General features: G+C 60.5%; 45 protein-coding genes and 2 pseudogenes (1 of these 47 running past the window's edge). 18 read left to right on the top strand and 29 right to left on the bottom strand.

Annotation, left to right across the window (positions count from 1 at the left end):
- Nucleotides 1-67 precede the first annotated feature (67 nt).
- Together ACQKEN_RS10210 and ACQKEN_RS10205 are read right to left on the bottom strand one after the other, a co-directional pair.
- Nucleotides 68-703 carry a CGNR zinc finger domain-containing protein gene (locus ACQKEN_RS10210; protein ID WP_427685353.1) on the bottom strand — a complete coding sequence of 212 codons (636 nt, stop codon included), beginning with the start codon at nt 701-703 and terminating at the stop codon, nt 68-70.
- Nucleotides 704-882: 179 nt separating this feature from the next.
- Nucleotides 883-1,923, bottom strand: a complete 1,041-nt coding sequence (locus ACQKEN_RS10205; protein ID WP_427685352.1) for a hypothetical protein — start codon at nt 1,921-1,923, stop codon at nt 883-885.
- A gap of 129 nt (nt 1,924-2,052) precedes the next feature.
- Between ACQKEN_RS10205 and ACQKEN_RS10200 the strand changes: the two genes are divergently transcribed.
- Nucleotides 2,053-2,613 (top strand): hypothetical protein, encoded by a 561-nt coding sequence (locus tag ACQKEN_RS10200; protein WP_427685351.1) that lies wholly within the window; start codon nt 2,053-2,055, stop codon nt 2,611-2,613.
- 56 nt (nt 2,614-2,669) lie between these two features.
- Here ACQKEN_RS10200 and ACQKEN_RS10195 read toward each other — a convergent pair whose 3' ends face one another.
- The 5 genes from ACQKEN_RS10195 to ACQKEN_RS10175 all read right to left on the bottom strand — a co-directional run bounded on the left by ACQKEN_RS10195 (nt 2,670) and on the right by ACQKEN_RS10175 (nt 9,496).
- On the bottom strand, nt 2,670-6,089 hold the full coding sequence (locus ACQKEN_RS10195; protein ID WP_427685358.1) for a PAS domain S-box protein: 3,420 nt from the start codon (nt 6,087-6,089) through the stop codon (nt 2,670-2,672).
- 268 nt (nt 6,090-6,357) lie between these two features.
- Nucleotides 6,358-7,266 carry a glutaminase B gene (gene glsB, locus ACQKEN_RS10190; RefSeq protein WP_427685350.1) on the bottom strand — a complete coding sequence of 303 codons (909 nt, stop codon included), beginning with the start codon at nt 7,264-7,266 and terminating at the stop codon, nt 6,358-6,360.
- A 191-nt stretch (nt 7,267-7,457) separates the two neighbouring features.
- A complete protein-coding gene (locus ACQKEN_RS10185) occupies nt 7,458-7,955 on the bottom strand; it encodes an HIT family protein (protein ID WP_427685349.1) in 498 nt (165 codons plus the stop codon).
- Between the two features lie 139 nt (nt 7,956-8,094).
- On the bottom strand, nt 8,095-8,760 hold the full coding sequence (locus tag ACQKEN_RS10180) for a hypothetical protein (protein WP_427685348.1): 666 nt from the start codon (nt 8,758-8,760) through the stop codon (nt 8,095-8,097).
- Between the two features lie 100 nt (nt 8,761-8,860).
- Nucleotides 8,861-9,496, bottom strand: a complete 636-nt coding sequence (locus tag ACQKEN_RS10175; RefSeq protein ID WP_427685347.1) for a hypothetical protein — start codon at nt 9,494-9,496, stop codon at nt 8,861-8,863.
- 269 nt (nt 9,497-9,765) lie between these two features.
- Here ACQKEN_RS10175 and ACQKEN_RS10170 point away from each other — a divergent pair.
- Together ACQKEN_RS10170 and ACQKEN_RS10165 are read left to right on the top strand one after the other, a co-directional pair.
- Nucleotides 9,766-10,086: pseudogene (locus ACQKEN_RS10170) on the top strand (serine hydrolase); the annotation flags it as partial.
- 136 nt (nt 10,087-10,222) lie between these two features.
- Entirely contained in the window at nt 10,223-10,663 is a 441-nt protein-coding gene (locus tag ACQKEN_RS10165) for a DMT family transporter (RefSeq protein ID WP_427685346.1), read from the top strand.
- A gap of 137 nt (nt 10,664-10,800) precedes the next feature.
- Here ACQKEN_RS10165 and ACQKEN_RS10160 read toward each other — a convergent pair whose 3' ends face one another.
- A complete protein-coding gene (locus ACQKEN_RS10160) occupies nt 10,801-11,691 on the bottom strand; it encodes a LysR family transcriptional regulator (RefSeq protein ID WP_427685345.1) in 891 nt (296 codons plus the stop codon).
- A 147-nt stretch (nt 11,692-11,838) separates the two neighbouring features.
- On the opposite strand from ACQKEN_RS10160, the gene ACQKEN_RS10155 reads away from it, so the two are divergent.
- Both ACQKEN_RS10155 and ACQKEN_RS10150 read left to right on the top strand, forming a co-directional pair.
- The gene (locus tag ACQKEN_RS10155; protein WP_427685344.1) at nt 11,839-12,714 is read left to right on the top strand and encodes an SDR family oxidoreductase; all 876 of its coding nucleotides are present in this window, start codon (nt 11,839-11,841) and stop codon (nt 12,712-12,714) included.
- 51 nt (nt 12,715-12,765) lie between these two features.
- A complete protein-coding gene (locus ACQKEN_RS10150; protein WP_427685343.1) occupies nt 12,766-13,155 on the top strand; it encodes a hypothetical protein in 390 nt (129 codons plus the stop codon).
- A gap of 77 nt (nt 13,156-13,232) precedes the next feature.
- On the opposite strand, the gene ACQKEN_RS10145 is transcribed toward ACQKEN_RS10150, so the two are convergent.
- Together ACQKEN_RS10145 and ACQKEN_RS10140 are read right to left on the bottom strand one after the other, a co-directional pair.
- Nucleotides 13,233-13,586: a hypothetical protein gene (locus ACQKEN_RS10145; RefSeq protein ID WP_427685342.1), complete on the bottom strand. Its 354-nt coding sequence runs from the start codon at nt 13,584-13,586 to the stop codon at nt 13,233-13,235.
- Nucleotides 13,587-13,661: 75 nt separating this feature from the next.
- Entirely contained in the window at nt 13,662-14,675 is a 1,014-nt protein-coding gene (locus tag ACQKEN_RS10140) for an NADP-dependent oxidoreductase (protein ID WP_427685341.1), read from the bottom strand.
- A gap of 89 nt (nt 14,676-14,764) precedes the next feature.
- Here ACQKEN_RS10140 and ACQKEN_RS10135 point away from each other — a divergent pair, with 89 nt between their 5' ends.
- Nucleotides 14,765-15,352, top strand: a complete 588-nt coding sequence (locus tag ACQKEN_RS10135) for a TetR/AcrR family transcriptional regulator (RefSeq protein ID WP_427685340.1) — start codon at nt 14,765-14,767, stop codon at nt 15,350-15,352.
- A gap of 115 nt (nt 15,353-15,467) precedes the next feature.
- Here ACQKEN_RS10135 and ACQKEN_RS10130 read toward each other — a convergent pair whose 3' ends face one another.
- Genes ACQKEN_RS10130 through ACQKEN_RS10120 form a run of 3 tightly spaced genes read right to left on the bottom strand, consistent with a single transcriptional unit; the run spans nt 15,468 to nt 17,779 of the window.
- The gene (locus ACQKEN_RS10130; protein WP_427685339.1) at nt 15,468-16,385 is read right to left on the bottom strand and encodes an SDR family NAD(P)-dependent oxidoreductase; all 918 of its coding nucleotides are present in this window, start codon (nt 16,383-16,385) and stop codon (nt 15,468-15,470) included.
- A gap of 15 nt (nt 16,386-16,400) precedes the next feature.
- Nucleotides 16,401-17,321 (bottom strand): NADP-dependent oxidoreductase, encoded by a 921-nt coding sequence (locus tag ACQKEN_RS10125; protein WP_427685338.1) that lies wholly within the window; start codon nt 17,319-17,321, stop codon nt 16,401-16,403.
- 20 nt (nt 17,322-17,341) lie between these two features.
- A complete protein-coding gene (locus tag ACQKEN_RS10120) occupies nt 17,342-17,779 on the bottom strand; it encodes an ester cyclase (RefSeq protein ID WP_427685337.1) in 438 nt (145 codons plus the stop codon).
- 92 nt (nt 17,780-17,871) lie between these two features.
- On the opposite strand from ACQKEN_RS10120, the gene ACQKEN_RS10115 reads away from it, so the two are divergent.
- Nucleotides 17,872-18,783, top strand: coding sequence for a LysR family transcriptional regulator (locus tag ACQKEN_RS10115; protein ID WP_427685336.1), 912 nt, complete (start codon nt 17,872-17,874; stop codon nt 18,781-18,783).
- 162 nt (nt 18,784-18,945) lie between these two features.
- Here ACQKEN_RS10115 and ACQKEN_RS10110 read toward each other — a convergent pair.
- Nucleotides 18,946-19,219: pseudogene (locus ACQKEN_RS10110) on the bottom strand (SDR family oxidoreductase); the annotation flags it as partial.
- A gap of 104 nt (nt 19,220-19,323) precedes the next feature.
- On the opposite strand from ACQKEN_RS10110, the gene ACQKEN_RS10105 reads away from it, so the two are divergent.
- Nucleotides 19,324-20,094 carry an SDR family NAD(P)-dependent oxidoreductase gene (locus ACQKEN_RS10105; RefSeq protein WP_427685335.1) on the top strand — a complete coding sequence of 257 codons (771 nt, stop codon included), beginning with the start codon at nt 19,324-19,326 and terminating at the stop codon, nt 20,092-20,094.
- Nucleotides 20,095-20,194: 100 nt separating this feature from the next.
- On the opposite strand, the gene ACQKEN_RS10100 is transcribed toward ACQKEN_RS10105, so the two are convergent.
- Nucleotides 20,195-21,217: an AraC family transcriptional regulator ligand-binding domain-containing protein gene (locus ACQKEN_RS10100; RefSeq protein WP_427685334.1), complete on the bottom strand. Its 1,023-nt coding sequence runs from the start codon at nt 21,215-21,217 to the stop codon at nt 20,195-20,197.
- 159 nt (nt 21,218-21,376) lie between these two features.
- On the opposite strand from ACQKEN_RS10100, the gene ACQKEN_RS10095 reads away from it, so the two are divergent.
- On the top strand, nt 21,377-22,081 hold the full coding sequence (locus ACQKEN_RS10095; protein WP_427685333.1) for a glutathione S-transferase family protein: 705 nt from the start codon (nt 21,377-21,379) through the stop codon (nt 22,079-22,081).
- Here the strand turns inward: ACQKEN_RS10095 and ACQKEN_RS10090 are convergent.
- The gene (locus ACQKEN_RS10090) at nt 22,078-22,875 is read right to left on the bottom strand and encodes a hypothetical protein (protein ID WP_427685332.1); all 798 of its coding nucleotides are present in this window, start codon (nt 22,873-22,875) and stop codon (nt 22,078-22,080) included. The genes ACQKEN_RS10095 and ACQKEN_RS10090 overlap by 4 nt on opposite strands.
- A gap of 134 nt (nt 22,876-23,009) precedes the next feature.
- Here ACQKEN_RS10090 and ACQKEN_RS10085 point away from each other — a divergent pair, with 134 nt between their 5' ends.
- From ACQKEN_RS10085 to ACQKEN_RS10075, 3 genes are all read left to right on the top strand, one after another.
- On the top strand, nt 23,010-23,357 hold the full coding sequence (locus tag ACQKEN_RS10085; protein WP_427685331.1) for a hypothetical protein: 348 nt from the start codon (nt 23,010-23,012) through the stop codon (nt 23,355-23,357).
- Nucleotides 23,358-23,597: 240 nt separating this feature from the next.
- A complete protein-coding gene (locus ACQKEN_RS10080) occupies nt 23,598-25,439 on the top strand; it encodes a potassium transporter Kup (RefSeq protein ID WP_427685357.1) in 1,842 nt (613 codons plus the stop codon).
- Nucleotides 25,440-25,552: 113 nt separating this feature from the next.
- Nucleotides 25,553-26,506, top strand: coding sequence for a magnesium and cobalt transport protein CorA (locus ACQKEN_RS10075; RefSeq protein ID WP_427685330.1), 954 nt, complete (start codon nt 25,553-25,555; stop codon nt 26,504-26,506).
- 320 nt (nt 26,507-26,826) lie between these two features.
- Here the strand turns inward: ACQKEN_RS10075 and ACQKEN_RS10070 are convergent, their stop codons facing one another.
- Nucleotides 26,827-28,071 (bottom strand): outer membrane beta-barrel protein, encoded by a 1,245-nt coding sequence (locus ACQKEN_RS10070; protein ID WP_427685329.1) that lies wholly within the window; start codon nt 28,069-28,071, stop codon nt 26,827-26,829.
- Between the two features lie 312 nt (nt 28,072-28,383).
- Between ACQKEN_RS10070 and glgX the strand changes: the two genes are divergently transcribed.
- A complete protein-coding gene (glgX, locus tag ACQKEN_RS10065) occupies nt 28,384-30,603 on the top strand; it encodes a glycogen debranching protein GlgX (RefSeq protein ID WP_427685328.1) in 2,220 nt (739 codons plus the stop codon).
- A 120-nt stretch (nt 30,604-30,723) separates the two neighbouring features.
- Here the strand turns inward: glgX and ACQKEN_RS10060 are convergent, their stop codons facing one another.
- A complete protein-coding gene (locus ACQKEN_RS10060) occupies nt 30,724-31,653 on the bottom strand; it encodes a LysR family transcriptional regulator (RefSeq protein WP_427685327.1) in 930 nt (309 codons plus the stop codon).
- A 212-nt stretch (nt 31,654-31,865) separates the two neighbouring features.
- On the opposite strand from ACQKEN_RS10060, the gene ACQKEN_RS10055 reads away from it, so the two are divergent.
- Nucleotides 31,866-32,849, top strand: a complete 984-nt coding sequence (locus ACQKEN_RS10055; protein WP_427685326.1) for an amidohydrolase family protein — start codon at nt 31,866-31,868, stop codon at nt 32,847-32,849.
- A 41-nt stretch (nt 32,850-32,890) separates the two neighbouring features.
- On the opposite strand, the gene cysC is transcribed toward ACQKEN_RS10055, so the two are convergent.
- The 6 genes from cysC to ACQKEN_RS10025 are packed head-to-tail and all read right to left on the bottom strand — an operon-like array spanning nt 32,891 to nt 38,087.
- A complete protein-coding gene (gene cysC / locus ACQKEN_RS10050; RefSeq protein WP_427685325.1) occupies nt 32,891-33,496 on the bottom strand; it encodes an adenylyl-sulfate kinase in 606 nt (201 codons plus the stop codon).
- Nucleotides 33,497-33,521: 25 nt separating this feature from the next.
- Nucleotides 33,522-34,304 carry a class I SAM-dependent methyltransferase gene (locus ACQKEN_RS10045; RefSeq protein WP_427685324.1) on the bottom strand — a complete coding sequence of 261 codons (783 nt, stop codon included), beginning with the start codon at nt 34,302-34,304 and terminating at the stop codon, nt 33,522-33,524.
- Nucleotides 34,273-35,475 carry a hypothetical protein gene (locus ACQKEN_RS10040; protein ID WP_427685323.1) on the bottom strand — a complete coding sequence of 401 codons (1,203 nt, stop codon included), beginning with the start codon at nt 35,473-35,475 and terminating at the stop codon, nt 34,273-34,275. The genes ACQKEN_RS10045 and ACQKEN_RS10040 overlap by 32 nt, the downstream gene beginning before the upstream one ends.
- Before the next feature lie 46 nt (nt 35,476-35,521).
- The gene (locus ACQKEN_RS10035) at nt 35,522-36,253 is read right to left on the bottom strand and encodes an SDR family NAD(P)-dependent oxidoreductase (RefSeq protein ID WP_427685322.1); all 732 of its coding nucleotides are present in this window, start codon (nt 36,251-36,253) and stop codon (nt 35,522-35,524) included.
- Nucleotides 36,250-36,987 (bottom strand): sulfotransferase family protein, encoded by a 738-nt coding sequence (locus tag ACQKEN_RS10030; RefSeq protein WP_427685321.1) that lies wholly within the window; start codon nt 36,985-36,987, stop codon nt 36,250-36,252. The genes ACQKEN_RS10035 and ACQKEN_RS10030 overlap by 4 nt, the downstream gene beginning before the upstream one ends.
- Entirely contained in the window at nt 36,984-38,087 is a 1,104-nt protein-coding gene (locus ACQKEN_RS10025; RefSeq protein WP_427685320.1) for a transaldolase family protein, read from the bottom strand. The genes ACQKEN_RS10030 and ACQKEN_RS10025 overlap by 4 nt, the downstream gene beginning before the upstream one ends.
- 676 nt (nt 38,088-38,763) lie before the next feature.
- On the opposite strand from ACQKEN_RS10025, the gene ACQKEN_RS10020 reads away from it, so the two are divergent.
- Nucleotides 38,764-39,306 (top strand): cytochrome b, encoded by a 543-nt coding sequence (locus tag ACQKEN_RS10020; protein ID WP_427685319.1) that lies wholly within the window; start codon nt 38,764-38,766, stop codon nt 39,304-39,306.
- Between the two features lie 31 nt (nt 39,307-39,337).
- Here ACQKEN_RS10020 and ACQKEN_RS10015 read toward each other — a convergent pair whose 3' ends face one another.
- The 4 genes from ACQKEN_RS10015 to ACQKEN_RS10000 all read right to left on the bottom strand — a co-directional run bounded on the left by ACQKEN_RS10015 (nt 39,338) and on the right by ACQKEN_RS10000 (nt 44,979).
- Nucleotides 39,338-40,561: a cytochrome c biogenesis protein DipZ gene (locus ACQKEN_RS10015; RefSeq protein WP_427685318.1), complete on the bottom strand. Its 1,224-nt coding sequence runs from the start codon at nt 40,559-40,561 to the stop codon at nt 39,338-39,340.
- 237 nt (nt 40,562-40,798) lie between these two features.
- Nucleotides 40,799-41,914 (bottom strand): HlyD family secretion protein, encoded by a 1,116-nt coding sequence (locus tag ACQKEN_RS10010; RefSeq protein ID WP_427685317.1) that lies wholly within the window; start codon nt 41,912-41,914, stop codon nt 40,799-40,801.
- 119 nt (nt 41,915-42,033) lie between these two features.
- Nucleotides 42,034-43,713 (bottom strand): MFS transporter, encoded by a 1,680-nt coding sequence (locus ACQKEN_RS10005; protein WP_427685316.1) that lies wholly within the window; start codon nt 43,711-43,713, stop codon nt 42,034-42,036.
- 93 nt (nt 43,714-43,806) lie between these two features.
- The gene (locus ACQKEN_RS10000; protein WP_427685315.1) at nt 43,807-44,979 is read right to left on the bottom strand and encodes an XdhC family protein; all 1,173 of its coding nucleotides are present in this window, start codon (nt 44,977-44,979) and stop codon (nt 43,807-43,809) included.
- A gap of 467 nt (nt 44,980-45,446) precedes the next feature.
- Between ACQKEN_RS10000 and egtB the strand changes: the two genes are divergently transcribed.
- The 3 genes from egtB (at nt 45,447) to ACQKEN_RS09985 (ending at nt 50,267) form a co-directional block, all read left to right on the top strand.
- Nucleotides 45,447-47,594 carry an ergothioneine biosynthesis protein EgtB gene (gene egtB, locus ACQKEN_RS09995; protein WP_427685314.1) on the top strand — a complete coding sequence of 716 codons (2,148 nt, stop codon included), beginning with the start codon at nt 45,447-45,449 and terminating at the stop codon, nt 47,592-47,594.
- A 420-nt stretch (nt 47,595-48,014) separates the two neighbouring features.
- Nucleotides 48,015-49,112, top strand: a complete 1,098-nt coding sequence (locus ACQKEN_RS09990; RefSeq protein WP_427685313.1) for an enoyl-CoA hydratase/isomerase family protein — start codon at nt 48,015-48,017, stop codon at nt 49,110-49,112.
- 3 nt (nt 49,113-49,115) lie between these two features.
- Nucleotides 49,116-50,267 (top strand): acyl-CoA dehydrogenase family protein, encoded by a 1,152-nt coding sequence (locus ACQKEN_RS09985; RefSeq protein WP_427685312.1) that lies wholly within the window; start codon nt 49,116-49,118, stop codon nt 50,265-50,267.
- Between the two features lie 63 nt (nt 50,268-50,330).
- Here the strand turns inward: ACQKEN_RS09985 and ACQKEN_RS09980 are convergent, their stop codons facing one another.
- Nucleotides 50,331-54,961: the 3' portion of a dermonecrotic toxin domain-containing protein gene (locus ACQKEN_RS09980; RefSeq protein WP_427685311.1), read on the bottom strand. It continues 649 nt past the right edge of the window; only the last 4,631 of its 5,280 coding nucleotides appear in the window; its start codon lies beyond the right edge, outside the window; it ends in the stop codon at nt 50,331-50,333.

The raw sequence follows: 54,961 nt of genomic DNA, 5'->3' as shown, positions 1-54,961 counted from the left end.
GGCAGGTTCCCTGGCTTTTTGCCGGCGTTATGCCGCAAATTGCCGCAGGCGTGACCATCGCCGGTGCTCAGGACTCGGCCATTGCCCTTTTGACCTTTTCCCGCGCCCCGCAGACATTCATCTGGCACCAACGGCGGCGTCCGTTTTTCGACGTATCAAGAAACAGCCAGTCGCAGTCCGGCGTGGCGCAGGCCCGCAGACGCGTCAGATCGCAGGAGGTGAGCAGCGCCGCCGCCTGCACCGCGAGACGACCGATAAACCCCGCCGTCATCGAGCTCAGGTCTTCACCGACACGCCAGCGCCAGATCACACCCGCTGGCGTCAACACCAGCAGGCGCTGGTCGGCAGTGTCGGCCAGCGCCTGATTCAACGCCTCGAGGCTGGCCGGTTCAGGATTACGGTTCAGCGCCATGGGCAGTAACACCCGATACAGCGTTTCGCGAAAATCGATCAACTGCTCAAACGCCGTCACCGTGTGCCAGGACGAACGCTGTACAAGCGCGACGAAGTGCTGATGCTCCTGATCGTCAATCAGCCCGGCATGGCGGAACCAGTGGACGATGTCCTCCAGATTGCTCAGCTTGTCGACGACCCCCCGCAGCCCCGTGCCCGGGCGGCGGCCGTCACAGGTATTGAGGTAATCCAGCACCGCGGCCCCACCGACGAGACGAATGGCGTTGATCTTCAGTTCTCCGATAGACATGGCATGCCCTCAGTTTGAAGCGATGAGGGAATGATGGCAGAGAACGGCGGCGTCGCTGAAATTTCGGACGGTTGTCTGCGATGTCGTGTCGGCGCCGGCAGTGTTGAAGTGACACCCTACAACAGGCCGACTTTCGTCTGAAACGGCCGGTCGCAGAACAAACTTCCGGCCGGGCGGATTTAATTTTGCCAGCAGCCCGTGAACCGCTTGCACACATCAAAACGCTGGTCCAGATCCGCCATGCGTGCCTGATGCGCGCTCAATGTTTCCTTTTCCAGTTCTCGATAAGTTCGGTAGTAGTACTCCAGCATGGCGTTGTTGGTAGACATCGCCTTGCTGCGGTCGGCTGTTGGCCCATCTGGCGACAATTCGACTATTTGAGGGGTTTCAAGCACGCCTAGACTGCGCGTGTAGTAATCCCTGTAAAGCTCCAGCGCACGCGCCTTGATAGCCATCTGATCTTCGGCGAACTGTTCCAGGTTCTGGTGATATTCAGTCCAGTACATATCCGGCAGCTTGAAGCCGAGCCGCTGCTTGCGTTCTTCCAGCGATGTGCCGATCAGCGCTTCTCTGGACGAAGAAGAGTCGTCGTTATCAGACTTCATCTTGGCGATAACACTTGCATCAACGATTCGCGCGATCAAGGCCGCACGCTCCGGAGATTGCGGCGGTGCTTCGACAGGCTTGGGGAAGACCGGACTGCGGCCGGCGCAGGCGGGCACACCTTTGTAGGTCAGCGCAATTGGCGAGCGTATGACCTTGCCATCAATCTGGCGCAGTCGGCTAAGGGAGACCTGGCAAGTGTTACCTGTGTGGCGAAAGTTTGCTTCGTACTCGCCGCCGCTTTGCGGCGTAAAGTTGAATCCCACTGTGCACACGCTGGCGCTGCCCAATGTATTGGCTCGAGCGAACAGTTCATGGCCCGGCCGCAAGCGGACTTCCAGATAAGCCTTGGCGTCGTCGGGTGCAGCAATGCTCATGCCGGCTCGGCGCCGGGTGTTGGCGGTAAACAGATTATTGAGCATTCCGGTTGTCTGGCCGCCGCAATGCTCCGCGTCGAACAGATCGAGGGTCGAGTTTTCGTTACTGCTGATAAAGCGCAGCTTTGCAGAATCAGATTCACTGGCATCCGGATAGGATCCGTTGAAACTGCACCCGCCCAGTAAAAGTGCGGCAATAGTTACAACGCCACGGAGGTGCTGTGGGGTAAAACTGAACATGGGGATGGATCGTCCTTGATGTACAAGTAGGCGAAGGGCCATCATGCTAATGAAGCCTGTCGCCGCCGTCCAGCGCGCCGGTAATACCTGATTCGAAACGTGTAACTGTCTCCCTGGGGAACTGACTGAATGCTTGGCTCGCAGCACATATTCGCAATTTGTCTGACTGCATCACTGATGGGCTGTTCGTCATTGCCTGAGGACATGGCGTTGAATTCGCCCGTCTACAATGCGCAAAACGCAGGCCTGGTTGTCGGCACGCTGCTTGAAGGTGGTCCATACGGAACGTATCTGGAGTTTCGTGATATCAAGAGTGACAAGATCTTCGGCTGGGGCCCCAAGGATGATTACTCGGCTTGGCTACCCGCGGGCGACTATGAAGTGAGCCGCCTGGGTAACCGGCGCGGGGTGATGGGACCCTACTACAAACCTCTGCATTTCAGCGTCACCAGAGGGCAAATCAACTACCTGGGTGAGATGGTCTACGACTGTTCGGATGTCGCGGGACCGGCTGCAGTTTACGGCGTGATGGACTGCGGCTTTCTGGCACTGGGCGAGTGCACAGTCCCGCGCCCCAGCGTGAACATCTGCGTTGTGGACCGCGAGGCCCAAGCGATCAGATATTTCCTGCATCAACACCCCGAACACGCCGCATTACCTTTTCATAACGCGGTTATGTCGCGGCATTAAGCTTCATTCCCTGATCCTCTACGGCGCTTGGTAAGTGCGCGGGCCACCTCGCCGTCTCAGGATTGGCGCCCAAGCTGGGCAAGACTCGCCGCCAGTTCGCTCTTGCGAAACGGTTTGGTCAGGCGCGGCAAGTCCGGATCAAGCCCTTCATGCTCGGCATACCCCGATACAAGCAAAATCGCCGTCCCCGGCCGGGAGGTTCTGACCCGTCTGGCCAGGTCGGTGCCACTGATGCCCGGCATAAGGTGGTCCGTGACGATCAGATCGACGTGCTGCCCGCTGCCCAGCAGTTGCAAGGCTTCCTCGCCCGACGAGGCTTCGATCACGCGGTAGCCCAGATCGGCCAGCATGTACGACGTGCTGGCGCGCACCAGTTCTTCATCGTCCACGAGCAGCGCAATCCCGCGCAGGGAGCGTCGCTCCGGGGCCTCTTCGGTACGCAACGCCGCGGCCGGCAGGCTCATGCTGCGCGGCAGCCACAGCTCGACATTGGTCCCCAGCCCCGGCGAGCTCTGAATCGTCAGTGCGCCGTTCAACTGGGATGCCAGGCCATGAACCATCGAAAGCCCCAGGCCCGTGCCTTTGCCGACGCCCTTGGTGGAAAAGAACGGCTCCACCGCCCGGGCGAGCGTGGAGGCATCCATGCCAGTGCCGGTGTCCGCAACGGACAGGCAGAGGTAGTCGCCGGTCGGCAGCCTGGAGCGATGCCCCTTGCACACCCACTCGGTGCTCGCCGAGATCCGCATCGTCCCGCCTTCAAGCATGGCGTCGCGCGCATTCACCGAGAGATTCAGAAGCGCCATTTCGAGCTGGTTCGGGTCAGCGATGGCGGCTGGCAAATCAGGAGGCGCATCGACGACGACGCGGATCTGCGGCCCGGTGGTGCTGGCGACGAGATCGCCCATGCCGTTGACCAGTTTCGCCACGTCGACCGACACCGGCTGCAGCGGCTGACGGCGCGCAAAGGCAAGCAGCCGCTGCACCAGCGTCCTGGCGCGATCGGCTGACTGCACGGCGCCGGAGATCAAACGCTGTTCACGCTCACCGCCCACGCCTCGGCGCTGGAGCATGTCGAGGGTGCCAACGATCGGGGTGAGCAGGTTGTTGAAGTCATGGGCGACGCCACCGGTCAGTTGACCCATGGCTTCCATCTTCTGACTCTGGCGCAGTGCCTCCTGGACCTCTTCCCGCTCGGCGATGGCCTTGGCAATCCGTCCTTCCAGCGTGGCGTTGAGTTCACGCAGCCCCTCCTCCGCGTCCTTGCGGGCGGTTACCTCGACCGCCGTACCGGTGACGCGCAGGCAGCGGCCGGCGCCGTCGAACACGCCCCGCCCCTTGGCGGCCACCCAGCGAATCACGCCATCGTCCCTGCCGACGGTGCGGTAGTCGACGTCATAAAGCGCGCGTCGTTGGGGGTCGATGGCCGCCGTGAATGCCTCGATCGTGGCGTCCCGGTCCTCGGGGTGCAAGCCGTCGTAAAAGTCCTGGATCGTGACCGGCACGTCAGCCTGGATGCCGAACATTGCTTTGGTTCTGGACGGCCAGATCAGCGTGTCGTGAACGATGTCCACATCCCAGAAACCGATGTCGGCGTGTTCGACGGCAAGGCGCAGACGTTCCTCGCTCTCGCGCATGCGCATCTCAGCCCCCACCCGCTCGACATGCGCCCAACAGCGCTCGACGACTTCCCGGACCAGCAAGACCTCAGCGGGCAACCAGTCGCGAGGCGTATTTTGATGAACCGCCATCATGGCTGTCAGCCGGCCATTCTTGACCAGCGGGCAGCAGATGATCGCGTCGATGCCAATGCCCCGAAACATCTCCAGGCCTTCGCTGGGGCCGAGCTCCGCGACGACGTCGCGCACGATCAGCGTGCGGCCTTCGCGCATGTCAGCCGCCGCCCGCGGGCCGAAAAGATCGAGGCTGTAGGTGCCTGCCGAGCTCTGGATGCCAGCCGCGTTGTAATCGCTGCGAATCCAGAAGCGGTCATGGTCGATGTCGACGTCCGCGTAGGCGCAGCGCGACACGTCAAGCCTGCGCCCGAGCAACTCGGTCGCGACGAGCATCGCGTCTTCGGCCCGGCGGATGGTAAGCAAGCGGCTGTCGAGCTCATCAAAAAAGCTCAGTCGCTCCGCGCTTTCCTGCAGCGCCGCTTCCGCCTGATGCTCGGCCGTGCGGTCACGGAAGATTTTCACAAAACCGCCCTGATCCGAGGCCAGCGGCATCATCAAACCCGAGCCCCAGAAGCGCTCACCGCTTTTATCAACGTGCCAACGTTCGTTGACGGCTCGCCCCTGCTCCATGGCAAGTTGGAGCTCGCCCTGGAACACGTGCTCGGCCTGGTCCGAACCGGTGTAGAACAGATCGCCGTCGCGGCCGATGACTTCCTCGGCCCGGTAACCGACGATGCGCTGGGCGCCGATGTTCCAACCGGTGACCGTTCCCCGCGCATCGAAGGTGATGATCGCAAAGTCCTCTGCGCCTTCGACGATCTGACGGTAGCGCGCCTCGCTGCTTCGGATGGCGGCCTCGGCGCGCGCACGGTGCACCACCAGTCCCACCGTTTTGACCACGAAATCACCGATCTCGATATCCGCCGGTAACGGCTCGCTCAGCTCGGCGTGATACATGACAAACGTGCCGAGCATGGTGCCCTGTGCCGACCGGATCGGTATGGACCCGCAGACGTGCAAACCGTGTTCGACGGCCAGCGCCCTGAATCCGGCCCAATGCGGGTCGTTTTCGATGTCGCAACCCGACGCCGGCGCGTTCAGGGTCGTCATGGTGCTGCCAGCACCTGCACCTGCGCCGACATTGATGTGTTCGACAGCGTTGATAAACGGTAGGGGCAGGCCAGGTCCGGCGCAATGCTGCAGCTGACTGCCCTCCTCGTTCAGGAGCAGGATGCTGCCCAGGAAACGGGACGGCGACAGCGCCTCCACCTCGCGGACGATCGCGTCCAGCGCGACATTCAGCGGTGTTTCTTCAACAGCCAGTTCAAGGATGCGGTTCTGGGCGGCCCCGAGTGCAGCCGCGCGATTGCGTGCCTGGGTCAGGCGCGCATTTTCGATCGCGATGGTTGCCAGACGCGCCAGGCTTTCCAGGCGTTTGACCGTGTCGTCGTCGTGACTGCGGACCTGCGACCAATAAGCGCCAAGCGCCGCGACCGGAACAGGTCGACCGATGGGCGCCATGACCAGGCTACGAACAAAGGTCGGCGCGTAGGCGTCCTGGGGAATGCGGGGATCGAGCCGCACGTCTCGGATCGCAATGGTCTCGCCGCGACGCATGACCCACCCGGAAACACAGTGATCGGCCGGGAAGGTCTGGCCCTGCCAGAGCGGAGAAACCGCATCCTCCGCTATATAAGCGCAGCGCCCCTCATGCTGAATGACGACCGCAACGCCATCCGCGCCGACGGTGGTACGCGCCACGTCGCGGAGGACGGCGACGACCTCGTCCACTGATTCCGCCATTACCAGCCGTTCACTGGCATTCAGCACGTGAGACAGGCGCTCATCGCCGCTAGGATCGACTGGAACAGTAGTCAAACGGATCTCCCGACATCGCCACGGCATCCACATCCCGCAGACTGGTTCGAACTGGACAGGGCCAAAACGTCATTGTATCGGGTAACCCTTCGCCCTCGACACGGCTCGATTCAGCTTTTTCGGAAAAGCGACCAACGCGCATCGGTCACTCTTTTGAATAGCTCACCAAACGTGAATCGACGAAGCCCCGCTGTCAGAAAACGGACCAGCCTATCCGCGAACTCAGCAACTCCAGCGCCGCCATTCCGGCGAGGGAATTCCCTGCAGCGTTCAGCTCCGGCGACCACACGCACACGGTGAACTGCCCCGGCACGATCGCCACGATTCCGCCCCCTACCCCGCTCTTGCCCGGCAACCCCACGCGGTAGGCGAAATTACCGGCCTCGTCATACAGCCCGCTGGTGGCCATGATCGAGTTCACTTGCTGGGTCTGGCGCGGCGTCAGGATTTGCTCACCGCTGTGTTTGCAGAAGCCATTGTTCGCCAGAAAGCAGAATGCCCGGGCCAGATCGAGGCAGTTCATCTTCAGCGCACAGCAACTGAAATAACTGCGCAACACGGTCTCGACCTCGTTATGGAAGTTGCCGAAGGACTGCATCAGGTACGCCATGGCCGCGTTGCGTGCACGGAATTGATACTCGGAATCCGCCACCCGGGCATCGATCAACACATTGGGATTACCCGACAGCCGCCGTACGAAATCGCGCATGGACAAGGTCGGCGCGGCGAACCGCGACTGATTGATGTCGCAGATCACCAGCGCGCCGGCATTGATAAAGGGATTACGCGGCCGCCCGCGCTCGAACTCCAGCTGCACCAGCGAATTGAACGGCTGGCCCGACGGCTCATGACCCAGACGCTCCCAAATGGCTTCGCCGGAATGGCCGATCGCCTGAACCAGGCTGAACACCTTGGAAATGCTCTGCACCGAAAACGGCTCCAGCGCATCGCCCGCGCAGTGATAGGTGCCATCGTTGCCATACACCGCAATGCCCAACTGCTGCGCCGGCACGTCGGCCAGCGCGGGAATGTAATCAGCCACCTTGCCCTGGCCGATCAAGGGACGCACTTCGTCGAGAATCTCGTTCAACAGCGTTTGCATGGAGGGTCCTGGCGTTGATCCCCTGACGGCAGCAGGGGTTAGGGTTCATGACGAATGCTGGAAGGGCGGGATCACACTTTCGGGCAGGATTTTGGTTTTTTTGTGGCGGATGAGCTGGCGCTTTCAGGTTGGCGGCCTCTGGTTGGCCGCCAACCCTTATGGGGCTGATTTTCTGGAAATGAGCCCTGCCATCAGATCGAGGTGTCGGCTCCGAATGCTTGCCGCAGCGCCGCGATGGCTTGGTCAATTGATGGGCCTTCTATGGGCGGTGGGTCGGGACGCTCACAGAATTCTCGCCATACGAAGAGGGTCAGTTCTGCCCCGTCGGTTTGGTTTGACTGGATTGGACGCGAGCCGAAAGTTTGTAGCGATCTGTAGCGTTCGTCCGCCCAGAACAACGCTTCGACCCATGGGTAGATCGGGATGAAATGGAAATGAATGGCGTAGCCCGCAGCATGGCCGAAACGGCCGATGTAGAGGCGTGTGGGGTGCAGGTGTGTTTCGATGGCTTGCTGGATTTGGGCTTGCAACACACCGAGCTCGGCCAGCGCTTCGCTGGGTAAGGTTGCCAAGGAGTTGGTCATCTGTTTCGCGCTGAGCATCAGGTAGCCTGGGAGGTGGCTGTCCGTGCGGTGATTGATGAGCCAGTGGGTGGTTTGGTGGATGACGAGATTAGGGGGTATATGCATGAAGCGATAATAGGCCGTAGCTGATGGGTCTTAAATGAGCGTCTCTGGACGCTACTGCTCAGGATGCCTATTTCAAAAGATGAACTACCGAGTGCTCAGTCATCCGCTGACGCCGACGTGACTCGCCTAAACAAATATATTATTGCCCAACAAATTTGTGGCTGGGCAGAATATCTTCCTCAGTAATCTCAAACGGGAGCGACACAGACCGCCACATCCCATGCGGGAGCGACGCTCGGCAAAAATTGGACATTGTTCCTTTCCCTATCAGAGAACCTTCATGCGTGGTCTGCTCTGCAAGTAAAACTGCCCGTGCTCGAACGCAGTCCAACAGTTCACTTGAAACAGAATCCCATCCAAGTTCCAGCAGCGGAACCAACATGCGCTCAATACCCGGTTTTGACGGCAGGCTCATGCTGGCGATATGCAAAGGCGCTTTGTCCCACCGCCCGGCCTGACGGAAGCTGACTACTTGCCACCCAAGGCTTTTAGCCGCAGTAACAGCGGTATTGCTGGGCAAGCCTAATAATGCGGCCAAAGCCCAGCCATCATGATCGTTGGCAAGCAAGCGAGAGCAACAACGATGGGCCCATTTTTCTTGATCCGTTCGTAGCGCTTGCCACAAAGGTGATATCACATTCTTCAATGTCCCCACTTCATGTAGAGCGCCTACGACGTTGATCTGGTAATCAAGCGACATGGGGTCATCGAGCAACCGAGCCGCAGTGGCCTCAACCACGAAATGCCCTTTCTCCTTCGCGCTTATGACCAGCTTTTTGAGTTTTTGCGTGATATCAACAGCCATCGGGTGTGTTCCAGATTGGATCAGCATTCGTAGGTCTAGCACACGGCTTCCTTCTTGGTTGAAGTTAGACGTGCGCTTACGTCCAGAGGCGGTCAGTCAGTTACTTGCCGAACAGGCGCTCATGCACCCATCCGTTATTGGTGAGGATCATTGCACGCGTTTCTTTGATAGCGAGTTTTTCGCCGGCCACCGCAGTGTTCAAATCACGCGCTGAAGCCAGGAGGTTTTGATCGTGTGCCCAATTGGGCAGGTCGGTGATCTGATAGGAGTAAGTGACCCGAGAAATCTTCTGCCCCATCATTTCTCCAGGCTCACTGAACTGGTCAATCTTGACGATCTTCGCTTTCCCGACACAGAGGCCCCCTACCGTGTTGCCATTCATGAGTTTCTGAACGCCGTCTCGATAGTATTTACGGCCCTCCTCGGTAAGGTCGTACGAGTAACTGATGTCAGTACGCGCTTCTGAAAACAGGCTTTTGGGAATTTCCTTTCGAGAGAGCTCTGTCTCTTTGACAATTCCGACGCCGGCCAAAGCGTGCAGCACCTTGCTCCGCCCCGACATGTCAAAATCTTCGGTCTGGACGGGGAAGGCAGTAAGGACGAAGCATTTTGGATATTGGGTATCGAGATACGCTTGCGCCGCCTTCTCGAAATTTTCTTCGCTGGCTTTTTTGGGATCAGAACAGCCTGCGATCAAAGCAACTGCGATGGCCAGAATTGCGATTTTTCCCTGCATGAAACTACGTCCTTGAATTAATGAATGATCGAACAGATGTGGATCCGCGAAGATTTTAGCCGTGGATGAATCCTTGGCGCAAAGCCTGAGTCGCTTTACAAGAGGAGCCGCCAGATCGGGCAGCTACGGGTCAGTGGCATGAGAGCGTTCCAATAATCCCAGGGTACGGACTAGAGCAGCCGTTCAGGACCTCTGCAGCGGCTGACGGCGACCAAGACCGAATGAGATATCGTGTCGAGCGTCGACCGACGAACCTCTCAGGGACGCCAATGCTCAGTTCACTCATATCAAATGGTCAGCCACAAACGCCTAACCCCTCAGAATTGATGGTGCCCTGGTGGAGTTTTACGAAAACAGTCCTGGCGGCAACAGCCCTTTCATTGGTGCGTGATGGGCTGATCGGATTGGACGAACCTATTCCCGATCAGCTTTTCACGTTACGCCAGCTACTGCGGCATGAAGCAGGTCTCGCTGATTATGGCGAACTGGCGGAGTATCACGCCGCCGTTTCAAACAGCGATTCAGCCTGGTCAACAGACGAAATGATGCAGCGCCTGGACGGCACTCGACTTCGATACAGCCCCGGAACCGTCAAGGTGTTGCAGGCTTTGGCAACCAATGTCCACGGTGGAGTGATCCTTGGCGCCGGCCACTATCTGCCAGAAGAGGCCGCAAATCGAGTAGCCGATTTGCTGGTGGACTTCCTCAAGCCTTAGGGGAAATAGCATGCCCCTTTTCCTGTTCCTCCTCGCCGCCGCTGCGGGGGTGATGATCCCCCTGCAGGCGGTGGTGAATGCCCGGCTGGGACGTGCAATAGGCGGCCCTCTTTGGGCGGCAGCACTCTCGTCAGTGGCGGTCGCGATTGTCCTTGCTTCCCTCGCATTGGTCTCAGGCAAGCCGTGGCCTAGGCTTTCTCAAATGACATACCTGCCTTGGTGGGCCTGGACCGGAGGGCTATGCGGCGCTGTTGTGCTGTCTGCAACCACTGCCGCTGCTCCTCGTATTGGCGCCGCCAACATGATCGCGCTGGTCATGACAGGGCAAGTCATCGCGGCCATGACGCTGGATCGCCTGGGCTGGTTCGAGATGGCTGTACAACCCTTCGGCGTTCAACGAGTGGCAGCGGCTGCGTTACTTGTCGCTGGCGCCGTGCTGATGAGTGTCTAGGTCTTCAAGAAGACAGTAGGTGGGGGGCGCATGGACATTTGCCTCCGATGAAAATCAGGTCCTAAACGCTCCGCGGATTGGAGCCGTGTATGGCGTTAACACCATAATCAAAATGCTGGATTAGCACGTCACCTCAATTATCGAGTGGGCGCATTAAAATGGTCACAGACGAAGTTCACGAATGCCGTCACTTTAGGGCTCACCAAGCGTCGAGAGGCATGCAATACCCATACCTCGATTTCCGGACCGCTCGCGGTGCCCCAACTGATCAATTGGCCGCTGGCCAAGTCTTCGGCCACCACCGTTCGGGGTACCAATGCCGCCCCTGCGCCGGCGAGCACCGCGTTGCGGATCGTCAGCGGCGATGACAACCGCAGCACCGCCTTGGGGTGGTAACGCCGAGGCAGCCCGTCGTCCGCATCAATGATCGTCCAGACATCATCGTCGCCAGTCCCCATGCGCATCACGGCGGGGAAGGTCAATCGCTCCGCGCTGCCTTCGACACGGGCGGGACGAGAAAGACCGGGTGGCGCGACCAACACCAGCTCGTTGCGCATGAAACAGCGCCCCACCAGGGTATCGTCCGGCCTTGGATTGGCTCTGATCACCACATCCAGATCATCGGCAGCCAGATCGACGAATCTGTCCTCCGTGCTGATTTCCAGGATGACGTCGGGATAGGCTTCGATGAACTTTGCTGCCAGCACGCCCAGCGCCGTGTTGGCGAACAGGATCGGCGCGCTGATACGCAGACGTCCGCTCGGACGTCCCAGCCCGGCACGGATGTCGTTGAGCGCGTCATTGATGGCTTCAACCGGCGAGGCGGTCTGCGCGTGCAGAACCGCCCCCTCATCGGTCAAGCGCAATGACCGCCCTCCGCGCTCGATCAGCCGAACGCCCAGGCTTTCCTCCAGATCGCGAACGCGACGTGACAGCGTCGCCTTCGGCTGACCACAAGCCCGGCTCGCGGCACCGAAGCCGCCATGCCGCACCACCAGATTGAAGCTGTCGAGACCGAGCAATTCCATGACCTGTTCCATATATGGGACGAACCATCTAGAAACTACCATCTATGCGAATAAATCAGTAACGCCTAACGTGGCTTCACAGACAACGCAGGCCATCATTCAGGTGGACCCAAGCGTTGACCCCTACCCACAGCAGCGGAGTTCATCATGTCCATTCTTGTCACAGGCAGCACGGGTCGTATTGGCAGCGAAGTCATCAAGCAATTGGTGCAACAAGGGGCGGATGTCCGCGCTTTGACTCGCTCGCCGGAAAAAGCCAGCTTTCCCGAAGCGGTCACCATCGTTAAGGGCGACCTGCTGGACGTCGACGCCATGCGCGACGCGCTTCGGGGTGTCGACACGCTCTTTCTGTTGGTGAGCAACACGCCGGATGAGCTGACCCAGGCCATCAACACCGTCGGCATCGCCCGGGAGTCGGGTGTGCGAGGCATCGTGTATCTGTCGGTGACCCGCAGCGCGGCATTCACTGACGTGCCGCATTTCATCGGCAAGCATGCCGTCGAGATGATGCTCGAGCAGTTCGATCTGCCGGCCACGATCCTGCGCCCTTCGTACTTTTTTCAGAACGATTCGGGCCTCAAGGTTCCGCTGCAAAATGCCGGATTGTATGTGTCGCCGGTGGGCAGCAAGGGCGTGTCGATGGTCGATGTGCGCGACATCGCCGATGCTGCCGTCATCGAGCTGGTGCGCCGGGATCGTTCACCCTTGCCGTTACCCCGCGAGACCTATGAGCTGTGCGGGCCTGACGCGCTGACTGGCTCGGATCTGGCTGAGATCTGGTCCGCTGTGCTTGATCGTGAGATTCGCTACGCGGGCGACGATCTCAAGGGTTTCGAGCAGAACATGAAGGCGATGGCCCCTTCGTGGATGGCCTATGAAATGACCGCGATGATGCGTCGCTATCAGGAGGACGGGGCCGCGGCATCCGAGCAGGACAGGACGCGCCTGCACACACTGCTCGGCCGGCCATCACGCCCCTACCGCGCCTTTGCTGAAGAGACAGCGCGGCAGTGGCACGTCTGAATCATTGCCCCTGATCGTCTTTCAACCTGATATCCCCAGAGGCAAAAGATCATGAAGACGTCCAGCTTGAAGCGCGTGCTGTTTGTCGGCCAGCGCCCCGAAACCGTGGACTTTTCCGACCCCGCTATACCGCCCGGGTTTGATGCGGCGAAAATCCGTGCAGGCATTGCTGAAGGCATGCAGCAGATGATGGACCAGGGCTGGCAGGCCGACCTTCTGCTGGTGAAGCCGGACTTCAGTGCCACCTCGGAACTGGAAGATCAGTTACGAAAGGTCAACTACCACTGCGTCACAATCGGAGGCGGAATCCGTCTTCCAGCGAAGAGCCTTTCGCTGTTTGAAGCGTTGGTCAACGCGGTGCACAGAGTAGCTCCTGCCGCCGCCATCGCGTTCAACACCTCGCCGCAAGACACCGCACAAGCGGCCGGGCGCTGGTTGTAAGGGGTGAGAACATGTGGGCTGCGCCCGGCAAAGGATGCCGGCAGGCCCGCTTGGGTCAAGTACGATGATCGTGCTGTTCAATCGCTGACTGCCACGCTTGTCTCCTCGATCCGGTTGAAACGCCCGTCTGCGTCACGCCGTGCAAATACATACACCTCCTGAACAATCCGCTCACCGTCGTGCTTGATCAACATAACGATGTGGCGCTCTGCGTAGCGGTCTGCATCCACCAGCTCATCAAGCACAGTGACCGTGGCGTGAGCGACGGTGCTGCGCAGTTGGCTGATACCTGCCACGAACGTCTGACGGTCAATCCACACTCCGTTGATGCGCTGGACAAACGTTGCGGCGAAGTGTTTGTCGACGGCTTCGTTTACCGATGACTTCGCGCAAGTGAACAGGTCATCAATGGCGCTCTTCAATGTATTCACAGTGCTCTCCAACTTCGAACAGTCTATTTCCCCAAAAGGGTGCCCCGTGGCCGGAATGGCTATGGGGCTCCCGGATCAGCGGACGGTCAGCGCCAGCTTGCCGCGGATATGGCCGCGGGCTGCCCGCTCGTGGGCCTTACGCGCATCGGCAAGTGCATAAACACTGTCGATCACGACGCGTATCGTCCCCGCATCAAGAAGGCCTGCGAGCTCCGCAAGCTGAGCGCCGCTTGAGCGCACTTGGGTCGCGGACACCGTGACGCCCAGTTTCTCGGCCTCCTCGGCGCCGGAGAAACCCAACGGAAACACCGGAAACAGCGCGCCTCCACGCTTGAGGGTTTTGAGGAAGCGGCCGGTTGTCGGGCCGCCCACCGAATCGACGACCAGGTCGATGTCCTTCACAACATCCTCGGGTGTCGCTTTGGTGTAGTCGATGAACTCGTCGGCACCGATGCCGAGCAGGAACCGCTCGTGCTCACCCGAGGCGACCGCAATTACCCGCGCACCTTTCCATTTAGCGAGCTGCACGGCGAAGTGGCCTACGCCGCCTGCGGCACCGTTTACCAGAACGGTCTTGCCCTCCAGCGGCACCGGCACATGTTTGTAGGGTTGAAGCGGGTTGGGCTCGTCATGCCCCAGTTCAATCATGAATTGCCAGGCAGTGAGCAACGACATGGGCGCCGCAGCAGCGTGCACGTGATCGATGCCGTGTGGCTTGAGGGCAATCTCCGACGCCGGCACGCTGACGTATTCTGCGTAAGCCTTGCTCGGCCCGAAGCTTGGAAAGCGAACCATCGAATACACTTCGTCGCCGACGCTGAAACCCGTGACGTCATCGGCGACCGCTTCAATCACCCCAGAGATGTCCGTGCCCAGAATGATAGGAAACGGCACCTGCGGCTGCCACTCGGGCGGCAGGGCCTTGTAGCCATCGCGCAGGTACCAGTCAGGCGGATTCATGCCCACCGCATGCACGCGGACCCGTACTTCACCGGGCATAAGCGCGGGCACAGGCGCATCCTCGTAACGTAAAACTTCGGGGCCACCGTACTCGTGCTGCCGTATCGCTTTCATCGTGAGAATCGTCATCGCTTTCTTCCTGCGTAGAGGTGAGATATCTTTACCGGATCAACGCTCCGAATATATGGAGCACCGCTCCGATTGTCAAGGATCACACCATGAGAGCCGATGCTCAGAAAAACTATCTCCATCTCCTCGCAATCGCCCGCGACACGTTTGCCGAACACGGCGCAGAGGCATCGCTGCGTGATATCGCTCGGAGAGCCGAAGTGGGTTTGGGCACCCTTTACCGACATTTTCCAACGCGGGAGGCGCTATTCGAGGCGTTGCTGCGCAGCAGTTTTGATGCGCTGGCTGCACGCGCCCGCGAGCTTGAAACCTGCGAGCCAGCAGATGCCTGCCTGGTGTCCTGGCTGCGCGAAGTCGTCGCGCTCGCGCACACCTTGCGTGGCGTGATTGCCTCAATGGTTGCCGCTATTGATGCCCCGGAGTCTGCGCTTCACGCATCGTGCGTAGCGATGAAGGCATCAGGCACGAGACTCTTGGTCCGCGCTCAAGCTGAAGGACTGGCACGTCCTGACATCGACGGCGCGGATCTATTTGCGCTGGTGGGTGCTCTTGCATGGCTGAATGATCAACCGACGCTGACTGCCCGTGCGGACCATCTGTTTGATGTCATTGCAAGTGCGCTTTTGGTCCCCGGCAGCACTAAGGGAATTAAAGAGGCGTCTCCAATGAGCGTCTGATGGTCCGCACCTGGCTACCCTCTTTCAGTTCGATCACCACGTACAGGCGGCCGGAAATCAGAGGTCATGACCACACCATCGGGCGCCGACACCGTTGGAACCCTGGAAGCAGGTGTCACGCAGTTGCAGGCGAGGCCGGCAAGATCATGTCGTCCAGCCCCATGCGGTGGAGAAATGCCGCCTGCTTCTGGCGATACACCACATCGATGGCTTCGGTGCCCTTGCGCTGGCCATCAACGGTGATTCGCAAAGGTCGTTGCCCGCGCGGCATGGCGGGTACCATGGCGGCCGCCTCACCGACCGCTGCCACTTCCAGCGCACCGCCATTGGCCCTGTCGATCGCCTCCAGCTTTGCGCCCAAGCTATCTAGACGCGCGGCCAGCTCTCCGTATTGAAGCTCGATGGCCGGGAACGCCGGGGCCTGGGTATGGGCGAAATGCTCGGTGCCCGCAGTGAACGCGCCCGGCATCAAGATGACGCTTTCGATGCCTGACGCCATAACCTCCATGGCCATGACTTCGGCCAGCGCGTCTCCCGCCACCTTGCTTGCGATGTACGGACCCAGAAATGGCTCATGCAGCCGGGAGGTCGTACTGCCGACGTACATCAACACGCCCTGGCCCTGACGCCGCATTGTCGGCAGCGCCGCGCGATTGACCCTCAGCCAGGACAACGCGTTGGTGTCGATGATGTGTGCGACCTGCTCGACCGAGAAAGCTTCGGTCAAACCCGTCATCAACATGCCGGCGTTGTTGATCACAACGTCCAGGCGGCCGTGTCGTGCCAGGATCAGATCCACGGCGGCACGACACGCGGTCTCGCTTAGGACATCGAGCTCCAGCACGTCCAGAGCGAGGCTCTCCTGTCGGGCCATTTGCTCGAGCGCTTCACTGCGCTCGCGGTTGGTCTTGCGGACATCACGCAGGCTGGCATAGACATGGTGCCCTGCCCGGGCCAGCGCCAAGGCGATCGCCTTGCCGATACCCGAGCCTGCACCCGTTATCAGAACAATCTGTTGTTCACGGTCAGTCATAAGGCGGCTCCCGAATCAATGGGCAGTGCGGATAATGACCTTACCGCAGGCATGCCCGGTGGCGACTTTCTCCAGTGCGGCGCGGGTCTCGTCCAGAGCGAAGATCGAGTCCGTCACCACCTGTATCTGCCCCGCGCTGAACTGCCTCACGGACTCCTGGAGATACGGCGTGGCGCTGGCAAAAAACACGGCCTCCCCGGCATGTTCTTCGCGGGATTCGATGTCGAACTCCACAAGGGTCGCAATTCGTCCACCCTTGCCGAGTACCGACCAGGAGCTTTCCAGTGTCGGGCCGCCGACCGTGTCGAGCACCAGGTCGATGTCACGCAGCGTGGTGAAATCCTGGGTGCGATAATCGATCGCCTCGTCCGCACCCAGGCTTTTCACCAGCTCGATGTTGCGCGCGGAAGCCGTGGCGATGACATACGCGCCCGCCAGATGCGCCAACTGCACTGCTATGCTGCCCACACCGCCCGCTGCCGCATGTATCAAGACGCGTTGGCCGGGCTTCAATTGCCCCACCTCAAACAACGCTTGCTGCGCAGTGCCGAACGACGTCGGCAACGCCGCCGCCTGCTCGAAACTCATGGAAGCCGGAATCAGACAAAGCTCGGTGGCGGCAATTAGCAGCTGCTGGGCAAAGGCGCCACTGGCAGTGGGCGTGCTGCGGCCGAACACACGATCACCGGGTTTCAGGTGGGTAACCTGCTCACCGACGCTGCTGACGATGCCGCTGAAATCGGTGCCCGGGATGTATGGCAGCTCAACGGGAAAGACCGGCTGCATGTACCCGGCCATGATCTTCAGATCCAGCGGGTTGACGCTGGCGGCCTCGACGCGCACAAGGACCTCGTCAGCGCCTGGCTCGCTCAGATCGAGGGGGTACAGCGTGACGCCTTCAGGGCCGCCGAATTCAGAAATGGACGCTGTTTTCATGATGGCTTTCTCGTAAGCGCTCAGGCTTGAGGGAATTGACCGAGTTGCAGGAACAGACCGAACCAGTCCTCCATGTGCCACGTGGTAACGACCCGCCCGTTCTCCAGTGCGTGAAACTCATGCAAACGGAAGCTCACCTGTTTGCCGGTGGCGGCGATGCCAAATAGCTCGCCGAGGTGGGTACCGGTTATTTCAGCCCGTACGGCGACCTGACCAGGGGCCTGAACCATGTTGTGGATGACGATGCGCACATCCGGAAACGCGTCGGCAAGGCTGCGAATAATCGGTTTGATGCCCTCGGGGCCCGGGCTTTGCCCGGGTGCGAGGGGGATGTCGTCCCAGTCGACAGCCAGCACACTGTCGACCAGATCGGGGTTGTTCTCACTGAACGCGCGGTACAGCGTTTCAACGGCCAGACGTTCAGTGTTAAGGCGGTCTGCAAGCTCTGTGTTCGTCATGGAATTGCTCTCGTCGTGGGAATATGGCGAGAGTGTGAGCGTGGAGCTACCATCTGTATAACAAATGACGTGTATATAGGTTTATTTGATTTATGGATTTCCACGGCATCGATCTGAACCTGCTCGCCGCATTCAATGCCCTGATGGACGAGCGTAACGTCACACGCGCCGCCACCCAGGTCGGCGTAAGCCAACCGGCTATGAGCGCGGCGCTTTCGCGCTTGCGCAAGCTGTTAGGCGATCCGCTCTTTTTGCGCAGCCCTGACGGTCTCCTGCCGACGCCTCGTGCGCGTGAGTTGGCCCAACCGATCGCTGAGGCGCTCAGCCAGATCAAAGCCGCGCTGGTGACCACGCCTGACTTTGTCCCGGCCGACGCCGTGCTCACGATGAACCTTGGGTTGTCGGACTATCCCGCTTTCGTCCTGCTTCCCACGCTGCTGCAGACCTTGAGCGAACACGCGCCAAACCTGTCGATCAACGTTCACGCCTTCAATGACCGCGACCATGCCGTGGACATGCTGGATGCGGGAGTGATTGATGCTGCAATTGGCGTGTTGCCGAGCCATCAAAACGGTCGCATTTTCACGCGACCGATACTGCGTGACGTTTTCGTCACGCTCATCGCCCATGGCCATCCGGCAGCCCGACGCGAGATGGACATGGACACTTACCTCTCGCTGCCCCATGTACTGGCCTCGCCCGAAGGCGAACGACACGGCTTGGTGGATCAGGCATTGGCTCAGTTGGGCAAACAACGCACCCTGGCACTGACGCTGCCGCAGATGTTCGCGGTGCCGGCGATCATCGCCTCCTCCCGCATGACGGCCACGGTCCTGAAACGCATCGCCCTCAGCTCGCCGACGGGAGGAAAACTGGTCCTGTTCCCGCCGCCAGTCGCGCTGCCGGAGATCACTTTTCATCTCATATGGCATCGCCGTGGCAATGGGAATCCCGCTCAGAAGTGGTTCAGAGGGATGATCGAATCGGTTGCAGCGGGGCTTTAATAGAAAGCTTTCCGCAAATCTCTCCGCCTCGCAACCGTCCGCTTTGGCTCGATTTCTGGCAGCCGTGAGTGGCAGAAATCGGGCCGAAAGCTGCCCATCGGTAGAGGCAGTTATCGGGCGAAAACTATCCTTCGCCGTCGCGATATTAATGCCCCAAGTTTCGCTGTCGTCCACGATTGCGGAAGTCGTAGCCGTCCCGGCCAACAGACCACCATCAATGTTGAACTCACTGCCCGTGATGTACGTGGCGTCATCTGACGCTCAGCCCTTGTTCCGCGCAGTAAAGCGCCACCGTTTTAGTGTGATTGCGAACAGCCGCTTTGGACGACGCATACGCGGCGGCACCTGGAATACCCACCAGGCCGGAGCGAGAGGAAATGTTGACGATGGAACCGGCGCCTGACTGGCGCATGGAGCGAATGGCGTATTTGCATCCGGTCGGCAAACAGGCTAATCCATAAGCGAACGCTACGAAACCTGAACGCCAAAACCTGACCCAAGGTCAAAAAGCACTTCATACCTGCCCATCAAGGTGCCTTTATGCGTTTGATACCCGAACTGAACAGCAACGCTAACGCGCTGGTTTTCGGAGCCAGCCGAGGTATCGGCCTGGCACTGTGCGCGGCCTTGCTGGCTCGCGATGATGTGGCTCAGGTGTGGGCGGTGTCGCGAAACGCCAGCACATCCACTGAGCTGGCAACCCTCGCCGGGCAATATGGCGACCGCCTGAAACCCGTCGACTGCGACGCGCGCAATGAGCAATCCCTCGAAGCACTCGTGAACGAGACGCTTGCAGGATGCGAGCATCTGCACCTGGTTATCAGTGCGCTGGGCATTCTTCATCAGGACGGCGCCAAAGCAGAAAAGGGTCTGGCACAGCTGACCCTTGCGAGCCTGCAAGCGAGCTTCGCGACCAACACCTTTGCGCCGATCCTGCTGCTTAAACACCTGCTCCCGTTATTGCGCAAACAACCTTCTACCTTCGCGGCGCTCTCCGCGAGGGTTGGCTCCATTGGCGATAACCGATTGGGTGGCTGGTACAGCTACAGAGCCAGCAAAGCGGCGCTCAACCAGTTGCTGCATACGGCCAGTATCGAATTGAAACGCCTGAACCCTGCCTCTACTGTCCTGGCCATACACCCCGGCACGACCGACACGGAACTGTCTCGGCCATTCCAGGCGAACGTGCCTGACGGCCAACTGTTCGAACCGGCGTTCTCGGCGGATCGCATTCTTGAGGTGGTCGGCGCACATGGGCCGGCCGACAGCGGGACCTTTTGGGCCTGGGACGACACACCCATTGTCTGGTGACCGGTTTTACTCGCGATAACGCGACTTCAATACGCCCGCTCCGTCCTGGTTGACCGGCGGTTTGCGCATCAGAGCAATGTGCGGATATAGGCCGACTGCTTCAACCGTGGCCTGATGCATTAGCGCGTCGCCATTTGCCAGGCGAAACCTTCTGCCACTGCCGAAAAGCCCGGTAGTAAGAATTGGCGTCCTCGTAACCGAGCAGATACGCCACCTCTTTCAGGTCGAGGGAAGTATCAGCCAGCAGGTGAAGCCCCACCTGGCGCCGCGCCTCATTGAGCAGCTCGCTGAACGTTGTGCCCTCTGCGGCTAACCGTCGCTGCAGCGTCCGTTCACTTTGCAGCAGCGCCTGGGCGAGGTATTGCAAGGTGGGTCGTCCGTCCGCCAAGGCTCGCTTCAGCACTTCAATGGCCTGCTCACGGAATCCGGCAGGCGCCTCGATCTCCTGCACGCCGGCGGTCATGCCAGGCGTCAGAGCGTTCAGCACGTCCGGATTATGCTCACCAAACGGCAGGCTCAGATCGGCGACGCTTAATGTCAGTTGGTCCCGAGCTGCGCCGTAGCGAATGGGGCAGTCGAAATAACGTGCGTGGGTTGGCAGGTGTTGCTCTGGGCGTCGCAGGCTCACTGCCAGAGGCACCACGTGTTTCCCCGTACCTCGCCGACCCAGCTCCAGCACAAAAGCAAAACCAGCCTCCACCGAGAGATAAGGTGCCGGTCCGCTGCCAGGCGGCCACACAGTGGTGAACGAGACCTTGCCGGCCCCCTCCTCGACACACATCTGATCAGGACTGCACAGGCGCATAAAGCGGGAATACCTCGCCACCCCTTCTCGAAAATCGGCGGCATATAACGCGGCAAGAAACGCCAGTTTGTGCTTCGCACTGGGGGTGTCGCGCACCATTTTTATGGCGAAGGCCGGGTCTGCCGACAACGCCTCGATGGCGTTCCAGACAGCGAATAGCTGCTGAGTCGTGACAACGGCAGCGGCGTTCAGGTGAAGGTCGGTTGGCAGTTGAGCGTGTTGTTGAACCATCGACGGGCTGAGGCCCAGTCGCTCTATCGACTGCCAGAATGCCGTGGGGAGTTTGCACCGCTCGGAGCGGGTCTGAAGCCGGGACATTTTATGCTCCGAGCCGCACGGGAGCGGCAGTGCGTAAGGCGTAATGCCGCGCCCAATCAATGGCGCGTTTCGCAAGTGGTCTGGCGCAAACCGCCCACAGCAGTGAGCGACGTCACGCTTAACATGGCCGGCAACCAAGCGAGCTTAAAGGAGCTCACAATGACAATGACGTTCTACACAAACCCCAACTCTCGCGGCCGGATGGTGCGCTGGATGCTTGAAGAAATTGGTTGCACGTATGACTCGGTCATTCTGGATTACCAGCCGGCCAGCGATGCTGACCGGTGGGGGGGTGCTGCGCTGGCAATGCCCGAGCAGACCAGTCCTGATGATCCGCGTGCCGTATTTTTCCGCGACGTAAACCCGATGGCAAAGGTGCCCGCGCTTGTGCATAACGGGCAGACCATAACAGAAACCGCCGCCATCTGTGCCTACCTGGCTGACGCATTTCCCGAGGCCGGACTGGCGCCTGCGCCCGAGGACCGAGGGGCCTATTACCGTTGGCTGTTTTTCGCGGCGGGCCCACTGGAGCAGGCGGTAACCAACCACCGCGCAGGCTTCAACCCTGCGGCTGAGCAAGAGTTTTTCTTTGGCTACGGGAGCTATGAACGCACCGTGGACCAACTTGAGCGCGCCGTGCAGGCTCACGCCTTCATTGCCGGTGAGCGCTTCACTGCGGCCGACGTATACGTGGGCTCCCACATCGGCTGGGGACTTGGAATGAACACCTTGCCGCCCAGGGCTGCTTTTCTCGCCTACGCCCAGAAACTCACCCACCGCGACGCGTATAAACGTGCAGCGGCAAAGGATCAGGCACTGCCAGGCATGTCCCCCAAAGAAAGACATGCGGCAGGAATCGTTTAGAGCATGCCCGCTACGTTGCGCACCTCTTCTGGCGCAGCTTCGGTTTTTGACAAGGCGCCCGCATAGGCGCCAGCCGCCATGGCTGCCGGGTTGCCGCCACCGCCGATCATGCCTTCGGCCGCGGCTTTGGCGGTATGCACCCCGCCTTCGAGCCCGCCTTTGATCATCCCGCCAACGCTGCCGTCAGACTTGCCGATGCCCGTCGCCACGTTACTCAAACCGGGGACCATCCACAGCGCTTTGCCCACTTCACCAGCAGCCGACGCCAGGCCGTTCTTGTCAGCGCCTTTCTCGGCCACATGGGCGTCGCGGGTCTGAGTGCGGGCAGGATCGCCGGCGGAATGCGCACTCGCCCCGCCACCGAATGGCTGCAACAGCGCCCCGATCAACTTATCAAGCAGCTGCATCAAGGGAGAAGACGGCTTTGACGCCTCACCGCTGTTGCTCAAGCCCTGGCCTGGCTCAGCCAGAGCCTGGTTTTGCATGGCGGACGGCGTGCCACTCCCGGCAGGGCCGGCGTAGTTGACCGCGCCAGTGGGGGACTGAGTGGCGTATTGGGAATTTTGCGTGCTCTGATCAGCCCGATAAATGGCCGAGCCGCCGCTGGCAAGAGCCCCGGCACCTTGGGCCACGTTGCTGAAGTTACCAGTGGCGCGGCTGCCGCCGTTACCGGAATCGTTGGGGCTATTGGTCGGTTTGCCAGCGTCGGGTGTCGGTTTGCCGTCTGGCCTGGAGGCATGGGGGGTGATGTCAGGGGTCTTGGGCGACGAAGCGCCGAGTCCGGGTAATTTCACGTTTTTTCTCCAAACTGAAAGGTCGGTTGGCAGTGCCCCAGGCCCACTCATCACCGCTTGCACAGGTGCAGGCGTGCTGGTTGTTGTAACGGGGCGATCGCTGTGAGGTTCGCGCAGGAGTGGGTAGCCGATGTGTGGCGCTGGAGGGCAGATCGGTTCCCTTTAAAAAATCGGTCCGAAGCTGCACCTTCGCGTCGCGTTGGGCCATTACCGGTGCGAGGCGATCACTGAACTTTTTGAAGGTGAAAATGCGCGGTCATGATCGGGGGCTTGCGCATCAACAGGCCAAAGCAGCCCATAAGTGGGGCGACTTGAAAAAGTGCGCTGACCAGGCCAACAAAGCCTTGATGCACATGAAGCAGAGGGAACTGCACACACTTATCGCGCAGTTGAAAGCACGCGCCGAGATGCACCCTGCCCCGAAGAAAACGCCCTCCAATATTTTTACGGTTTTTTTACGGCGCCCGGTGTGTCCATATTGATAATGGGCAAATATTTTCCACCCCCTATCACCATGCGATAGGGGACCTTTGCAGCTTTAGCCGCCGTCATCTGCAATCTGCGTCGCCAGCCAAGCATGGCGACTTGCGCGGCGGTTCCATCCAGTTTGGCTCTGAATCCAATGAAATTGCGCTTCGGCCACCCCCTTCGAGACGCAAAAATTGAGTGATAACCAAACGAGTTCTACTGAAGCCAATACGCCAAAAACGTCTGCCGCCGCGATGCTGGTGGCTGCAGTCGGCGTGGTATACGGCGATATCGGAACCAGCCCCCTTTACACGCTCAAAGAGGTTTTCTCAGGTCATTACGGTGTCCAGCCGAATGAAGCCAGTGTGCTGGGTATCCTGTCGCTGATTTTCTGGTCCCTCATCTGGGTGGTGTCCGCAAAATACGTCCTGTTCATTCTGCGCGCAGACAATCAGGGCGAAGGCGGGATCATGGCGTTGACAGCATTGGCCCGGCGTTCGGCCGCACACTATCCCGTGCTCGGCAAAACCCTGGTGTTGCTCGGCGTCTTCGGCGCCGCGCTTTTTTATGGCGACAGCATGATTACGCCGGCCATCTCCGTGCTCTCGGCCATTGAAGGGCTGGAACTCGCTTTTGACGGTATAGAACGCTGGGTGGTGCCGTTGTCGGTAGTGGTGCTGGTCGGCCTGTTCTTGATTCAGAAGCACGGCACGGCGCGCCTCGGCGTGTTGTTCGGGCCGATAATGGTGCTGTGGTTTACGGTGCTGGGGGCGCTCGGCATCTACGGCATCTTGCAGCGCCCGGAAGTGCTCCAGGCATTGAATCCATTCTGGGCGGTCAATTTCTTCGCGGCGAATCCGGGTATCGGCATCACCATACTGGGCGCAGTTGTGCTGGCACTCACGGGTGCTGAAGCGCTGTATGCCGACATGGGGCACTTCGGACGCAAGCCGATTTCGCGCGCCTGGTTCATGTTGGTACTGCCGGGCCTGGCGTTGAATTACTTTGGGCAGGGCGCGCTGATATTGGGCAACCCGGAGGCTGTGCGAAATCCGTTTTATCTGCTGGCCCCCGAGTGGGCACTGTTGCCAATGGTCGCGCTGTCGACGCTGGCAACCATCATCGCGTCTCAAGCGGTGATTTCCGGCGCATTCTCACTCACCCGTCAAGCCATTCAGCTGGGCTATGTGCCCCGGATGTTCATCCAGCACACCTCCAGTCAGGAACAGGGGCAGATCTACATTGGCGCCGTGAACTGGACGCTGATGGCGGGCGTTGTGCTGCTGGTCATCGGCTTTGAATCGTCCAGTGCCCTGGCGGCCGCTTACGGCGTAGCGGTGACAGGCACGATGCTGATCACCACGATTCTGGCTTCCTCGATCGTGTTGCTGCTCTGGAAAACGCCCCGCTGGTTTGCGATTCCCATGTTGTTGGGGTTTTTACTGGTCGACATTCTTTTCTTCAGTGCCAACGCGGCCAAGATTCTCCAGGGAGGCGCTTTTCCCGTGGTCGCGGGTATCGCTCTGTTCATCTTGATGACGACGTGGAAGAAGGGCCGCAGGATTGTCCTCGAGCGGCTCGATGAAACATCGCTTCAGTTGCCTGCGTTCATCGACAGCATCCGCGCCCAGTCCCCCCACCGTGTGCGCGGCACGGCGGTTTTCCTCACTGCGAAGGCCGATGGTGTGCCCCACGCGCTGCTGCACAATCTGTTGCACAACCAGGTGCTGCATGAGCGGGTGGTGTTGTTGACCGTGGTGTTGGAAGACACGCCCAGGGTACAGCCGGCTAGACGATTTGAAATCGATGCGCAGGGAGAAGGCTTCTACCGGGTCAGTCTGCATTTTGGCTTTATCGAGGAGCCAGATGTCCCGGCCGCATTGAAGCTCTGCCAGCTGCCAGACCTGCGTTTCGATCCGATGAAAACAACCTTTTTCCTCAGTCGCGAAACCGTTATATCCACGCGCCGTACAGGAATGTCCCGCTGGAGAGAGGGCCTGTTTTCGATTTTGCTGAAGAATGCCAATGGCAACCTGAAGTACTTCAAGCTGCCGCTCAACCGTGTGATTGAGCTTGGAACGCAGGTCGAGATGTGACCTGTGCAATCGATCAATGTGCAGAGGGGCCACCGGTCAGAATAACCCGCTGGCCCCTCGGCGAATTCGCCCTGACGGTGCTCAATGTCTGATCAGCAAGCCAGTATTATTAATTGCGCCGCCTACAAACAGGGGCACAAGGCGCAGAGTTTCCCATTGATGACATCAGCGAGGTCATGAGCCGGCCCGATACGTTTGTGTGGGTGGGGCTGCTTGAACCCGATGATGCGTTGCTGACAAAGATGCAGGAAGAGTTCGGCCTTCATGACCTGGCTGTCGAAGACGCCCGTCACGCTCATCAGAGTCCAAAGCTTGAAGAGTATGGAGACACGCTGTTTGTTGTCTTGTATTCGGCCAAGCTGGTAGACGGAAAAATAGTGACCGGCGAGACGCATCTCTTCATTGGCGCCACATTCATCCTGTCGGTCAGGCATGGCAATGCATTGAGTTATCGATCTGTCCGCGAACGCTGCGAAGACACGTCCGACAAATTGGCCCAGGGCCCGGGGTACGTGTTGTACGCGCTGATCGATTTCGTTGTCGATCAATATCAGCCGTGCCTGAAGCACCTGCAGAAAGAGTTTCGGCGTCTGGAGGAAGAGTTGTTCAGCGTGCTGCCGCCCAAGGATAACCTGCAGAGCTTTTACCAACTGAAAAACGAAATAATGGTGCTGGAAGCCGCTGCGGTTCCTTTGGCTGAAATCTGCACGGGGCTACTGAGGTTTCATGGGGATATCATTCCCAAAGAATCCCGCATTTACTACCGTGACATTCTGGATCACGTCGGGGGTATCACGGCAGATTGTGATCGGATGCGAGAGATGATCGCCGCTGCGATGCAGGTGGCTCTGGCACAAATCACGATCCGTCAGAATGAAGTGGTGAAGAAGCTCGCGGGCTGGGGCGCCATACTCGCTGTGCCCACCATGGTGTTCAGCCTGTACGGGATGAACTTCCAGGTCATGCCTGAGCTGGGCTGGAAATACGGTTATCCGGCAGCACTCACAGGCGTCATCCTGGGATGTTCGTTTCTCTACCGCAAACTGCGAAAGGTCGGCTGGATATAGTGCTCCGTTGTCAGCGACGATCTTTGGTTCTTTTGGAATAGTGCGCGCCTAACTTTTCAAAGATAAAGGTTGCCAGACCAAATACACCGATCAATAAAATAATCATCATGCCCAAGTCGGAATGATTCATTTCGCCCACCTGCCTTAATTGGAGTGTGCATGCTGAGTTATCTGGCAGATAACACAAGTGGCCGCCAGGTTTCTTTACGGTTTCTTGACTGAGGTTACCTAAGCAACGGATGGCGCAAGGCATCGGGCGGCACTAGGCTTTTAGTGAGCCGCCCGACGCTTGTTAGCGCACTATCGACCCGCGATGCCGGTTAGAACAGCACGCCGGTCTCCGCAAGCACCCGAACCTGATCGCGCCGGGTACCGTCGTCCCCGAAGGTCGAACCCGAGGCGGCCTCTTCGGCGCGGACGTAAGCAAGCTCACCCCGGACGAAGAAACGACCGTCCTGGTAGGTAGGCGTCGCCGTCAGCGACCAGGCATTGGAGTCTGCCCCATACAGCAGGTTTGTCGGCGAGCAATCCTCGTCGGTTGAACAGTCCCCGCCCTTGCTGTCCAGGTATTCGGCACGGGCGCCAAGGGACCAGTGAGTCGAGAAACTGTACTTGGCCAGGAATGCCGCGCCGTAGGTTTCAGCCCCGCGATCTATCCCGGCGTGTGCGTCTTCATCGACCCGTGTGTATTGCAGGTAAGGCGTGAGAACGAGCGCGCCTTCTGTATGGGTAAAGATCAGGTTGTAAATCTGGCTGTTGTTCTGGGCAGTGGGCGTTGCAACCGAAGACTTCGAATTGCTGGAGACATTTCCACCGCCAATCACGCTTAACGTATTGGCCGCGTCAAGCGCGTATGAGAACGAGCCCGTCACCCAGTTGTACTTTCCAGAATAGAAACCGTCGTTCACTGACAGGGCGGCATTAATTTTTCCGCTGGAATAGTTGGCCTGCGCGCCCCGACTGATGGCAGGTTCCTGATTCCACAGTAGTCCGCGCTGGATGTTGATGTTCTGGAAGGTAAAGGTCGACTCGGCGCCAATCAGGGTGGGTAGCGACCCGGCCATGACGGAGAATTCCGGGCTGATAACCGCCTTCAGATAACCGACCGGCACGTCACCGTAAAGTCTGTCCACTGTCTTGTCAGACTTGAGGTATGGCGTACCCAGCGACGGTAGCGCATAAGACCCTGCCTGGATGTAGAACTGCAGCGGCCCCTCGATGCTCTGCACTTCTACCTGGGCATTGCTGACATCTGAAAGCGACGTGGAGTTGCCCGTGTCGGGTGCATCCACCACATGGTTCTGCCAAAGCGTGATCCCCGACAGTTGCCCACTGACATAGACTTTCCCGAGGGGACCGGCATCAATGGCAAAGGGGTTGTCATTGGGTTGCAAGGTGCTGGAAAGACTGGGCGCAGCCAGTGGATCTGCTGTTGCGCTGGTTGCGACGAGCACTAAGGCAACCCCGCCGTAGATACGATGGAAGCGTGGGGCGTTTAAAGAACTCTTCTGACCTTCGGCGAAACCGTTAATAGAACCTGAATGCCGGATGACGCACTGCTTCATAGTGATGCTCTCGATACCTTGAATAAACTGCGAGCAAGCCTACTTATTCGGGCATCAAGTTATCGTTGTCTTTTTTAACGTCAGCGTAAAAATTCAATAAAACTCAGACTGTTGCCATGGCGCGCCAGGCTCAATTTGAACAGACTGATTCCGTTGCCCCTCAATCCACCCATCTTTGTTGCACTTCATCAAGGGCGTTGAAGACCAGTGAAGTTGCATCACTATCAAACGATGCCCGCACCCGCCCTTCTTCTCTTCAAATAGCGCTGTCGACCCGACAGGATCGAAAGACGCTAAACATGAGCCATGTATATGACCGCCAAGACGCCTGAGAACGAGGCCAAAACCAGCGCTTATGACGCTTTCCGGAACCAGACGCACTCACGCGTCCTGGAAGGTCAGCCCTATCCGCTGGGAGCGACCTGGGACGGTTCCGGGGTTAACTTCGCAATCTTTTCGGCCCACGCCACCAAGGTCGAACTGTGCTTGTTCGATGCCGATGGCAAGGAAGAAATCGAGCGGATCGAACTGCCGGAATTCACCAACGAAACCTGGCATGGTTACCTGCCCGATGCACGACCGGGCACCCTGTACGGGTATCGGGTGCAAGGGCCGTATGAGCCGCGCAAGGGTCATCGTTTCAACCATCACAAAATGCTCATCGACCCTTATGCCAAACAAATCGTCGGGGAGTTGCAGTGGAACGATGCGCTGTTCGGCTACACCATCGGCCACCCCGATGCAGATCTGTCCTTTGACGAGCGCGACAGTGCGCCTTTCATGCCTCGCTGTCGGGTCATTGACCCGGCCTTCACCTGGGGCAATACCCCCAAGCCCAATGTCCCCTGGGCGCGCACCGTTTTTTACGAGACCCATGTGCGCGGCTTCACCCAACAGCATCCCGGCGTGCCGCAGGCGGTGCGCGGTACGTTTGCTGCCTTCCACGAAAGTGACGTGGTCGACTACATAAAGTCACTCGGGGTGACCTCGGTAGAATTGATGCCTGTCCATTACTTCCTGGATGACCATCACCTGCTTGAGAAAGGCCTGCGAAATTATTGGGGCTACAACACGTTGGCCTTCTTCGCGCCCCATGCCCGCTACATGGCTGGCGCGTCGATCGGCGAATTCAAAGTGATGGTCTCGCGGATGCACAAAGCCGGTCTCGAGGTGATTCTCGACGTGGTTTACAACCACACGGCAGAAGGCAATGAGAGGGGTCCGACGCTGTCCCTCAAAGGCATCGATAACGCCAACTATTACCGCCTGATGCCTGACGATGCACGCTACTACATCAACGACACAGGGACCGGTAACACCCTGAATATGAGTCACCCGTGCGTATTACAGATGGTCACCGACTCGCTGCGCTATTGGAGCAACGAGATGGGGGTGGACGGCTTTCGCTTTGACCTGGCGACGATACTGGGCCGTGAACCTCACGGCTTTGATGAAGGTGGCGGCTTCCTCGATGCCTGTCGCCAGGACCCGACTCTTAATCACGTCAAGTTGATTGCAGAACCTTGGGATTGCGGGCCGGGCGGGTATCAAGTCGGTAATTTTCCGCCGGGGTGGATGGAGTGGAACGACAAGTTTCGTGATATTTCCCGCGCGTTCTGGAAGGGCGATGCGGATCGACTCGGTGATTTTGCCAAAATCTTCCTGGCCTCCGGCGATGAGTTCAACCGACGGGGTCGAGAGCCTGCTTCCTCGGTCAACTTCATGACGGCCCACGATGGGTTCACGCTCCATGATCTGGTTTCCTACAACGACAAGCACAATCAGGCTAACGGTGAAGGTAATCGTGATGGCCACTCTGACAATCGCTCATGGAACTGCGGCGTCGAAGGCGGCACCGATGATCCCGGGATCATTGAATTGCGCTACAGGCAGATGCGCAATTTGCTCGCCACGCTGTTCCTGGCTCAGGGCACGCCCATGCTGCTGGCCGGGGATGAATTTGCCCGCTCTCAACGGGGCAACAACAACGCGTATTGCCAGGACAATGAGATAAGTTGGCTCGACTGGGACATCAGCCAGAAAGGCGCTGAACTTCAAGACTTCACGCGGTACCTGATCCATCTTCGCCAGCGCTATCCGCTGCTGCGCCGCAACCGCTTTTTCACCGGGGTCTACAACGAACACCTGGCCATCAAAGACGTGAGCTGGATGCAGCCTAATGGTCAGGAGATGACCCAGGCACAATGGAATGATGGCAACAATCGCTGCATGGGGATCCTGCTCGATGGCCGCGCACAACCCACGGGCATCCGTAAAGCGGGTGGTGAGAATTCCCTGCTGATCATCGTCAACGCCCATTTTGATGTCGTGGACTTCGTTCTGCCCGAGGTACCGCTGGGCCAGCATTGGACGTTGCAACTCGATACCCATCAGCCAGAGCTGGAAGGTGGGGAGGAAAGATTCATGTTCGGTGACAGCTATCAAGTCACCGGGCGTTCGACGTTGCTATTTGAACTGTCTATAAGCAAGAAAAGGCTGGTGCGCCACGGCGACAACACATACAAGAAATAGCGGCGTACTGACCGGATCGGTCGGCCGGTGATGAGTCAGGCGGCTGGGCCATACCGGTGGACCGATCTGCGATAGAGCGTGTTCATCCGCTGGACTCGGAGTATCCGAGGCACGAGCTGTTTAAAGAGTTACACCGGAGTACGCCGCCTGGCAGGTGGAGATGACGAGGTCCCTGAGCCTGCGGTGGACAGGGTCAGCGTCCATGCGCGGATGCCAGAGCGCCGAGACCTTGAAGACCGGGATGGGCCACGGAAGATCAAAGCGTCCCAACCTCCTGCAGCCATCGGTTGAAGCGACATCACCCAGGCAGGACGCCGGCACGATGGCGATCAATTCCGATTGGCGCGCGATCCTCATCGCATCCGGGTAGCCCGGCACCACGATGGTGATGTTGCGTCGCAGACCGACGCGCTCAAGTTCGTCATTCAGCGGCTTGATCGCCTGCCCTTCTTGCAACGCGACGACATGACTGCACATGGCAAATTGCTCAATCGTCACCGGCTCCTTTTCCAGCATCGGGTGCCCGATCCGAGCCACGCCCACGTAGTGATCGTGGAAAAGAAAGCGGGTGCGAATCTCGGGGGCCGACGTTCCGATTCGCCCGATCTCCAGGTCAACGAGCCCCTCCCGAAGCGGCTGCGCCCCCTTGTCGGGCTTCGCTTCGAAACGCAGACAGATGCGTGGCGCCACTTCAAGAACGGCCTTCACCACCGGGGCCGAAAGCCACTTCATGAACGACTCGCTGGCGCGGACCGTGAACGTCAGTTCGACGGAGGCCATGTCCACCTCGCTGATCTGCGGACGCAGCACCGCCAGGGCGTCCCGCGTCAACGTATGCACGTGGTCCACCAGCTCCAGCGCGCGCGGCGTGGGCACGAGTCCCCGACCAGCGCGCACCAGCAACGGATCACCCGTCACCACACGCAAGCGCGCGAGCGTCCGGCTCATGGCCGAGTGACTCAGATTCAAGCGGCGAGCGGCACGGGTCACGCTGCGTTCGGCGAGTAACGCATCCAGCGCCAGGAGGAGGTTCAGATCGACATTGCTCATACGGAAAATCCGCCCGGGTTGCGATGGCCAGCTATGGCGTCGCGCGCAACTATAGTGTGATTTCTGTGCGTCTACCGCTTTTTACACGCCGACTTTATAGTCGAATCCACCCCAACGACCCGGGGAGCAAGCCCCCGGCATCCTGGGCAAAACCCTTCCATGGGCACGGATTAGCTCGGCCAGACAATTGCGCGGTAAGCGTGGAGAACAGTATGAAGCTGATAGGCATTGAAGAGCATTTTCTGACGGATGAAGTGCGCGATGCGTGGAGCGCCATAGGCCTAGAGCTGACCGATCCCAGTGTCGCCTTCCACGCCGGCGCCATCGAAAAACGCCTGGCGAATCTGACTGACGAGCGTCTCGCACTGATGGATGAAACAGGGCTGGATGTTCAAGTGCTGTCGCTTACCACCCCTGCCCTTCACGACCTCGGCCCGGAAAGCGTCGACATTGCGCGCAGGATCAATGACACGGTCGCCATGGCGGTCGCACGGCATCCCGACCGCTTTCAGGCGCTGGCAACGTTGCCAGTCAGTTCGCCCGAGCAGGCCACACTGGAGCTGGAACGTTGCGTCACGACCCTGGGTTTCAAAGGCACGATGCTGTACGGGAGAGTGGGTGAAGACAACCTGGACCACAGCCGCTTTCATTCAATCTTTGCCTGCGCCCAAGCACTGGGCGCGCCCATATTGCTTCATCCCCGCACCCCGCCAGCCGCCGTGCGCGACGCTTACTACTCCGGCTTCAACCCGACGCTGGACGCGTGTTTCGCAACCTTCGGTATGGGTTGGCACTACGATGCGGGCCTGCAGTTTCTAAGGCTGATCCTGTCTGGCACCTTTGATCGCTTGCCCAGGCTTCAGATCATTCTCGGCCACTGGGGCGAGCTGGTGTTGTTCTATGCCGAACGCTTTGCGCGAATGGATCAGGTCGCCGGCCTGGAGCGTCCGATCGAGACCTACTTTCGCGACAACCTGTATGTGACGGCCAGTGGCATGTTTCTTCGTCACTATCTGGAGCGTGCCGTCGAGATCGTCGGCACCGAGCGGTTGCTGTTTTCCAGCGACTTTCCCTACCAGTACCGGCCGGGTCGGGATGCGCGAAACTTTGTCGAACAGTGCGGCCTTGACCCAGAAGCGACCGAGGCATTTGCCCATGGCAACTGGACGCGTTTGATCCGCGGATTGCCGGCATAAAGATGTGCGGATGACCACGGCCATCCGCGCATCTTTCCTTCCTACCCCCGCGCCAACAACCAGTCATCAATCATCCTCACCGCTCGCCCCACCTCAACTTCATCACTGCGAATATGCAGTTCCGGAAACACCGGCGGTTCGTAGGGCGAATCCACCCCGGTAAATCCCGAAAGACTCCCGGCCCGAGCTTTGCGGTACAGCCCTTTCGGGTCACGGGCTTCAGCCACCGCCAGTGGCACATCGACAAACACCTCAACAAATCGCGCACTGCCCACGATCGAACGGGCCAACTTCCGGGCCGCGCGGGTTGGCGAGATCAACGCCACCATCACCGTCAACCCTGCTTCAACCATCAACGCCGCCACCTCCGCCACCCGCCGCACGTTTTCATCACGGTCCTCGGTGGAGAAACTCAAGTCGCGGCACAGACCGGTGCGCACAGAGTCGCCGTCCAGAATGCAAGTGTTCAGCCCCCGTGCCCGAAGCACCGGGTTAAGGCTGTCGACGATGGTGGATTTCCCTGCCGCCGACAGACCGGTCAACCAGATGACTCTCGGTCGGGCGGAGGACGGGGCCGTCCCGGTCTCGCTGAACGGGTATGGCACCAGATTGTTGGGCGGCGTCAGGCCAGGGGTGTGGGTGTTCATGACAATGCTCCTCCTTGAGTCAGCGTCAGGCGTGGGCCTGGTGGACGATGAAGTCGACGTTCATGACGTCGTAGACCGGTTTGAAATCGCCATACGCATGGGGGGCTCTGAAACCCGCCGCGCGCAGTTCGTCCTGCAACTGGCGCGGACGAATCGGACACACCCGCAGCCGATACTGCGCACCGTCGGCGAAGCGATAGACGAACTCGCACACCGACTCATTCAGTTCACCCAGGGTGACGCGAGCGGTATCGCCGCAGTAGTAATAGCGCCCTGAAGACGTGAAGCGGCCGGCGAGAATCGCTTCGAAATTGCGCTGATCGATCAGCAGCAGCCCACCGGGTTTGAGCATTTGCCGAAACCGTTTCAGCACGGCGATACGCGCCTCGCTTTCGAACAAGTGGCACAACGAACTGCCCAGGCACAGCACCGCGTCGAACGTGCCCAGTACGCGGGCGTCCAGCGCTTGCCAGTCGTAACGATGGACCGGCACGTCAACGCCCAGCCGGTCGAAATTGCGTCGGGCGCGATCCACCATGGTCGGGCTGCCATCGCAGGCGGTGACGTCGAAGCCGGCCTTGTGCAACTGCGCTGCGTGAAAGCCGCTGCCGGTGGCGGCGTCCAGCACACGCCAGGCGCCGGCCTGACGGAGCAAATCGTGGAAGAAGGCGCCCTCGCCGGCCGCGCGCTTTTCCCAGTCGATGAGTTCGTCCCAGCGCTCGACGAAGTCCGCCTCGTACTGCCGGGCGTAATCGTGATAGGCGATTGCCAATGGGTCAGCAGGCGAAAGCGCGATGAGCTGCGGCATGGTCGGCGACTCCTGTGTGATGGTTACTGTTGGGCTGACTGCCCTCGGCGTATGCCTGGTATTTGCTGCCCAACTCCTCTGCCCAGGCGGCGGCGTCGCACACGCGCATCTCGGCCATGGCGAAATTCAGTTCGCGCTGCATGACCTGCATCTGCGCCTCGCCAAACACCGCCGTGCCGTCGGCGCGAATCAGTTTGATGCCATCCATCCGCTGCCCTGCTTCGTTGACCTTGATTGCTTCTTCCCGGGTCACGCCGTAAGGCAGGTCGAGCAGGACCTTGCCCATGCCGACCTTGACCGGATAACCCCCGGGCAGGCCTTGTGGACCCGGGCCGTGCACCCGCACCTCGTGCTCGGCATGCAGGTTTTCCAGCACCGTCACCGCCGACATGGCGGTGAGGTACTGACCGTCGACGCCGCCCAGCCGGCTGAATTCACGGGCGACGCAGGCAAAGATAGCCTCCGCCGCGTGTTCACCGGTGCGCTCTTCGCCGTCAATCCAGTACGTCAGGTTGAAGCTGGTTTCCAGGCGCTGCGGCGGCAGGCCGTGGCGGGGCACGCTGTGGCTGAAATAGTGATGGCCCACGAGTTTGGCGCACACCTGCGTCGGCAGGCAGCCCGCCAGACGCGCAATGGCGGAGCGCGTGGCCGGGATCAGGTTGGCGATGTTGCCGATGCCGACGTCCGGCGCCATGCCAACCTTGTAGAGAATCGGGTTGACCGCATCCGGGAACGCCGCATTGATCACCAGACTTTTCGGGCAGGATTGTTTGACGGCTCGCATCAGGGCGTAGGCCGGCGCCAGGTGCATCGGCAGCCAGGGCCCGAGCTGCGCCTGATCAAGGGCAGCAAAACGCTCGGCCGGCAATTGAGTGATCACCCGCCAGGATTGCAGCGAGGCACAGTTGAGGATGATGTCAGGCCTGATTTTCAAAAGCGTTTCGGCGTTGCGGCTGATGCACGCTTCACGCAGGTCCATGTGATGACTGTGGATCTCGACCATTACGTTCTGTTGCAGCGCCGCCAGACGGATCAGGTTGCACATGCGGGTGGTTTTCTCGCTGTCGCGACTGGCCACATGGAATTCAAACTGATTGCGCGGCGCCAGAATCTGCAAAATTTGCAGGCTTAGGTTGCCGCCGCCAACGATGAGCAGTTTTTTGCGGTGCATGGTGTTCTCCCTTGAATAAGTGAGGAACCCTCTTATTTTCCAACCACTAGCGCGGGTAGGCGCCGTTATCCACTGCGATGACTTTTCCGGTCAGGTGACGGCTCTGCTCCGACAGCAGAAACAGAATGACGTCGGCGACCCCGTCGGGCTCAATGGGCTCCTTGATGAGCTCCTGACGCTCGTACTCCCGGCGCCGGTGCTCGGGAATACGGTCATGGATCGAGGTGTCGCGAATCAGCCCCGGGGATACGGCGTTCACCCTGACCCCGGGGCTGAAATTCCAGGCGTTGGCCTTGGTCAGTCCGATCACGCCAGCCTTGGTCGCGCCGTACCACGCATCCATGCTGCCGACCTCCCCTGCCACCGAGGTGATGTTGACAATGCTGCGCGAGTAGCCGGTCGCCGGCTCCCGCCGTGCGAAATCCCTGGAGAGGTACCCCAGCGATTTGAGGTTGACGGCCCAGATTTCGTCCACTTCCGCGTCGGTGTAGTCGTACACACTTTTACCGTGATAGATCCCCGCGTTGTTGACCAGGGCATACAGCGCCCGGTGTTTGTGAAGGTCGTACAGGTTGCCGATAAACGACTGATAAACGTGCGCCTGGGAGAAATCCGCCAGATGAGTTTCCAGTCGGTGCAGGGGCAGGCTTGCCTGAAGCGACTGCAGGCCCAGCCTGTCGCTGTCCGCCGCGATGACGTAGTAGCCGGCCTTGACGCAGGCAACGGCGGTGGCCTTGCCGATGCCGTTGGCGGCACCCGTGATGACGATTTTTTTCATGGCTGTCCCTGCTCGGTGAACTGATTCATGCGCTCGTAGAAGGGTCGATGCAGCTGGTAATACGTCATCAGCTGGGGGTTGGCGTGCAGAGGACGCGGGTCGAAATCGGCGCTGCCCGGCATGATCGTCGTGCTGTTTTCGGCGTCCGTGTGCCAGCTGCGCCAGGCTTTCCATTGCTCGGGGCAACTCGCATTCCAGCTCAACGCTTCAGGCATGAAATCCACCTGCAGGTGGTCGCAAAGCCTGCGCATCGTGGTTTCCGGGCGGCTGGCCAGATCCTCGGCGTTGATCACGTAAGGGGTTTTGCCGGTCAGCCGCCTGACCTCGCAGAAGAGGTCGTACAGCGCCTGGTGACCGATCGCGTGCGCCGGCATCTGCGGGAAGATCGCGTGATGGGAAAGGATCGCCCGGGCCGGGTCGCGAATGATGAAGACGTTCTGTTGCTCCTCAAGAAACGCGGCGTCGTCCTTCAACGGGGTGAGGCAGTGATAAGCCATATCCTTATGGAAAACATGAGCACGCTGGCGGGCGTCGCGCAACAGCGCCTTGATCGCTTCATAGTCACGGGGCACGCCGCAGTTGAGGTCTCCATGGGGAATGGCGGACTGTTCGTCGAAGGCCATGTGCGAAAACGGCTCGTGAAAAACCTCGAAGTCACCGCGCTCGATGAATACCCTTTCGAGGATCGTCGATCGCGAGCGCGGATGGGCCCAGAGGCCGATCATGCGGTTCATGCCCGTCCCTCCAGGATCGTCTGATGACGCGCGATGAGGGGCGTGAAACCCGGCGGATCAAGGGTGTCGACGATGAAGTCGTGCAGGCGCTGCACGCCCAGGCGTACGTCATGGCCTGCGGTCAGGAACGCCGGATGACGGGCGAAGTCGTCCGGGGTCAGGCCGCCCTCAAAGTACGCCTGGTTGAAATACGGAATGGCCAGCAGGCGGTCGAGCACTTTGCCGGGAATCTGTACCCATTCCGTCGCCGGTACGATGCTGCGCCCGGCCTGCTGGCGGCGCACGAGGAATTCGATGAGTTGGGGCGTCAGCGTGTACAGCGTGGTATCGGCCCCGGTGCGCTGCAGGTGCCAGCAACACTCGCGCCCGCGCGCATCGGTGTCGACCTTGATGCTGCACAGCAACAGTTGCGCCGGTGTCTCGCACCGTCGCAACAGGGCCTGCATCGCCTGATACACCGCCAGTTCGGCCCAGCGCTTATCCATGGCACTGAGGTGAATGCGACTGCCCCGCGCCTGGCGCTCAAATTCCGGTTCCGCACCCAGCCGGCCGATCATGAAGCTGACCACGTAACGCGCCCGCTCCGTGTTAACGCCGTTGGCGAGCGCCCGCTGACGCCCGGCGTGAATGGCCTTGAGACAGGCATCCAGCTGGGAGACGGTAAAACAGAAGGTGTTATTGATCGAGCAGCCCCGGGCTACCAGTTGCTCAATGGCGCGATAGCCCTGGGCGCTGCCCGGGATCTTGATCATGATGTTCGGCGCCAGCGCCGCCAGTTCCAGACCCCGGGCAACCAGTGCGTCCTGATTCATCCAGTGCCCGCCCTCGACCTGTGCGGACAGCCAGCCCGCCTGCTGCTTCGTTTGCCGGAACATGGGGAGCAGCGGCCGCGCGCTATCGATGATGAGTTGGTTGTAGAGCTGTCTAAACCGATCATCCGTCGGCATCGACGTCGGCAATGTGTGGAGAAAGCCCCGGTAATGGGCCGCATTGCTCAAGACCGCGTGACTGATCAATGCCGGGTTGGTGGTAGCGCCGCTGACGCTCGCATCCGAGCGACCCGGTTCATCAGGCAAGAATCCGGTAATAAGCTCGCGCATCTCCGGATAGGCCCGCAGCAACTTGTCCTGGCACTCTTTATATACAGTGGGTGATGAATCGAACCAGACTTCCGAATCGGAGTTATTAAGTTTTAAAGTTTGAACGAAGCCCGAAGCATCCATGGAAATGCCCTTCCCTTTTCGGTTGATTCACTAGACGTCAAGGCCCCGAGCAAGCACGGGCAAAATGCCAGCTTTTTCAAACTGATAGTCATGTATCTGAGCCTTGGAGGCATTAAGATGGATCCGATCAGATGCCCTGTCAAATGCATTTAACCGGATTTCTGATGCCGAATAGGAATAATAAAGGCGTTCTCTTATTACTAATATAAAGCGAAATAGTGGGCGGAGTTCGTGCCTCAATTTGAAGGAATTCAAATGAATGAAGTGACGTCCAATTAAAATAACGACGGCGAAGTGTTCAATATCAGACAGCCACCATTCATCCCGTTTCATGCCCTTTTTGAAGATCAGAGCAACTTATTAACTCGCCAGTTAGTTATAACCAAGTTGCAAACATGTAATACGTTAAACATGGCCCGGGCGCGGAGCCGCTGCGATTCCATCACCAAGCACAGCGCACGTGCCCCTCGACGACCGTCAGTCATTGGGTTATGAAGGCGCAGGGCGGTTACCGCACCGCGCCAGTCAAAAAAACAGACCAAGAGACCTGACCGTGAGCAAACCTTCCGCTACCGAACGCTACAGCGCCAAAGCCCGCTGGTTTCACTGGGTGATGGCGATCCTGATTGTGCTTGCCTATGCGCTGATCCTCAGCCGTACCCAACTGGCCCGTGGCAGCGACGCGCGCACTTTCGTCGTGCAAACGCATTTCTGGGTCGGCATCGTCGTGCTGGTCATGGCGTTTTTCCGCATCGCCGAGCGCCACCGCCACACACCGCCGGGCATCACCCCGCCCCTGGAAGGCGTATTGCGGCTGGCCGCTACGTTGTCCCATTACGCGCTGTACGCTTTCCTGTTCGCGCAACCGCTGATGGGTCTGTTCACGGTGCTGCTGGAACGCGGTGCCCTGCCCATCCCTCTGACTTCCCTGAGCATTCCCGCGCCGTTCGATATGTCCAAGGACACCGCCGAAACACTGGAGCATTACCACGTCTTGTTGGGTACGATTTTCTATTACGTCATCGGGCTGCACGTCATTGCGGCGATCTGGCACCACTTCGTACGCAAGGACAACACCCTCAAACGCATGGTCTAGGCACGACCTTCATTCCTCAGCACCTCTTGTTTCAGCCTTGCCCACGGGCCTCGTCGAGGAGCTGGCGAATGACTTGCTCCTGGCCTTCATAGTCACCTTCGCCGAAATGGGTGTAACGGATCTGTCCACGGGCGTCGATGAGGTAGTGCGCAGGCCAATACTGGTTGTCGAAAGCGCGCCAGATGGCGTAATCGTTGTCGATGGCGATCGGGTAATTCAGGCCCAGCCTGGCGACGTTTTTGCGCACGTTTTCGATCACCCTTTCGTACGGGTATTCGGGCGTGTGCACACCGATCACCACCAGGCCATCCTTCTCGTACTTCTTTGCCCACTCATTGACGTGTGGAATGCTGTGCTGGCAGTTGATGCAGTCGAAGGTCCAGAAGTCGACCAGCACCACCTTGCCGCGCAGGGATTCCTGACTCAGCGGCGGCGAATTGAGCCACGCGGTAGCGCCGGATAACGCAGGCATCGCGCCCTGGCTGCTGAGCTCCGGTACGGCTGAGGCCCTGGCGCGGGTGACGACGTAATCGATAACTTTGGGCACCCCACTGAGCAGGCCCTTTTCCACCGTCGCTGCGCCCTCGGATGAGGTGCCGGCAAGCAGTTGATTCTGCGAACCTGTCGCGATGCTCACGGCCACCAGTAATGCAGCCAGGCCAACGCCCCGCCGCAGCCAGGCAGTGACCGGCAGCGACAGTTTCAGCCGCGCGAGCAATCCGCGTCCGGCAAAGATCAACACCCCCAACGACACCGCACTGCCGAGCCCGTACGCCAACAGCAACAGGCTGGTCTGCGCACTTGGCCCTTGCAGCATGGCGCCGGTAAGGATGATCCCCAGAATCGGCCCCGCACACGGCGCCCACAGCAGGCCGGTGGCGACGCCGATCAGCAGGGATGCCCAGAGCCCGGACCAGCGACCGGACAAGCGCCGCGTAGCCGGGTCGAGCTGATTGCCGAGCGCCACCAGCGGCAGCATCAGCCAGTGACCCACTCGGGCAGAGAGCAGGGACAGGGCGAACAGCGTCAGGACCACCAGCGCGATGGTGCGGCCGATGCCGTTTGCGGCCACCACCCAATCGCTGCTGACCACCGCCAGACTGGAGACCGCCGCAAATGTCAGCGTCAGCCCCAGCAGGGTCATCAGCACCGACGCCGCCGAACGGTCCGCCCGGGCAAACAGAAAGGGTACGACCGGCAGGATGCAGGGGCTGAGCACCGTGACGATCCCGCCCAGAAACGCGATCAGAAACATGGGCGGTCACCTTGATCACTGATGAGCGGGGCGGTCAGAAAGGCGCTGGTGAGTTTGTTCCAGTTCATGGCGAGCTCCGGGCACTGGGCACGTTGAATGTGAGAGCGGCCGAGGCGTGTGGCCTCGGAGCCGCCATTCAACGTCCGGGAGGTGTCGCCGGTGTGTCCGGGAACTCAGGTAATGAATCAGCACGTATCTACCGTTATGCGGGATACACGCCGATACAGGCGCGCCGCTTCAGCGACCGTTCACCGAATCCACCTTGCCATCCACCGGGTCCGGCGGCACGGCGCCGTCCTGGCTGGTGTCGATGCTGACCACCACCGACATCCCCGGGCGCAGGCGGTCCACGTCATGCTGGTCATCGTCGATGGTGATGCGCACCGGAATACGCTGGGCGATCTTGACGAAGTTGCCGGTGGCGTTGTCGGCAGGCAGCAAGCTGAACTCGGACCCCGCCGCCGGCGAGATACGCTGCACCCGGCCACGCATCTTCAGGTTTTCCAGAGCATCCACGGTGAAGCTCACCGGCTGGCCCAGGCGCACGTTGGCCATCTGGGTTTCTTTCATGTTGGCGATGATCCAGCGCGGACGCGGCACCAGCGCCATCAACTGCGCGCCGGAATTGACGTACGCCCCCAGACGCACCCCGATCTGCCCCAGCTGACCGTCCCGAGGCGCGGTGATGCGCGTATTGGTCAGATCGATCCGCGCCAGCTCGATGGCGGCCTCGGCGTTCTTCACCGACGCTTCCAGCGAGCCGCGATTGACGATCACCGTTTGCAGGTCCTGACGGGAAATCTCCAGCGCCGCCTTGGCTTCGGCGAGCGCCGCTTTTGCCTGCGCATCGGCCGCACGGGTCACGTCGAATTCGCTTTTCGACACCGAGCCATCGGTGACCAATGCCTGCCCCCGGCGAAGGTCGGCAGCGGCTTTTTCACTTTGCGCCTGGGCATTCGCAACGGCCGCCTGACGCTGAGCGATGGTGGCTTCGGCGCTGCGCCGTTGTTGCAGATTATTGGCCAGTGCGGCCTTCTGGACGCCCAACTGCGCAATGCCCTGATCGAGGTGCTGCTGGTAGATCCGGTCGTCGATGCGCACCAGCAGATCCCCCTGCTTGACCCACTGAAAATCCTGCACCGGCACTTCGTAGACGTAGCCACTCAATTGCGGGCCGATGATCGTGGTCTGCCCGCGAATCAGGGCGTTTTCAGTGCTTTCGATCGGGCTGCTGAACGGCGGCAACTGCCACGCATAAAGCACGACCAGCACACCCGCCAGGGCAATGCCGCCGAACAGGATCGACGACACCAGGCGTATGCGCGCCGACCGCGGTTGCGTGGTGGCCGGCATGACCGCCGGCGCGGGCGCTGCGTTGCTCGCCTGTGACGGCGCAGCGCTGGGAGCAGAACTGCCTGAAGAGCTGCCTGAAGAGCTGTCTGAAGGGTTGCCAGAAGGTTTGACGGGTTCTGTCATGAAGGTTGAGCGCCAGAAGGTGTTAAGGGAGATGCCGCAGGTGTCGCCGGCGTAAACGGCGCGACCGGCTCGGTGGTGATCCACAGCCAGGTGGCGCGGCTGGTGATCCAGATCATGGTCAGCACCGCGATGACTGCGATCAGCATGAAGACGTCGTTGTAGGCCAGGGTATTGGCCTCGCGGGTGGCGGCCGTCGCCAGCGAGCGAATACCCAGACTGGTACGCGCCGCCGGGTCGGCGATGGCGGAAATGTAAGCGCCGCTCGCGCTCTGCAGTCGCGACTGCACCTGAGCGTCGATCAGCGTGACGTGCTCGACGATATGCGCCGAATGGAATTTCTCGCGCCAGACCTGAAAGGTGCCCAGCAACGCCGAGCCGATCAGGCTGCCGACGTTCTGGGTGATCCCGAACATCACCGAAAAACTGACCATGTTGCGCGGGTTGCTGATCACCCCGCTGATGCCCAGCACCAGGGTCGGACCGAGAAAGAAGGTGCCGCCGAACGCCAGTAAAAACTGGCTGAAATACATCTGCGGTTCACGGGTCAGGCTGGTGGAAAAGCTGTCCATGCTCGAACCGATCGCCATCAATGCCAGCGAAATGATCAGCGGCTTGAACAGGTGCTGCGGATCGATAGTCAGCGCACTGACCGCGAGACCGGCGACGCTGCCCAGCAGCATGAACAGGTACAGCGTGTGCAGCTGCTCGGTGCCCTGATTCAGGCCTTGAAGAAAACCGACCGCGCCGGTGGATTGCTCTGACAGCACGATGCGCGTCAGCAGCACGCCGAAGGCGAAACGGATCATCCGCCCACTGCCCAGCCAGCGGGTGATCAGCAACGGTCGCGTGCGGTTGTGCTCGATGCACAGCCCGGCAAGGATCAGCACGATGGACGACGCCAGGGCGATGCCGATCCACGGCTCTTCAAGCCACCATTCGATCCGCCCCAGCGACAACGCCGCGCACAGTGCCGCAAAGCCTGACGCGAGCAGGGCGAAAGTCAGGAAATCGAGTTTTTCGAAGGCCTTGAAGCGGTCACCCGGCGGCAATTTGAGAATCAGCACACACCCCAGCGACAGCAGGCACATGCCCAGTTCGAAGAGGTAAAGCCCGCGCCACTCGGCAATCTGCAGCAGGTCTTCGGAAACCAGTCGCGCCAGCGGTGTTGCCAGCTGCGCGGTGCCGAGGCCCAGTACCAGCGCCTTCATCCGCCATTTCTGCGGGAAGGCCTGAATCATGTAGTACAGACCCAACGAACTCAGCGCGGCGCCGACCATGCCGTGGGCCGCACGAACGGCAACGGCCGACTCGATGTCATTGACGAACAGGTGGGCGAAGGTGACCAGGGCGTACAGCACCAGAAACACTTCGGTGAAGGCGCGCAAACCGAATTGCTGGCGAAACTTCACCAGCAGCAGGTTCATCGAAACGTTGGTCATGACATACGCAGCGGGCAGCCAGGCGATCTCGGCCTGGGTGGCGCCCAGGGAGCCTTGCAGGTATTGAAGGTTGGCGACCACCAGCGCGTTGCCCAGCCCGCCGGTCAAGGCCACGATCACCCCGACGATGGCAAAGGCCCAGCGCTTGGGCGTCGCGTGCAGGGGCGTCGACGGCGACCCCGGCAACGTCGGTCGCTCGTGGGGGGCCCAGTCGTGGGGTCTGTACTTGTCGTTCATTGAGCGGACCTGATGAATGCCGTGCCGATGTCACTGAAAAACGATGGGGCGGCACTTGTAAGAGCCGCCCCCGTAAAAGCTGGCTGATCATTCTCAGCTGATCATTCTCAGCTCTCGCGCGTGTTCGAGGGTGACATCCACCGCGTGAATACTCGCTTGCCTGTGTTTGAGCATCCCGCCGCTGCGACCGTTGAACACCGCGTTGATCTCCGCAAGGATCGACAGCGCCACACTGTCCGGCGCGTCGCCGCCCAGGTCCAGACCCACCGGGTAATGCAGGCTGGTCTGCGCCGCAGATTCGCGCGCCTGATCCGGCAGTTCGTCGAGCAGACGCTCGGTGCGGCTGCGCGGCCCGAGCTGGCCAATGTAGCGCGGCGTAGATTCAAGGACCTGGCCCAGCCAGTGACGATCCTGACTGAGGCTGTGGGTCATCACCACCACGGCAGCGTCGGCGACCATCCCATGGAGTTCGGGCATCGGCTGCAACGGCGCGGACAGCACCTGATCGGCGTCCGGAAAACGCTGGGGCCTGGCGAAGTGCGAGCGCGCATCGATCACCGTGATGTGCCAGCCCTGCAGGCGCGCCATGCTGACCAGCGGCATTGCGTCATGGCCGGCACCGAAGACCACCAACCGACGCGGCGCGGCGATGTATTCGAGCAGCACTTCAACGGCGCCGTCCGCGCTGTCGTAGGTCCGTGTGGCCGAACGGCGGGCATCGAGCACGGTTTTCAGGTCCTCGGCCACGGCCGTCGCCAGCCAGCGTTCGCGCATTTCATTCTGCACCTTCCCGGACGAACGGATCGCCACCCGCTCGCCCAGCGCCGTGTGGCGTTCGCTCTGGGTACCGATCACCGTCGCCAGCGCAGCGCCGACACCGCTGGCCATGACCTCACGCAACACGTCGACCACCAGACTCGCCGCCTGGGGATCAATCCGTTCGAAGAGGATGTGCACCGTGCCGTTGCAGCCCAGACCGAAGCTGAGTTCGGCGTCTTCGAGTTCGTCGTCGTCCTCACCGGTGCTGTACGTACGCAGGGACGGCTTACCGTTGGCGGTCAGCCACCAGGCCTTTTTGCTGACGTCGCTTTCCAGGCAACCGCCGCTGACGGTGCCGGTCGCTTCGCCCATCGGCGCGATAACCATCCGCGCACCGGGGCGACGGTAAGCCGAGCCCTCGACCTTGACCACCGTGGCGATCACCACTTCCTGCTGCCCGGTCTGCGCTTCATCGAGCGCCCCCAGCAGACTGGATAGATCATTCATGCGCGTCCCCAAAAACCGGTTCATTCATCTGCCGTGACTCACTTTTAACCTGACACCTACTCTGAAGCGCCACTGCCCTCTCGGACAACGTGCTGTTGTGCTGACTGTCAGTTGTCGCGCAGGTTCAGGTTTTGCCTGCGAGATCTGCGTCGTTCACGCTGCATCGGGATGATTGACGTGCAGAGTACCGCAGACGCAGGGCCCAATGGCCATCGGTCACTGACACGGAGGATGAGCCCACCCCGGAACCCTGCCAAGGCTACACTCGGTGCTTGCCATTAAATCCATGAATACGCTGATGATCAAAGGCATCAGCGTATTCATGCGTAGCGTCCATCCTTCATTTGGATATTTCGGTTGAACATTCCGCACCACGCGAGCCTCAAACCCTGAATCGCCGTACCGCCTGGCTGCGTGGAATCACTCCACCGGGACCACCGGGCATCGGCTACGCCGGAGAGCACCTGATGACGCGCCAATTACGCCAGCTTCGCGAAACATCCTCCACTCACACCCTGTGCCAGCGCTTTCAGAGCGTGCGCGACCGAACCGAATTTCTGGTCGAGCCGCTGAGTGCCGAGGACATGGTAGTGCAGTCGATGCCGGATGCCAGCCCGGCCAAGTGGCACATGGCGCACACCACATGGTTCTTCGAAACCTTTCTGCTGGCGCCGAATCTGCCGGGTTACGAAGCCTTCGATCCGACATTCGGTTACCTGTTCAATTCCTATTACGAAGCGGTCGGCCCGCGTCATCCCCGCCCCCAACGCGGGTTGATGACCCGGCCCAGCGTCGATCAGGTGCTGGCCTACCGCAGGCATATCGACGAAAACATGACGACGCTGCTGATGACGCCGCTGAGCGACGAGATGACCAGCTTGATCGAGCTGGGTCTGGCCCACGAGGAGCAGCATCAGGAACTGCTGCTGATGGACATCCTTCATCTGTTCAGCCTGTCGTCCCTTAAACCGGCGTACAGCCCGCGCTGGCCGAAAGACCTGTCGGGCCGTCGCGGTCACTTCAAGCCGTTGAGCGCCGGGCTGACTGAAATCGGCCACGACGGCGACGACTTTTCGTTCGACAACGAAGGCCCACGCCACACCACCTATCTGCAGTCCTTCGAGATCAGCGACCGGCTGGTGACCAATGGCGAGTGGTTGAGCTTTATTGCCGACGGCGGTTATCACACCGCCGCCTTGTGGCTGTCCGAAGGCTGGACGCTGGTGCAGGAAAACGGCTGGAATTCGCCGCTGTACTGGCAGCACGACGAGAACGGCTGGAAGCGCATGACCCTGCGCGGCCTCGAGTCTATCGACCCGTCGGCGCCGGTCACCCACATCAGTTATTACGAAGCCGCTGCGTTTGCCCTGTGGGCCGACGCGCGCCTGCCCACCGAAGCCGAATGGGAAGCCGCCGCCCGCGCCGGTTTGCTGGAGCAAGTGGACGATGTCGCCTGGCAGTGGACGCAAAGCGCCTACAGCGCCTACCCCGGCTTCAAGCCCTCGGTGGGCGCGGTGGGCGAGTACAACGGCAAATTCATGGTCAATCAGATGGTCCTGCGCGGCGGCGCCAGCGTCACGTCGCCCGATCACTGCCGCCTGACCTACCGCAACTTCTTCCACGCCGACAAACGCTGGATGGTGTCGGGCCTGCGCCTGGCCCGTGACAGCCGTCAGCCCGGCGTGGTTGACCCGAACGACAGCGAGTTCGCCCGCGACGTCGTGGCCGGTCTCGGCGCCCCGGAGAAAACCCTGTCGCCCAAGTATTTCTACGACGCAGCGGGCTCCGACCTGTTTGAGGCCATCTGCGAAACGCCGGAGTACTACCCGACCCGCGCCGAAACCGGGCTGCTGAAACGCATCGCCGGGCAGATCGCCGCGACCATTCCTTCGGGCGCAGCACTGGTGGAGTTCGGCAGTGGCGCCAGCGAGAAAACGCGTCTGGTGCTGGATGCCGCGCCGCACATCGCCGTGTATGTGCCGATCGATATCAGCGCAACCGCGCTGAACAAGGCCGCCCGGTCATTGCGCCAGCGCTACCCTTCGCTGATCGTCGCGCCCCAGGTTGACGACTTCACCCGGGTGCTCACGCTGCCTGAAGAAGCCGACGGCCACACCCGCGTGGGTTTCTTCCCGGGCTCCACCATCGGCAACTTCAGCCATGAGCAGGCCGTGGATTTCCTCCACAGCGCCCATGAGGTGCTGGGTGAAAACGCGCACTTCATCGTCGGTGTCGACATGGTCAAGGATGAGCAGACACTGGTGGCGGCTTACGATGACGCCGAAGGCGTGACCGCCCAGTTCAACAAGAACCTGCTGACCCGCATCAATCGCGAACTGAACGCCGACTTCGATGTGTCCGCCTTTGACCATCTGGCCGTGTGGAACGCCGAGCAGGCCTGCATGGAAATGCACCTGGTCAGCCGCAAACAGCAAAGCGTCACTGTCGCCGGGCACACCTTCCGCTTCGCTGCGGGAGAACGGCTGCACACCGAGAACTCCCACAAGTTTACGGTCGAGTCGTTCACCGAACTGGCAGCCCGCGCGGGATGGACCGTCACCGAATGCTGGATCAGCGACGCACCGGAGATGGCGTTGTTCAGTTTGCAGGCGTAACCGCAGCGGCCTGTGGGCGGCTGTGGTACGGCAGGCATCGGTTCGCACCTGTATTCAGCTCAGGCACGAACCTGTAGGAGCGCGCTTGCCCGCGAATGCGGTGTGTCATCCACCGTTGATGCCACTGATATACCGCCATCGCGGGCAAGCGCGCTCCTACACCGATCTATGTCAGGCGCTAGACGTGCGGCGTATACACATCATCTGCAGGAGCGTGGCTTGTCCCGCGATCAGGCGAACAGCGGCAGTCACCCTGCCACCCCGTCGCCTGTCTTACAGTGCATAACCGAGCTTGGCAAACCCCACAGGATTCATCATTGTCATTTGCAAAATGGCGCTGGTAGCATCCATTGGCACCCTCACGGATCCCGGCTGTTCATCCGGGTATTGAGTACAACAATAATCAACAGGGAGTCAGCGATGACGGCTCAGGTACTACCTGCCGAATACGCGGGCCAGCAATCAGCCTGCGACAGCATTCTGTCCGACGTACGCAATCACATTGGTCACCTCACCCTCAATCGCCCCCAGGGCCTCAACGCCATCGACCTGCACATGGTTCGTCAGCTGCAATTTCAGCTCGACGCCTGGGCAAAGGATGACAACGTTTACGCCGTGGTCCTGCGCGGATCCGGCGAAAAGGCGTTCTGCGCCGGCGGCGACATCCGCTCGCTTTACGACAGTTTCAAAGCTGGCCGAACCGAGCACCTGGATTTCTTCGCCGAAGAATACGCGCTGGACCTCACCCTCCATCATTACCGCAAACCCGTCGTTGCCTTGATGGACGGCTTCGTGCTGGGCGGCGGGATGGGCCTGGCCCAGGGAGCGGACCTGCGCGTGGTCACCGACCGCAGCCGTCTGGCAATGCCGGAAGTGGCGATCGGTTACTTCCCTGACGTAGGCGGCAGCTACTTTCTGCCCCGGGTGCCCGGCGAGCTGGGTATTTACCTGGGCGTCACCGGCGTGCAGATCCAGGCCGCCGATGCGCTGTATTGCGGGCTGGCGAACTGGTATCTGGACAGCGAACGCCTCGATGACCTCGACCTGCAGCTGGATAACCTGAAGTGGAGCCTGACCCCGCTCAAGGATGTGCAGGGCGCGCTGGCGAAACTCGGCGTGCAACACCTCCCCGCCCCGCCGCTGGCAAAGGTGCGGCCGGCCATCGATCATTTCTTCGCCCTGCCGGACGTGCGGAGCATCATCGAACAACTGCTGGAAGTGAGCGTCTATGACACCCATGCCTGGGCCATCGACACCGCGCACCTGATGCAAACGCGTTCACCGCTGGCGATGGCGGTCACCCTGGAGCTGCTGCGACGCGGCCGCCATCTGCCGCTGGAGCGTTGCTTCGCCCTGGAGCTGCACCTGGACCGCCAGTGGTTTGAACGCGGGGACCTGATCGAGGGCGTTCGTGCCTTGATCGTCGACAAAGACAAGAAACCGCACTGGAGCCCTTCCAGCGTGCAGGCCCTGGATGCCGAGCACGTGGCAAGCTTCTTCAGCGGTCATGAGGCGTGACTTATGCAAGATTTTGAACTGACCGAAGAACAAGTGATGATCCGCGACATGGCGCGGAACTTCGCGCGCAATGAAATCGCGCCCCATGCCCAAGCCTGGGAAAAAGCCGGCTGGATCGACGACGCGCTGGTGACCAAGATGGGCGAGTTGGGCCTGCTCGGCATGATCGTCCCGGACGAATGGGGCGGCAGTTACATCGACTACGTCGCCTACGCGCTGGCCGTCGAAGAAATCTCCGCCGCCGACGGCGCCACCGGCACGTTGATGAGCGTGCACAGCTCAGTGGGCTGCGGGCCGGTGCTCAACTATGGCAGCGACGCGCAAAAACAACAGTGGCTGGAAAAACTCGCCAGCGGCCAGGCCATCGGCTGCTTCTGCCTGACCGAACCCCAGGCCGGCTCCGAGGCCCACAACCTGCGCACCCGTGCCGAATTGAAAGACGGCGAATGGGTGCTCAACGGCGCCAAGCAGTTCGTCAGCAACGGCAAGCGTGCGCAGCTGGCGATCGTGTTCGCAGTGACCGATCCGGAGCTGGGCAAACGCGGCCTGTCGGCGTTTCTGGTGCCCACCGACAACCCCGGCTACAGCGTCGATCGCCTGGAACACAAGATGGGCATCCGCGCCTCCGACACCTGCGCCGTCACGCTGAGCAACTGCCGGATTCCGGCGGAAAACCTGCTGGGTGAACGTGGCAAGGGTCTGTCCATTGCCCTGTCCAATCTGGAAGGCGGCCGTATCGGCATCGCCGCTCAGGCCCTGGGCATCGCGCGGGCAGCATTCGAGGCAGCGCTGGGTTACGCCCGTGAGCGCGTGCAGTTCGACAAGCCGATCATCGAGCACCAGAGCATCGCTAATCTGCTGGCGGACATGCACACCCGCATCAACGCTTCGCGTCTGCTGGTCTTGCACGCCGCGCGCCTGAGAACGGCCGGCAAACCGTGCCTGTCGGAAGCGTCCCAGGCCAAGCTGTTCGCCTCGGAAATGGCCGAATGGGTCTGCTCCAAGGCGATACAGATCCATGGCGGCTACGGCTATCTGGAAGATTACCCGGTGGAGCGATACTACCGGGACGCACGGATCACCCAGATCTACGAAGGCTCCAGCGAAATCCAGCGCCTGCTGATCGCCCGCGAGCTGCGGCACTACGCGCTGTAGGCATAGACGAAGCAGCGCTGAGCCTTGCCGAGGCTCAGCGCCTGCTGGTCAGCCCTGCATCAATTAATGGCCCGGCACGACAAAGTTTTGCCGGCCCAGCCGCAGAATGAGCAAGGTCACCGAGTCAGCGTTCTTCATCAGCACCCGACTTCGCTTCGTCGCATCGTGAAGGAACTCGTCCCGCGCCTCGTCCAGGGTCATGGATTTCGTGAGATCAAGCACCGCCGTACAGGCCTCGCCATCTTGCGAGTCCAGATCCGACCACTCACCGTCTTTCATGTGCACGAACAGATCGTCCCTTTGGCTGAAATGTGACAGCCCCTCACGCTGAAGACGCTCCAGGTCGGTCCTGAATTTGATCGCGTTGGCACTGTTGGCCAGCAGCAGGTCCGGATACGGCGCGCTGGTTTCCAGGTACGCGATGTCGTGGGTGCGCAATACCAGGTGGGACAGCTCGTGGATGAGCACTGCCGCACGGTAGTGCGCAGGCATGTCAAAGCCTTGTGGCTCCGCCGAGATCCTGTAGGGCGGCAACTGAAAAAACCGCTCGGTCAGAAACAGGCGCTTCTTGGGGTCCGACTTGATGATAAACCCCAGCGTACTCTCATGACCGGGACGGGTGGATCCGACGACGTAACGCGGCGATGAGTAGGGCGACAACGAGGCGTCCATCACCTCATCGAACAGTGACTTGACCGCACGTTCGGCCTCGATCAACAGATCCTGACCGGGCGGGTTCACCCCGAAAAAGTCACCCACGATTTCGATCACTCGAGGATCCGGCGGCGTCCCCGGCGAGTGCACGTTGAGATTGTCCAGGCAATTTTCCAGGTAACGCTTGGTCTGAAGATGCGCCTGACCAATGGCCAGCGCTCTGTCCCGATACAACGTGCGGATTTCCTGCATCCCCGTGGCCTCAATGATCAAGGCATCTTCGGCACTTCGTTGCGCACCCTCTGCGCGGATTCGGGTCACCAGGCCGCCTCCGCCCTTCAGGCCAATATCCAGTTGCCAGCGCTGATGACCATCAAGCCGCACGAGCGGGCCGGGCGTTCCGTCCTCGCCCACAATCATCCACTGCCCGTCTTCGCTCCGGCGCTGAACCGGGTAAACAGTGCCCCCGACCGCTGCATAAAATGTCTGGGTCTTGCTGTCGCGGTAAAGGCTCAGCAAGTCATCTCGCTTGAGGTCATTCAGCGAAACGTTCCTGGCTTCCAGGGCACGCAGTCGCTTCAACTGGTCGGCGGTCAGTTTCACGCCCGCCCACTCGAAGGTTGTGGGCGGCAACTCCTCGCCGGTCGCCAGCTCGCCTTCTATCAGGTCATCCTTGTCGGCCTGTTCCCTCGCCGTGACCATCACACCCAGCGCGGCGGAAAATTCGGAAATCGCCTCGCCCCAGCGACGGCCCGAGGCTGACGCTGCCGACGCCTGCAACAGGCTATGACTCTGCCAAAGGGCAACCACCGTGGCCAACTTGCCGGGCATTATGCTTAACACCTGTTCGAGGCCCAGCATGCCAAGAAACTTCAGTGATGCCTGATCGGCCTGGGCGGTGGTTACGGTGTTCGCCACTCCCAGGTCGACCAGCAGATTCACGGTGTCGGTCAGCAGAAACTGCAGCGCGTTGCCCTTCACCTCAGCCAGCGACACGGTCACCGGCCCCGGCGTGTGAGTGGGCACGTCACCGAAGCTCTCGGCCGCGAACGGCAGGTGTGGCTCTATGAAACCACCGTGCTCATAGCGTTTTCGGACCTCTGGATCCAGCCGCTCCAGCAACATCCGCTGCAAGGCCTCGTCGCTGCGGATATCGGCCAGAAGTGCCCCCAGGTCGGGGTATTCACGGAAGACGAAAGCCGGGTGAATGATTGCGTGCAGGATCACCGGCCCTCGGCCGGCCCCGCGCGGGCAGATCAGGTACGCGCCTTTGACGGCATCGGGGGTCATGCCTGCGTCAGCGACCAATCGCAGCGGGCTGATGATCACAGGGGTCTCGCCCACGGGCTCCCGTGCGATGCCGTCCGGCATCTCCATCACCCGTGAGATATACGCGTACGCCTCGGCGCTCAGGTTCCCTTCGAGTTTTTGCTGCATGGCCACCGCCTGCATCATCGGCGGCAGTTGCTCGGCGTAGAGTCGCGAACGCCTTGGCCAGTCGGGGCTCGCAGGGTTGAGCGCCTGACGCAGGACCACCATGAAACTCGCGCCGATGTCCAGATTCCGGGTCATGCTGCGCAGGTAACTGGCGGTCAGCAGACCGACCGCATCCGGGTGTTCGACGGAGGACACGGTCAGGGTGCCGTCCTGAATGTCGACAAAGCGGTTGATCGCGTAATCAGTCAGCGATTCGCTGTTTGCCAAGGTAGCCGCGGGGATGCCCGACGGTATCTGGCCCACCCCGGAAAATCCCGGGACGTAGCGACGCAGAGTGACCGTGATGTGATCGGGGTCCCATGGCCTGTCGGGGAAGTCCTTGGCGAACTGCTCGATCAGCCGGTCCCGCGAGTAGTCCTTCAGGCTGGGAATGTCGAACAGGAAACTCTCATGGCCACTGCTGACCACGTAATAACGACGCCATATCTCGTTGTAGGTTTTCATGTCGGCCACAGACGCCGATTTCAACCATGGCGGCAACAACTCCTCGAACAGCGTGATGTCGATGCGCACGGACATGTTGTCGAGCGTGCGGATCAATTGCTGGTCGACTTCGGTCGATCTGGCCAATTCGATAAACAGCTGGGCTTCGAAGCGACAGCGCGCAGCGCGTGCGCACAGCTGCTGAAGGTTCTGCAGTTGTCGATCCAGGACCGATTGCTGCAGGACTCTGATTGCGTGCCCGTCCACTCGTTGCATGTGCACGCGCATCGGTTTGGCGGGGCTGCGCGCCAGGTGATTGCGCAGCAGTAACTGATCACGCTCGCTGAGCAGACTGAGCAAGCGCTCAGCCTGGGGTCCCCTGAGCGTTCTCAAGAGGCGCTCACTGAGCACCTCGACCGACGCGAAATGTTGCCAGCCCCGCGGGCCGACCCACATCATCGCGCCCGCCGAAGCGTTCGCTGGCTGCGCCAGCACGAGCGCATCGCTGATCGTTGCGCCGGGTGCATCGTCACACACGATCGCCAGGGTAAACACGTCGGTGACCGTGGCGCTGCCACCTGATCGCTGGGAGCGGACGGGTGAGTCGAGCACCTGACTGACCATGGCCAGGGACGCAGCGCTCAGCGCCGCCTTTCGTTGCATCAACGCCAAGTCCAGGCGCAAGACATCCTCGCGTAGGCTCATGGCGGTCGCGACCGGCTGAAGCTGACGGTTTCCGAGGCGCGCTTTGCCGATTTGTGACTGTTCATAATGCTCAACGTAACGGGCAGCGAAATCCGTGGCCGCCCGCTCAATCAGGAAATTCACCAGCTCCATGTCAAAGTTCGCCGCAGGACTTTCCGGCGGCACTATGATCTGAGTAGCGTGTGCAAGAGGGCTGCGGCGGTGACCGCTCACGCGTTCGAGCAACAACGACACCAGGTCGCTGGAGAAAACCCGCAGGGATTCACTGACCGCTACCGAGTTCGTTTCCACATCCGATGCATCGGGCGCCGATGACTGCAACCAACGCAATCGCACGTCTCGCGCCAGCAGCTGCGTGGGCGAAGCCACGCAGATATAAGCTTGAAGGGCCGTTTCGGCGTAGCTCACCAGTGCGTTGTCCAACTCGCGCAAATGCTCGGCACCTGCGTCGGAGACCTGGGATTGCTCCAGCCATGACGGCGGGAGCTGCTGCGCAAGGGGCGCGCTGGCAGGGGCCCTGTCGTAAGGGAAGAGGACGGTCTCGTCGGGGCCGCTGACGGCGTCGACCAGAATCAGGTCATCGGTTTCACTCTGCTCCCACGTCCGGCCAAAATTCAGCGGCACGTTCGACGTCCATCGCCCTACGCTGAAATGCTGCTGCCGCGGGTCGATCAACCGACGCACGTCCAGCGCATCGTCGAACATGGCCGACATCTTCTCGGGCTGTGTCTTCAAGCGGCAGACGTGCTGCAGATTACGAAGCTGCATCATGAAGATTGACTCCACCCGCTCGGCGACCAACGGCTCGGCAATGTCCTCAAGCAACAGCTCGAACCCGTCAGCCCGCAGGAGAAGTGACTGATCCGCCAGATCCAGGCCAGCGCTCAGGCTATCGCTGCCTTCAGGGGTTGAGCAGAACGCCGTAAGCGCCGAGAGGCTCTCGAATTGTTTGAGCTCGTGATCCGGCGAGAACCAGAAGAGCGGCCCCGGTCCAGTCGGTCCGACGTCCGGAACGAAGGTGCCCGCCAGGGTTTTTCGTGTGCCGTCCGCCCAGTGCAGGACGATCCGCTTGCCGGGCAGATCAGTATCGATTGCACTGGACGCCGCCCGACCCGCAGGCCTCATGGCCTGGTACTGCGCTTCTGAAAAGGTGCCGTCCTGGACCCGGCCATACAGCTCGTGTGACAGGCTGGTCCTGTAGCTTTCGAGGGCGATCTCGCGGAATGGACGACCCTGCGCCGGCGCATTCCAGAACCGCTCCAGCCATTGCGAATAGTGCACGGGCAGCTGCGTGACTGCATCGCACAGCGCCTGAGCCATATTGACCGCATCCTGCTCGCTGACCAACCGACCCTGCGCATCCAGAAACTGCCGCCTACCACCCGGTGACGGGGGGAAGCCGCAAAAATCTTCGA

This window comes from Pseudomonas sp. NPDC078416, assembly GCF_050268485.1.
Lineage (GTDB): Bacteria > Pseudomonadota > Gammaproteobacteria > Pseudomonadales > Pseudomonadaceae > Aquipseudomonas.
The sequence above is the reverse complement of the archived record's forward strand: the minus strand, read 5'-3'. Positions and strand labels throughout refer to the sequence as shown.

Bases quoted from the DNA above. Each gene is read 5' to 3' on its own strand.
- ACQKEN_RS10210 (WP_427685353.1), bottom strand. From the start codon at position 703: ATGTCTATCGGAGAACTGAAGATCAACGCCATTCGTCTCGTCGGTGGG.
- ACQKEN_RS10205 (WP_427685352.1), bottom strand. From the start codon at position 1,923: ATGTTCAGTTTTACCCCACAGCACCTCCGTGGCGTTGTAACTATTGCC.
- ACQKEN_RS10200 (WP_427685351.1), top strand. From the start codon at position 2,053: ATGCTTGGCTCGCAGCACATATTCGCAATTTGTCTGACTGCATCACTG.
- ACQKEN_RS10195 (WP_427685358.1), bottom strand. From the start codon at position 6,089: ATGGCGGAATCAGTGGACGAGGTCGTCGCCGTCCTCCGCGACGTGGCG.
- glsB (WP_427685350.1), bottom strand. From the start codon at position 7,266: ATGCAAACGCTGTTGAACGAGATTCTCGACGAAGTGCGTCCCTTGATC.
- ACQKEN_RS10185 (WP_427685349.1), bottom strand. From the start codon at position 7,955: ATGCATATACCCCCTAATCTCGTCATCCACCAAACCACCCACTGGCTC.
- ACQKEN_RS10180 (WP_427685348.1), bottom strand. From the start codon at position 8,760: ATGGCTGTTGATATCACGCAAAAACTCAAAAAGCTGGTCATAAGCGCG.
- ACQKEN_RS10175 (WP_427685347.1), bottom strand. From the start codon at position 9,496: ATGCAGGGAAAAATCGCAATTCTGGCCATCGCAGTTGCTTTGATCGCA.
- ACQKEN_RS10165 (WP_427685346.1), top strand. From the start codon at position 10,223: ATGCCCCTTTTCCTGTTCCTCCTCGCCGCCGCTGCGGGGGTGATGATC.
- ACQKEN_RS10160 (WP_427685345.1), bottom strand. From the start codon at position 11,691: ATGGAATTGCTCGGTCTCGACAGCTTCAATCTGGTGGTGCGGCATGGC.
- ACQKEN_RS10155 (WP_427685344.1), top strand. From the start codon at position 11,839: ATGTCCATTCTTGTCACAGGCAGCACGGGTCGTATTGGCAGCGAAGTC.
- ACQKEN_RS10150 (WP_427685343.1), top strand. From the start codon at position 12,766: ATGAAGACGTCCAGCTTGAAGCGCGTGCTGTTTGTCGGCCAGCGCCCC.
- ACQKEN_RS10140 (WP_427685341.1), bottom strand. From the start codon at position 14,675: ATGACGATTCTCACGATGAAAGCGATACGGCAGCACGAGTACGGTGGC.
- ACQKEN_RS10135 (WP_427685340.1), top strand. From the start codon at position 14,765: ATGAGAGCCGATGCTCAGAAAAACTATCTCCATCTCCTCGCAATCGCC.
- ACQKEN_RS10130 (WP_427685339.1), bottom strand. From the start codon at position 16,385: ATGACTGACCGTGAACAACAGATTGTTCTGATAACGGGTGCAGGCTCG.
- ACQKEN_RS10125 (WP_427685338.1), bottom strand. From the start codon at position 17,321: ATGAAAACAGCGTCCATTTCTGAATTCGGCGGCCCTGAAGGCGTCACG.
- ACQKEN_RS10120 (WP_427685337.1), bottom strand. From the start codon at position 17,779: ATGACGAACACAGAGCTTGCAGACCGCCTTAACACTGAACGTCTGGCC.
- ACQKEN_RS10115 (WP_427685336.1), top strand. From the start codon at position 17,872: ATGGATTTCCACGGCATCGATCTGAACCTGCTCGCCGCATTCAATGCC.
- ACQKEN_RS10105 (WP_427685335.1), top strand. From the start codon at position 19,324: ATGCGTTTGATACCCGAACTGAACAGCAACGCTAACGCGCTGGTTTTC.
- ACQKEN_RS10100 (WP_427685334.1), bottom strand. From the start codon at position 21,217: ATGTCCCGGCTTCAGACCCGCTCCGAGCGGTGCAAACTCCCCACGGCA.
- ACQKEN_RS10095 (WP_427685333.1), top strand. From the start codon at position 21,377: ATGACAATGACGTTCTACACAAACCCCAACTCTCGCGGCCGGATGGTG.
- ACQKEN_RS10080 (WP_427685357.1), top strand. From the start codon at position 23,598: ATGCTGGTGGCTGCAGTCGGCGTGGTATACGGCGATATCGGAACCAGC.
- ACQKEN_RS10070 (WP_427685329.1), bottom strand. From the start codon at position 28,071: ATGAAGCAGTGCGTCATCCGGCATTCAGGTTCTATTAACGGTTTCGCC.
- glgX (WP_427685328.1), top strand. From the start codon at position 28,384: ATGACCGCCAAGACGCCTGAGAACGAGGCCAAAACCAGCGCTTATGAC.
- ACQKEN_RS10060 (WP_427685327.1), bottom strand. From the start codon at position 31,653: ATGAGCAATGTCGATCTGAACCTCCTCCTGGCGCTGGATGCGTTACTC.
- ACQKEN_RS10055 (WP_427685326.1), top strand. From the start codon at position 31,866: ATGAAGCTGATAGGCATTGAAGAGCATTTTCTGACGGATGAAGTGCGC.
- cysC (WP_427685325.1), bottom strand. From the start codon at position 33,496: ATGAACACCCACACCCCTGGCCTGACGCCGCCCAACAATCTGGTGCCA.
- ACQKEN_RS10045 (WP_427685324.1), bottom strand. From the start codon at position 34,304: ATGCCGCAGCTCATCGCGCTTTCGCCTGCTGACCCATTGGCAATCGCC.
- ACQKEN_RS10040 (WP_427685323.1), bottom strand. From the start codon at position 35,475: ATGCACCGCAAAAAACTGCTCATCGTTGGCGGCGGCAACCTAAGCCTG.
- ACQKEN_RS10035 (WP_427685322.1), bottom strand. From the start codon at position 36,253: ATGAAAAAAATCGTCATCACGGGTGCCGCCAACGGCATCGGCAAGGCC.
- ACQKEN_RS10030 (WP_427685321.1), bottom strand. From the start codon at position 36,987: ATGAACCGCATGATCGGCCTCTGGGCCCATCCGCGCTCGCGATCGACG.
- ACQKEN_RS10025 (WP_427685320.1), bottom strand. From the start codon at position 38,087: ATGCGCGAGCTTATTACCGGATTCTTGCCTGATGAACCGGGTCGCTCG.
- ACQKEN_RS10015 (WP_427685318.1), bottom strand. From the start codon at position 40,561: ATGTTTCTGATCGCGTTTCTGGGCGGGATCGTCACGGTGCTCAGCCCC.
- ACQKEN_RS10010 (WP_427685317.1), bottom strand. From the start codon at position 41,914: ATGCCGGCCACCACGCAACCGCGGTCGGCGCGCATACGCCTGGTGTCG.
- ACQKEN_RS10005 (WP_427685316.1), bottom strand. From the start codon at position 43,713: ATGAACGACAAGTACAGACCCCACGACTGGGCCCCCCACGAGCGACCG.
- ACQKEN_RS10000 (WP_427685315.1), bottom strand. From the start codon at position 44,979: ATGAATGATCTATCCAGTCTGCTGGGGGCGCTCGATGAAGCGCAGACC.
- egtB (WP_427685314.1), top strand. From the start codon at position 45,447: ATGACGCGCCAATTACGCCAGCTTCGCGAAACATCCTCCACTCACACC.
- ACQKEN_RS09990 (WP_427685313.1), top strand. From the start codon at position 48,015: ATGACGGCTCAGGTACTACCTGCCGAATACGCGGGCCAGCAATCAGCC.
- ACQKEN_RS09985 (WP_427685312.1), top strand. From the start codon at position 49,116: ATGCAAGATTTTGAACTGACCGAAGAACAAGTGATGATCCGCGACATG.